Genomic DNA, 56777 nt, shown 5'->3' on the forward strand with positions numbered 1-56777 from the left:
AAGGCAGCGCCTGTGCCCAGGAAACCCATCGTGACCAAGCAACCGGACCTGTCCGAAGCCGAGCTACCCGCTGAACATCAGGGTCCATTGCACATCCAAGGGGCGCTGAGCCGCACACCTTCAAGCCTGGCGGCGACGCTGGATCGCTTCAAAATCTCTAAACCGGAAGGGTTGGGCGAATCGAACAAGGAGCCTGGCCCGCACCTGCATCTTCATGGCCTGGCCGGCAAATGGTACGCGCAGGTCGGTGAACGCTGGTTCGAGGTCACCGTCGACGACAACGACAACGTGGTGGTCGTCGATCCCCGCCAGCCTTCGCAAACCGGCCCGGCATTGATGGGCAACCTGGCCGGCAAATGGTTTGTCGACACACGCCTGCGCCTGCGCGGCGCCGGCTTCAGGAATCGCCGCAGGGCGGCCAGGGGCAAGGCACCTTCGCGCATCAAGGAATTGCGTGAAAGCCTCACTGCGTTCGATGCCGATGAAAGACGCGGGCAGGCGGAAGTCGCCGCCGTATTTGACGCCATCGTTCGCGAGCCCGGGCCGTCCAGGGATACGACGCACCAGGCATTCATCGAGAAGGTCGACGCTCGCCTGGAACAGTACGAGACACCCATCCGCCAGTTGCGCGCACTGAACATCATCGACTCGGTGCCCAATTACCAGAGCAGCATGACCGACTACCTGAACAAGCAATTGCTGCTGACCCGATCCGCCGTGGCTGAAAGCCTCCCCGAGTTTCGGGAAAAACTGCTCTGGACCCTCGAGCACATCGAGACCCTGTCCACCCTTGAACCCAAGAAGCAGGCCGAAGCTGCCCAGGTCATGGCGAATTTGAACAAGGCAATGATCAGCCGCCTGGAATACGCCGAGTCGCGCTACCGTGAACTGGAAGGACTTGGCATGGAAGGCGCGAAGGTCGCACAGACCACCATGCGCGCGTTGCCCGGCATGCGGCTGCACGATCTCAAGGCGCTGCAAGTCACCCTGACGCGTTACCTGTGTATCCGCGAAGGCGACGGCGAGGCGTTTATCGATGCCCGCACCCAGATCGGCGAAATTGTCGAGATTGCCGACCTCAACATTCAAAACTGGGTTGAAACCCTGATCGAAGCCAACGTCAGCGGCCTGGATGAGCGCATCGAGGTGCTCAACAGCGTGGCCGACCAATTCGCCATCGTCGACCAACGCCTGCTGGACCTGCACGCCGAACACCCGGAGCAGGTAAACCGGGAAACCCTGGAGGACCTTCGCAAGGAAATCGACGGTTTCAATCAGCAGGCGGTGGTGGAGCTTGCGCGGCTGCTGCGCGAGAAAAAGACCCTGGAACCCAAGCCGGGTACGTCAAAGCCGCCGCCTACGCCCAAGCGCAAAGTCATCAAGACCCGCTTCAATGGCGTGGTGGTGGGCGAACCTCGCGCGACGCAAAGCCACCTGGTGGACGTCAAGGCGCCAATGACGGGCAGGCTCATCGCCACGTTCCATGAGAAAATACCGGGGGTCTGGGTCGAACGGGAAAGCCCGTCCCCAAGCCGTGCAGAGCCACACACCGTTGACCTGAATGCGGGCATGAACGCCGGGCAAGGTTTGCTGGACGAAGAGCAGGCCGTCACCCAGCGTATCCTTGCGCACTCCAGAAAAGCCGGGTGCATCCCGGTGGAAATCGAAGAGATGCTGCACCAGTACGCCGCACGCCTGGAGCGCTCGGTGAGCAGCATCGAGGAAGGACTGACGCGGCTCAACCTCACCGAAAGCGATCGTCCTTCCGCCGCCACCCTCAACAAAAACCTCAACGACGCTGCGCAGCGGCTCTACAAACTGGGCTCCGACACCCGCATCAGCATGACCAAAGAACAACCGCCCACCGCAGCGCGGGTGGAATGGCTGCACGAACAGGGATTGGTGAAGATTGAAAAGGTCGTTACCCGCAAGCGTCTCAAGGGCCCCGGCAAGAACTATCTGGACGAATACGAAGTGCGCGATCACCAGAGCCGTGCCGCGTTGTGGTATGCGCACTTTCACTACGATTCCGTGCAAGCCGCGACCGAAAATTTCTTTGCCGGTCATCTGAAAACCCGCGAGCAGCGCAAACTTGGCGGAGCCATGGAGCGCGCAGGCCTGAGCGACCGGGACCAGATTGCGGTGTACCGCAGTGAAATCAGCCCGCAGCTGGCGCGCTCGTTGTTCTTCCACAGCTGAGTGGGTCAGCCGCTGAGCCAGGCTTTGCCCAGACGCAACAGGGCCTGGGTAATGGCTGCCTCAGGCACGGCGGCAAACCCCAGCACCAGGCCGGCGCGTTGATCCGGTGCCGGGCTTGAATCGGGCAGCCAATAGCTACTCAGGCCATTGATTTCTACGCCCACGCCGCGGGCTTGTGCCAGCAACTGCTGCTCACGGGCCAGGCTGTCTACCCGAACCGTAAGGTGCAGGCCCGCTGCAACAGCGGGCAGGTTGTCCACACCGGGCAGCCCGCTGGGCCAGCCGGCCAGCAAGGCATTGCGCCGACTCAGGGCGGCGCGACGCATGCGGCGGATATGGCGCTGGAAATGCCCGGCAGCCATGAATTCGGCCATCACCGCCTGAGTGCTGACTTCCGAGTGGCGCATGTCGACGGCGCGGCGCCGGGAGAACGCATCCACCAGACCCGGCGGCAATACCAGATAGCCCAGACGCAGGGCCGGGAACGCCACTTTGCCGAAGGTACCGACGTAGAGCACGCGCCCGCTGCGGTCCAACGCGGCCAGGGGCGCCAGCGGCGCACCGCTGTAGCGGTATTCGCCATCGTAGTCGTCTTCGATGATCCAGCCACCGGTGCGCTCGGCCCAGGCCAGCAGTTCCAGGCGCCGCGCCAGGCTCATCACCACGCCCAGCGGGTATTGATGGGAGGGTGTGACATAGGCCAGGCGGCAGTCTTTCAGGCCATTGAGGGCCTGGCAGTCGATACCTTCGCTGTCCACCGGCACACCCCGCAGGTTCGCACCAGCCAAGGCGAATGCGTGGCCGGCTGCACGATAGCCTGGGTTTTCCACCGCGACCCCGTCGCCGGGCTCCACCAGCAACTGTGCACAAAGGCTGATTGCCTGCTGTGCACCACTGGTGATCACTATTTGTTCAGCGGTGCACTGCATGCCTCGCGAGCTGCGCAGGTAAGCCGCGATCAGCCCACGCAGGCGTGCGTCGCCTGCGGGGTCGCCGTAGCACAACTGTTCCAGGTCCGGCTTGCGCCAGAAAGCCCCGTTCAGCTTGGCCCAGACCTCAAAAGGGAACAGATCGAAGGCGGGCACCCCCACGCGAAACGCCTTGGGCGGCCCGGTCGGCGGTTGGGCTAAATGGTTGTGTTGCAGACGGTCCAGGGCCGGACTGTGGATAACTTCGGCATGCAGATCCACCGGCAAATTCGTGCATTTTGTGGATAAGGCTGGGGATAAGCCTGTTGGTAAGCCTGTGGATAGTTTTGTGGATAAATTTTTAGGGGTAGGCAGTTGGGCGACATAAGTGCCATCTCCCACCCGGCCTTCGATAAACCCCTCGGCGTACAACTGATCGTAGGCGCGCACCACGCTGTTGCGGGAAATCGACAGGGCCGCAGCCAGATCACGGCTGGCGGGCAAACGCGTGCCGCTGACCAGGCGCCCGTCCAGCACGCGCAGGCGCAGGGCCTCATAGAGTTGGCGCGTGAGGCCCTGGCGCCGGTCCAGCTCGATACCGGCCGGGTTAAATGACAGAGGCGGCGAGAGTGGTGACATATTGGACCTACGAAATTGACCTTGGATGGCTCTTACAACGGACCATTAGCCTGCCTAGGATGCAGGCATTCGCCAAGGAAAATATTCATGTACACACCACGCGCCTTTGTCCTCGAAGACCTGCCCGAATTACACCAACTGATCCAGCACACACGCCTGGCGCAGTTGGTGACCTTTGGCGAGCAAGGCCTGCAGGCCAGCCATTTGCCACTGCTGCTGAATCCCGATGAAGGCCCCAATGGCACGTTGTACGGGCACCTGGCCAGGGCCAATCCGCAGTGGAAAGACCTGCAAAACGGCAGCGAAGCCCTGGTGATCTTTGCCGGCGCCGATGCTTACGTCAGCCCGGCGTTTTACCCGGCCAAGGCCGAGCACGGCAAAGTGGTGCCCACCTGGAATTACCTGGCAGTGCACGCCTACGGCAAGGCCGATGTGTTCACCGACGCCGAACGCCTGCTTGGCCTGGTCAGCGCGCTCACTGATCGCCATGAAAGCGCTCGCGACAAGCCCTGGAAAGTCAGCGACGCCCCGGCCGACTACATTGATGGCATGCTCAAGGCCATCGTCGGCTTCGCGCTGCCCATTGATCGCCTGATCGGCAAACGCAAGCTCAGCCAGAACCGCAGCCCGGCCGACATCGCCGGGGTGCGCAACGGCCTGGCCGCCAGTGTCGACGTACGCGACCAGACCCTCGCCCGCTTTATGCCCCAAGGAGTTCCAGAATGAGCCCGCTCGAGATTCGCCAGGTCAGCGCCGCCGACCACACCGCCTGGTTGCCGCTGTGGCAGGCGTATTTGACGTTCTACAACACCCAATTGCCGGACGCGGTCAGCCAGAGCACCTGGCAACGCCTGATCGATGCCGACGAGCCGACCCATTCGGCCCTGGCCTGGCAGGGTGGCAAGGCGGTGGGCATGGTCAACTTCATCTACCATCGCTCCAACTGGAGTATCGAGAACTCCTGCTACCTGCAAGACCTGCTGGTGGACTCGGCCCAACGCGGCACCGGCGTCGGTCGCAAACTGATCGAGTTCGTCTATGCCACGGCCAAGGCAGATGGCTGCGGCAAAGTGCATTGGCTGACCCACGAGACCAACGCCACGGCGATCCAGCTCTATGAGCGCATCGCTGAACGCCCAGGTTTAATTCAATTTCGCAAAGCCCTTTAAGGAGCGCAGCATGCCCACCTCCCTCGCTGACTGGAAAGGCGTTCCGGCGCCCACGGCTCAACTGCTCGAAGGACGTTTTATCCGCCTGGTCAAACTCGACCCCGCGCGCCACGCCGATCAGCTCTGGCAAGCCCTCGAAGGCCCCGGCGCCGACCCCAAGTTGTGGGACTACCTGCCTTACGGCCCGTTTGCCGAGCGCGCCGCGTTCGATGTGTGGTTGAACAACCACGCGGCCAGCACCGACCCGTATTTCTTCAGTGTGGTCGACCGCGCCAACGATGAGGTGCAGGGCATCCTGAGTTTGATGTCCATCGTCCCGGCCCAGGGCCGTATCGAAATCGGCCATGTCACCTTCGGCGCCCCGATGCAGCGCTCGCCGAAAAGCACCGAGGCGGTGTATCTGCTGGCCAAGTATGCGTTCGAGCAGGGCTACCGCCGCCTGGAATGGAAATGCAACAACGGCAACGCCCGCTCCCGATACGCAGCCGAGCGCCTGGGTTTCAGTTTCGAAGGGGTGTTCCGCCAGCACATGGTGGTCAAGGGCCAGAACCGCGATACGGCATGGTTTTCGATGCTGGATTCGGAATGGCCGGCGATTGACGCGGGGTTCGAACAGTGGCTCTCGGAGGCTAACCAGACCAGCGCCGGGCAGCTGAAAACATTGGCCGAGTGCAGAAATTGAAACGAGGGGTTCGCCCCAATGCCCCTGTAGGAGCGAGCTTGCTCGCGAAAAACGCCCAGGCAACACGCTCATACTGGATAAACGTGAAGCCCCTAGTTCTTCGCGAGCGCTCCTACACAAAGCCTTAACCGATTGGGGTCAGGTGCTTGGCCAGCACCGCAATATGCTCCGGCCCGATGCCGCAGCAGCCGCCCAGATGGCTGGCCCCGCGCGCCTGCCAATCGGCCGCCCAGTGCAGATAGCCGGGCGGGTCAAGGTCATCGCGCAGCGGGTCGAGGCCATCGTTGGCCGTGGCCTCCTTGGGTTGCGGCGGGAACGCGTTGGCGTAAGCGCCGATCTGGATCGCCACGCCAAGGCGCTCGAAGGTCTGGCGGGCAGCGTCAATCGCCGCGCCGATCACTTCCGGCTGGCTGCAGTTGAACAGCAGCACCTCCACGCCCAGCTGCGCTGCCGCTTCGGCGGCATCCGCCACCGGTTCGCCTGAGCGCAGGCGTGGCACCTCGTCCGTGTCTTCGTCCTTCAAGGTAAACGACAGCCAGAGCGGTTTACCGTCTTTCGGCAGCCCGGCCTGGATCGCCCGCGCCTCGGCGATGGAGCTCTGGGTTTCCGCCAGCCACAGGTCGACGTGGGGCGCCAGGCCGTTCACCAGAGGCGTCAGCAGCTCGCTCACCCGCCCAGGCTCGAACAAATCCGGCCGATAAGAACCGAACAGCGGCGGCAATGAACCCGCCACCCGCACCGCCTGGCCTGAAGCCTGCACCGCACGGCGGGCCAATTCACCAGCGAGGGCCGCCAGCGCCTGGCCTTCGGCGGCGAACCGCGCCTCACCAATATGAAAGGGCACAACGGCGTAGCTGTTGCTGGTGATCACGTTGGCGCCGCTCTGGATATACGCCGCGTGCACCGCCTCAACCGCCTGAGGCGCTTCACTCAACGCCAGCGCCGACCACTCAGGCTGCCTGAACGGCGCGCCACGGCGTTGCAGCTCACGGCCCATACCGCCATCGAGAATTACTGTAGGTTGTGCGCCCATATAGCTTTTACTCATATGCTTATGAAAATAACTCACTATGAGAGTCGTTCTTATAACTATTTAATACGCACCAGTCGGCTCATCACAACTCTTTTTTCTTCAGGTGTCTGCTTTGAAACTTAAACCGCTATTGGCCCTGGGCCTGACCATGCTCGCTGCCTCCACTCAGGCCTTCGGCGGTACCACCCTGGATCGGATCGAGCAAAAGAAAGAACTGGTGGGCGTGCTGATGGAGAGCTATCCGCCGTTTTCGTTTCTCAATGAGCAGAACCAACTCGACGGCTTCGACGTCGACGTGGCCAAGGCCGTGGCACAAAAACTGGGCGTGAATCTTCGCCTGGAAACCCCGTCCTGGGACGTGATCGCCGCCGGCCGCTGGAGCGGGCGCTACGACATCTGCATCTGCTCCATGACCCCGAGCAAGGCGCGCGCCGAAGTGTTCGATTTCCCGGTGGAGTACTACGCCTCGCCTGCGGTGATCGTGGTCAATGCCAAGGATGACCGCATCCACGGCGCCAAGGACCTGAGCGGCAAGAAAGTCGGCCTGACCAGCGCATCGAGCTACGAGAGCTATCTGAACAAGAATCTGGTGATCGAAGGCGCCGAAGACACGCAACTGCAGTATCCGTTCGAGGACGTGCAGATCGCGCCGTACGACACCGACAACGTGGCCTTCCAGGACCTCGGCCTGGGCGCCGGCGTGCGCCTGGACGCAATCCTCACCAACCTGGTGACCGCCCAACCACGCTTGACCGCCGACAAGCGCTTCAAGCTGGCCGGCGAGCCGCTCTACTCGGAGCCCAACTCGGTCGCCATCGAAAAAGGCGACCCGCAGTGGGACAGCAAAGTGCGTGAGGTCTTCGCGCAGCTCAAGCAGGACGGCACCTTGAGCAAGCTGTCGCAAAAATGGATCGGCGCCGACATCAGCCAATGACCGCATTCCCGACCCCGCCCCAACCCCCGGTAACCACGTCGCGGCTGCGGCGGCTGTTCGGCTTTCGCACGCGGCTGTTCCTGACCTGGGCCGCACTGCTTTGCCTGTTTGCCAGCTTCTTCCTGAGCTTTGACCTGAAGTTCTCGATCATCCTCGACAAGCTGCCCAACCTGGTTGGCGTGCACCTGGCGCCCAACGGCTTCCTGCAAGGCGCGGCGCTGACGCTGTTTCTGTGCCTGTGTTCGATCGTGGCTTCGTCGGTGCTGGGTTTCGTCACTGCGCTGGGACGCGTGTCGAAAAGCGCCCTGGCCTTCGGCATTGCCACGTTCTATGCCTCGTTTTTTCGCGGTACGCCGCTGCTGATCCAGATCCTGCTGATCTACCTCGGCCTGCCGCAACTGGGCCTGGTTCCGGGCGCGATCGTCGCCGGGATCATCGCGCTGTCGCTGAACTACGGCGCCTACCTGAGCGAAATCTTCCGCGCCGGTATCCTCGGCGTGCCCCACGGCCAACGGGAAGCGGCACTGGCCCTGGGCATGCGCGACAGCGCGATCTTCTGGCACGTCACCCTGCCCCAGGCCATGCGCACCATCGTCCCGCCGGCCACCAACCAGTTCATCTCGATGCTCAAGGACTCGTCGCTGATCTCGGTGATGGGCGTGTGGGAAGTGATGTTCCTCGCACAATCCTATGGGCGCTCAAGCTATCGCTATATCGAGATGCTCACCACGGCGGCAATCATCTATTGGGTGATGTCTCTCGGACTGGAGCTGATCCAGGCGCGTATGGAGCGGCACTATGGCAAGGGCTATGCGGGCCGTAGGTGAAGGTTAGTAGAGCGGGCGTCGAACTCGGATCACGCCCATCTGCAAACCAAAAGGCCGCAGTACCGCGTCCAGCGTCTTCAGCGTCTGGTTACCCTCACCCTGTTCGATATGCACCAGCGTGCGCACAGAAATTTTGCACATGCGCGCAAACTGACTCTGGTGCAATCCCGTCACCTCGACACGCAAACGTCGCACCGCGTTCCCCAGTTCGAGCGAACCCTCGGCCAAGCCTTCTTCGATAGCCGCAATCAGTTGCGCCCTTTGCTCCGTGGAGAGACTCATCTCAAACCCCACTTAATCAGGTGCTGATCCAAGCTGCGCAGGGCAATACGGGGATGGCTCCACGTAGTCTCAGGCAGTCCGCTGTCCAGCAGAAGATCCGGCAGCGCCCGCAGACGCTCGGCATCCTGGCGTAGACGTTCGAAGGCGCTATCGGCATCGACTAAAGTCGCCAAGGCACCGCAGGCGCCACGCCAATCTACATCGCCAGCAATTTCCAGCCGGCCGGGCCATTTAGTGGTGCGGGTTATGCCCTCATCATCCATGACCATGGGCGCCAGGTCATAAACCGGCGCCATGCGCAGACTTCCCGGACCTCGGATAATGGAGGTGTTGCGCCCATGGTTATCTGAATTACCCAGGATTTTGTTCAGCAGATCGCGACGCAAATAGTCCGCCACCAGATCAGCTACTTGCGCCTCCTGGCCCGCCGCCTTCCACAAACTCACCAGCATCTGAAGCACGCTTACATGATCCATCCGACTGCCGGGAACAGTGATGCCAGCAGCCGCGTAAAGCGATTCGACCGCGAAACGCTCGACACGTTGACCACAGACCGCGCGATCAAAGCGGTGCATCCACAGGCTGGGCCTGCTCGACTGCTCCAACGCTAAGCCCTCGCTGGCAACCGTCTCGATACCCAAGGAATGCAAGGCCTTGTAGTAGTGATATTCGCTCCTGAGAATATCCTGGTCTCTTTGCGATGCCTGATTGCGAGCGAACTTGATGAACCAATGCTGGCTCACTTGGGCATCATCCAGCGCGGCATCTGGATACAACAGCCCCTCCCGACTTTCGGTCAACAGTAGCTTCGGGGCCTCGCCACCCGCGCCTGTGGCACCACCAATAGCCGCCCCTTGTTCATAGGCGTACTCCAGAAATCGATTGTCGCGCGCCACTACATCCTGGCGTGAAAATCCGATTTTTGGACGATTCAGACAACCTCTCACTGATTCTTTGATGCGCATATGCCCAATCGGGGCTGGCGTATTAAATGCCAGCAGAAACAAGTCAGCGCTCATACCCTCGGGCTTTACCGTGTCCATATGGCTCAGTAGAAAGCGCTTGGCTGCACCTGCTGGCGCAATGTCATACACAAATCCGGGCGCTTGCTTGAAAGTATTTTGATTCCAGCTGGGCGGTACCCCGACGCTGACGGCAGGGGCAAAGACGGTAGGGATATGATCAAGATGCTCGACTAAGTAAGGCGAGGCATAGCCGAACCGGCATGGCCCCATAAAACCGCTGGATGGCTCAAGAAAATCCAGATCCATAGTCCTGCCATCGGTCGTTGGCGAAGACCTGTACCGTGAGCTTTAATGTCGATTCAATTTGCAATTTAATGCACCTGCCTACTTAGATTCCTCGTCATATATGCAATATAGTGCATAAAATTGCCAGTCAATGCGTGAAATACGCATTTAAATACATATCAGCACAGTCAATCGCAACCCTAGTGCTTAAATCGCAACGGACTAAAGACAACTCCCGCAAATCCGCAGCCCCCGGCCTGACATTTATCCCCCCGGCACCCCGCTAAATTCCCAGCCTCATACATTAAGAGGTGGGTTTACATGCCGCTCATACACAAACAACTCGCGCTGGCCATCACCCTGGCGTTCGCAGCGATCAGCACTCAACAGGCGCAGGCACGCGGCGACATCGAGCCAGACAGTGAATGGCTTGAGCCGACTCCGGTGAACGGTGGAAAACAATATTTCGAACCGGCCCTCCCGGCGCCTGAAGACTTCTACTTCGCCAACACGGCTACCAGCCGCAACGGCTTGAGCGTCGCCCATGTGCTGGACTCCGCAGTGGACACACTGCTGGCGTCGGACGAACTGCACGAATGGGAAAAAGACCAACTTGAGCAATTGGCAGGCAGCCAGAACGCCAACTTGGGCACCGCCACCCAAAACAGCATGAAACAATTGAACGACAGCCTGTTGTCGGCAATACGTCTGCCGGACAACCACGCCAGCGAGACGGGACGCGTGTGGTTCCAAGGCTTGGGCAATAGCGGCAGCCTCGATGCCCAGCACGGCAGTGCCGGTCTGAAACAACGCAGCCAAGGCCTGCTGCTGGGGGCTGACTGGTCAATCGACCACGCATGGCGGGTGGGCGTGGTGGGCGGCAAGTCCGGCAGTGAACTGAACGCCACGCGTTTCAAGGGTGATCTGGACAGCTGGCACCTGGGCGCTTACGCCGTGCGTCAAGACGGACCACTGGCGTTGCGTCTGGGCGCGCTTTACAGCAGCCATACCGGAAAAAACAAACGTACGGTCGATTTCGACCTCATTGACCTTCGCCAGAACCTCACCGGCAAGTACAACGCCCAGAGCCAAAACGTATTCGCAGAGGCGGGCTATCAACTGGATATCGGCGGCTTGCACGCCGAGCCCTTTGCCAGCGCCGGTTTTCAACGTTATCAGCGCGACCGCTTCCAGGAAAAAGGCGGCTATAGCGCTTTGGACGTGGGTGCACAAACCCAGCAAAACTTCAGTAGCACCTTCGGTCTTCGCTTGAGCCACGACGTTGCAATGGGCAACCAGATGACCCTCAAACCGCACCTGAGCACCCAATGGAAACACCTGTATGGCGACGTTAACAGTCGCGTTCGCCAGTCATTTGCCTGGAATAAACGAGAGGACTTCAACAGCGAGTTCACCATCGGCGGCACTGCTCTGGACCGCAACAGCCTGGCGCTGCGTACCGGCATGGACATGGCACTGTCGGCTGAACACACCGTGGGCCTGGCCTACACCGCCGCGTTCGGCAGCACGAGTCGCAACCAGGGATTGATGGGGCAGTGGGCGATGGCGTTCTAAGGCGCCAATGCCTGATCAGCAGGCAAAAAAAAGGGGGCACATGCCCCCCCGAGGTTTAAGCGGTAGTGTCGAAGGCTAGGTATCAGCCTTCGATTTCAATCAAGATTTCGCCAGGGTTCACGCGGTCGCCCTTGGCCACATGCACGGCAGTGACTTTACCGGCGATGGAGGCCTGCACTTCGGTTTCCATCTTCATCGCCTCGGTGATCAGCACCGCCTGGCCGGCCTTGACCACGTCGCCTTCCTTGACCAGCACGTCGACGATATTGCCTGGCATCGCGGTGCTGACATGGCCTGGCTCGGTGGCATGCTTGCGCTTGCTGCCGCCGCTGCTGACGAACTCGTTGAGCGGTTCGAACACCACTTCTTCGGGCATGCCGTCGATGGACAGGTAGAAGTGGCGCTTGCCTTCGGCTTTGACGCCGACACCGGTGATGTCCACACGGTAGCTTTCACCGTGTACATCGATGACGAACTCGGTCGGCACGCCTTCGCCACCGGCACGGGCCACGCCGCCGGCTTCAGGGATCGGCAGCAGGACTTCCGGCGCCAGGGTGCCAGCGTCGCGCTCTTCGAGGAACTTGCGACCGATGTCGGGGAACATGGCGTAGGTCAGCACGTCTTCTTCGGACTTGGCCAACGCGCCGATTTCACCGCGCAGCTTGGTCATTTCCGGCTTGAGCAAATCGGCCGGGCGTACATCGATCACCTCCTCGCTGCCGATGGCCTGGCGGCGCAGCTTCTCGTTTACAGTGCCCGGCGCCTTGCCGTAGCCGCCTTGCAGGTAGAGCTTCACTTCGTTGGTGATGGTCTTGTAACGCTCGCCGGCCAGCACGTTGAAGAACGCCTGGGTGCCGACGATCTGCGAGGTTGGGGTGACCAGCGGCGGGAAGCCAAGGTCTTCACGCACGCGGGGGATTTCGGCGAGCACTTCGCTCATGCGGTTCAGCGCGCCCTGCTCTTTCAACTGGTTGGCCAGGTTGGAAATCATCCCACCGGGCACCTGGTTGACTTGCACGCGGGTGTCGACAGCGGTGAACTCGCTTTCGAACTGGTGGTATTTCTTGCGCACGGCATAGAAGTACAGGCCGATTTCCTGCAGCAGTTCCAGGTCCAGGCCGGTGTCGAATTCGCTGCCCTTGAGGGCGGCGACCATCGACTCGGTGCCCGGGTGGCTGGTGCCCCAGGCGAAGCTGGAGATGGCGGTGTCGATGTGGTCGGCGCCGTTTTCGATGGCCTTGAGTTGGCACATCGCGGCCAAACCTGCGGTGTCGTGGGAGTGGATAAAAATCGGCAGGTTCTGCTCGGCTTTCAGCGCCTTGACCAGCTCGCCGGTGGCGTAGGGCGTCAGCAGGCCGGCCATGTCCTTGATCGCGATGGAGTCGCAGCCCATGGATTCGAGCTGCTTGGCCTGGGCCACGAACGCCTCGACGGTGTGCACCGGGCTGGTGGTGTAGGCGATGGTACCCTGGGCGTGCTTGCCGGCGGCTTTGACCGCTTCGATGGCCACGCGCAGGTTACGCACGTCGTTCATGGCATCGAAGATGCGGAACACATCGATGCCATTAACGGCGGCTTTGGCAACGAACGCGCGGACCACGTCGTCGCTGTAGTGGCGGTAGCCCAGCAGGTTCTGGCCGCGCAACAGCATTTGCAGGCGCGTGTTGGGCAATGCGGCGCGCAGTTGGCGCAGGCGCTCCCACGGGTCTTCTTTGAGGAAGCGCACGCAGGCGTCGAACGTTGCGCCGCCCCAGACTTCCAGGGACCAGTAGCCGACTTTGTCGAGCTTGTCGCAGATCGGCAGCATGTCGTCAGTGCGCATGCGGGTCGCCAGCAACGATTGGTGGGCGTCGCGCAGGATGGTGTCGGTTACGAAGATTTTCTTAGACATTGGAATGTTCCTCACAGGCCTGCGTGGGCGGCGATGGCGGCGGCGATGGCCAGGGCCAGCTCTTCGGGTTTGCGCTTGATCGAGTAGTTGGTCAGCTCAGGGTGGCTTTCCACAAAGCTTGTATTAAATTGGCCGCTGCGGAATTCCGGGTTGCGCAGGATTTCCTGGTAGTAGGCGGCGGTGGTCTTCACGCCTTGCAGGCGCATGTCATCCAGGGCACGCAGGCCGCGGTCCATGGCTTCTTCCCAGGTCAACGCCCACACCACCAGTTTCAGGCACATGGAGTCGTAGAACGGCGGGATGGTGTAGCCGGTGTAGATCGCCGTGTCGGTACGCACGCCGGGGCCACCGGGGGCGTAGTAACGGGTGATCTTGCCGAAGCTTGGCAGGAAGTTGTTTTTCGGGTCTTCGGCGTTGATACGGAACTGCAACGCGAAGCCACGGTGCTGGATGTCTTCCTGCTTGACCGACAGCGGCAGGCCCGAGGCGATGCGGATCTGCTCGCGGACGATGTCGATCCCGGTGATTTCTTCGGTGATGGTGTGTTCCACCTGCACCCGAGTGTTCATCTCCATGAAGTACACCTCGCCCTCGGCGAGCAAGAACTCCACGGTGCCGGCGTTCTCGTAGCCCACGGCCTTGGCCGCACGCACCGACAGATCGCCGATATAGGCGCGCTGTTCAGGGGTGAGCTGCGGGCTGGGAGCGATTTCGATGAGTTTCTGGTTGCGACGCTGGATCGAGCAGTCGCGCTCGAACAGGTGCACGACGTTGCCAAAGCTGTCACCGAGGATCTGCGCTTCGATGTGCTTGGGATTGACGATGCATTTTTCCAGGAACACTTCCGCCGAACCGAAGGCCTTGGTGGCCTCGGAAATCACTCGGGGGAAGGCTTGTTCAAGTTCTTCGCGGCTGTTGCAACGACGGATACCGCGCCCGCCACCACCGGAGGTGGCCTTGAGCATCACCGGGTAACCGATACGGTCGCCTTCGGTGAGGGCTTCATGGATATCGGCGACGTTGCCTTCGGTGCCCGGCGTGACCGGCACGCCGGCCTTGATCATGCTGCGGCGCGCTTCGGTCTTGTCGCCCATGCGGCGAATCACTTCCGCCGAGGGGCCGATGAACTTGATGCCGCGTTCGGCGCAGATGTCCGCCAATTCGGCGTTTTCCGACAGAAAGCCGTAGCCGGGGTGCAGCGCATCGCAACCGGTTTCCACGGCCAGGTTCACCAGCTTGCGCGGGTTCAGGTAGCCGGCCAAGGGCTCGGCACCGATGCTGTGGGCTTCGTCGGCACGCTTGACGTGTAACGCGTGGCGGTCGGCGTCCGAATAAACCGCAACCGAGCGAATGCCCATCTCGGCGCAGGCACGCACGATTCGTACGGCAATTTCACCACGGTTGGCGATCAGGATCTTTTTTATCACTTGGAAATTCCCTTGAGCCGATTGCTGCGTTCTTCGACCCGTTGTAGGCGGGTCGACGCGTGACCAAATGTTTCATGACAGTCGCGAGACACACACTATGCGCACTTGAGGATTAACAAAAATCAATAATTGTTGGGCTGTGTATAAGTAAAGACTTATAGTTGGCCGGACGACCGGGGCTTGAGGAGTTACTTAATGCGTAAGTCATTGATGCGTATGACATTGCGTCAATTGCAGATTTTCAATGAAGTGTGTGATCTGCGTTCCTACAGCCGTGCAGCCGAGGAAATGTCCCTCACCCAACCCGCCGTCAGCCTGCAAATTCGCCAGCTCGAAGAGCTGCTTGGCCAGCCGCTGTTCGATTATGTCGGCAAAAAGCTCTACATGACCGAGGCCGCTGAAGCCTTGCAGCGGGCCAGCCGGGATATTTTCGGGCGCCTGGAAAATCTCGATATGCAGCTGTCGGACATGCAGGGTTCCCTGCAGGGCCAGTTGAAGCTGGCGGTGGAGTCCAGCGCCAAGTACTTCGTGCCGCACTTGTTCGCCGCCTTCAAGCGCCAACACCCGGAGGTGCAATTGCACCTGACCGTGGTCAATCGCGCCCAGGTGATTCGCCGGCTTTCGGACAACCGTGACGACCTGGTGATCATGTCCATGGTGCCTCAGGACATGGGCCTGGAATTCCTGCCATTTCTGAATAATCCGATTGTCGCCGTGGCGCTGCCGGATCACCCCTTGAGCCTGCAAGGGCCGCTACGCCTGCAGGATCTGGAACCCTACACCCTGCTCATCCGCGAACCGGGTTCCGGCACGCGGCTGGCCTGCGAAGAGTACTTCAAGGAAAAACGCGTGCACTTCACGCAGACAGTGGAAGTGGCCTCGGCCGAGGCGCAACGCGAGTGCGTAGCTGCAGGGTTGGGCGTGGCCCTGCTGACGCGCCACGCCCTGAACCTGGAGCTGGCCACCGGCGGGCTCAAGGAGCTGCCGGTGGAAGAACTGCCGCTGTACCGCAGTTGGTGCCTGGTGCAAGCCAAAGCCAAGCGGCTGTCACCGGTGGCCCACGCGTTCCTGGGCTTTATCCGCAGCGAACGGGTGCAGATCAGCGCGCTGGCTGAGCGTTTCGCTGGGCAGCCAAGGGTGCCTGCCAATGGAGTTCCGGGTAGTCACTGATGCTCTGCAGCAGTTGGCGCTGGTCGCAGCGGTCTTCGATTGCGCGACGGAACGCCATGCGGCGCTGGTCTTCCTGCTGACGACGGGTCTTGACGGTGCTGTTGCTGTCTTCGTAGGGCCGGGCCATTTGGAGTCTCCCAATGCGAGTACGGGGAGTACAGGATGGTCGCGGAGGATGACGGGGCTATGACAGCCTGATGAAGATTCTGAGCACACAGAAGATGCAAATGTGGGAGGGGGCTTGCCCTAGAGCCCTCTGTAGGAGCGAGCTTGCTCGCGAAAAACTCACAGGCACCGCGTTCATTCAGAAAGCACTCGTTATCGTTGACGTTTTTCGCGAGCAAGCTCGCTCCTACAGACTGGCATTAGGGCTTGCCCCCCTCCCACATTTTGTTCTGTGTACAGTTGATCAGTCGTCGAGGGCTTTGACGGATTTTGGCGACAACCGCAGGCTGCGCAAACTGCGCTTCACGCTCTTGAGGTGGTTGACCAGGCTCGGCCCGCGGGCCATGGCCACGCCCATTGCCAACACATCGATCACCACCAGGTGAGCAATGCGCGAGGTCAGCGGTGTGTAGATCTCGGTGTCTTCGTGTACGTCGATCGCCAGGTTCACTGTGGACAATTCCGCCAATGGCGTCTGGCTCGGGCACAGGGTGATCAGCGAAGCGCCGCTTTCACGCACCAGGTTGGCGGTGATGAGCAGGTCTTTGGAGCGACCGGACTGGGAAATACAGATGGCCACGTCGGTGGGCTTCAAGGTCACCGCCGACATCGCCTGCATGTGCGGGTCGCTGTAGGCCGCCGCCGTGAGCAGCAGACGGAAAAATTTGTGCTGGGCGTCGGCCGCTACCGCGCCGGAAGCACCAAAGCCATAGAACTCCACGCGCTGGGCCTGGGACATCGCGGTCACGGCCTTTTGCAGCTCCACCGGGTCGAGCTTCTCGCGCACTTCCATCAAGGTGTGCAAGGTGGTGTCGAAGATTTTCAGGCTGTAGTCAGCGACCGAGTCGTCTTCATGGATCGCAAACTGGCCGAAGCTCGCACCGGCGGCCAGGCTTTGCGCCAGCTTGAGTTTCAAGTCCTGGAACCCGGAGCAACCGATGGCGCGGCAGAAGCGCACGATGGTCGGCTCACTGATGCCCACGCTGTGGGCCAGGTCGGCCATGGAACTGTGCATCACAGCCGCTGGGTCAAGCAGCACGTGATCGGCAACCTTGAGTTCCGATTTGCGTAACAGGTGGCGCGACTGGGCGATATGTTGCAACAGGTTCAAAGGGCAGGACTCTTGTTATTGGCAGACGCCAGGGATGTAGCAAGCTTGTAGTTATACTACAAGAATTGCCGTTTTGCCCGCCTGATGCAGCACTAAATCGCCCCGCTCCCCTCTGAAACTAAGGGCAGAGGCTTTGTAGCCACAGGGACGCCACTTGAGTCGTTAAGAAAAATCTGGATTTTTTCGTAACAAATCTGCCAGCCCCTCAGCGTCCATCGGCCGGCTGATCAGATAACCCTGCACCTCGTCGCACTGCTCGCTTCGCAGGAAGTCCAGTTGCTGCTGGTCCTCCACGCCTTCGGCCACCACTTTGAGCGACAACCCATGGGCCATGGCAATGATCGCCCGGGTAATGGCCGCATCCTCGCGGCCCTGGCCAAGACCCCGGATAAAGGTCTGGTCGATCTTCACGTAGTCCACCGGAATCCGCTTGAGGTAGCTGAGGGATGAATAGCCGGTGCCGAAATCGTCGATGGCCAGCTTCACGCCCAGGTCGCGTAGCTGCCGGAAGGTGGTGATGATGTGCTCGACACTGTCGAGCAACTGGCTTTCGGTCAATTCCAATTCGAGGTATTGCGGGTCCAACCCGGTCTCCTCCAGCACCTGGCGCACCAGACTGACCAGCTTGCCCTGGCGCAACTGATGCACCGACAGGTTCACCGACACCCGAATCGGCGCCAGCCCCTGGCGTTGCCACTCACAGGCCTGCCAGCACGCCTGGCGCAACACCAGCTCACCCAACGGCACGATCAGGCCGGTTTCTTCGGCCAGGCCGATAAAGTCTCCCGGCGGCACCAGGCCCCACTGCGGATGTTCCCAGCGCACCAGGGCCTCGGCCGCATTGAGCGTGCCGGTGGCCAGGCACAGTTTGGGTTGGTAGAACACCGTGAGCTGGCCCTCGTCGATGGCCTTGCGCAGATGGTTTTCCAGTTGCAAGCGCTCCAGGGTGCTGGCTTGCAGGCTGTCGGTGTAGAACTGGAAATTGTTCCCGCCCAGGTGCTTGGCATGCTGCATCGCCATATTCGATTGGCTGACCAGCGCAGAAATTTCCCGCGCGTTATCCGGCAGCAGGCTGACGCCCATGGAGGCGCTGACCACCAGCTCATGCCCCTCCACCGTCACCGGCACGCGCAGCTTGGCCAGCAGCCGAGTCGCCACCCGCGCCAGGCTCGACAGGTTGCCATAGGCGTCGAACAGCACAGCGAATTCATCACCGGACAGGCGTGCAATGGTGTCTGCTTCCGGCAGTGCGTTGATCAAGCGCCGCGCCATTTTCTGCAACAGTTGGTCGGCCACTTCATGGCCAAGGCTGTCATTGAGCAGCTTGAAACGGTCGAGGTTGATGTGCAGCAGCGCCAGGCTGCGCCCACCCTGACGTACGCGTTGATGCGCTTCGCGCAGCCGTTCGCGAAACAGCGAACGGTTGGCCAGGCCGGTCAACTCGTCGTAATGGGTGAGGTAGCGCATGCGCTCCTCGGACTCGCGCCGCGCGGACAGATCGGCGAAAAAGCCCACTATATGACTGGCATTTCCGCGAACATCGCGCACCACGCTCAGTTGCAGCCACTGCGGGTACAGCTCGCCGTTCTTGCGTGTTTCCACCAACTCGCCCTGCCAGGTGCCGTGGCTGAGCAGCGCCTGGCGGATCACCGGGAAGTGGCGCCGGGCATCGCGACTGCTGGGCAGCTCCACGACATTGCGACCGAGCATGTCGTCGATGTCAAAACCGGTGACACGGCTGAACGCCTGGTTGACGGCGAGCAGCACATAGTTCGGGTCGAGAATCACGATGCCTTCGCTGGCGGCCTCGAACACCGTCGAGGCGAGCCGTTGCTGTTCTTCCACGGCCTTGCTGGCACTGATGTCGCGGCGTGTGCCGAGCATGCGGATCACCCGGCCACTGGGCGAACGCTCTACCGCGCGCCCCCGGTCCTCGATCCACACCCAGTGCCCATCGCCATGGCGGATGCGGTATTCCACCTGATAGTCCTCGCTGCGGCCCTTGAGATGCTCCACCAGCGCATGCTTGAGCAGCGGCAGGTCGTCGGGGTGCAGGCGCGGCTTGAGATGGCTGAGCATCGCGGTGACAAACTCAGGTTCCAGCCCGAACAGTTCCTTGAGCTGGGTGTGGTGCACCTCATCGGTTTGCAGGTTCCAGTCCCACAGGCCCAGTTCACTGGCCTGCAGCGCCATGGCCAGGCGCGCCTCGCTTTGATTCAGGGCGAGGCTGGCGGCGTCCAATTCCTGGCTGCGCAGCGCCACACGGTCTTGCAGGCCGACCTGGGCTTCACGCAGCTCCTGTTCGACCTCGCGGCGCTGCTCGACTTCGCGCAGCAGTTCCTGATTCAACTGCTCGCTGCGCTGCTGCGCCTGCTGCAAATGCTCGATCAGGGCCTGGTTCTGGAAGCGTCGCAGCAGCCCGCGCTGGATCAGGCGGTTGACCTGCCACGCCACCACACTCAACGACGCCAACAGGATCAGACCGAGCACGCCCCAACCCTGTTGCCGCGAGGTGCCATTCCAGAACAGATAGGCGATGACCGGCAACAGGCAGGGCAAGGCGAAGGACAGAAAGGCCCAAAGGCTGACGGCATAGGCCACGCTGGCCGACAACGTCGCCGCGCCGATCAGGCCGAACACCCAGGCCTGTTGCATGAAGCTGTCGGTCGGCACCAGGGCGATGGCGGCGACCGACAGGGTCAGGCCGCTGACCGCTGAACCGAGCATGAACATGCGCCGCCAGACGGGCTGGGCCTGCCGGCTGGGCATCGCCGAATCAAACGCCGCCACCTGGATGACGCGCATCGCCACCAGGGCCAGCAACCAGACCAGCCAGACGCTGTCGAGCAGGTATTGCTTGGGGTCCCACAAAAGCCAGGCGCAGACCAAACCGTTGACCAGCATCAACAGGGTCGGCAGCAGCGAGCCCTGATACAGCAGGCGTGTACGCTCGACCGCGATCTCGGTGGCATAGTGTTTGCGGATAACCTGCGCAGGCGCCGCCGAGGGGCCGAACAGGTCAGTGTCAAAGGTCATAGGCAGTGTTCTTATAATGGTGAGCCCGAAACGTCGTCGGAGCATACACAAGCAAGCGCTCGGACCAAACCGCTCCAGGTCATAAAAACCCATCGCCGGTTGAGCGCAAAACGTTGTCCCAGACAGCTTGAACGAGACGGCACGCGGGCTGTGGCGCATGACTAACCGGTCATCCGCACCCGCAGAATGTTTGCGCGCAGGTAGTTTTGTGTCGACCACCCGGCATTGGGATTTGCCCGTCTCCCCCCGGCACCCTAGAATGCGCCGATGCGCGATGATCTCTCCCTTTTGCTGAACTCCCTCAACGATGCCCAACGCCAGGCCGTAGCGGCCCCCGTTGGCCGTCAGTTGGTCCTGGCCGGTGCTGGCTCCGGTAAAACCCGAGTCCTGGTGCACCGTATCGCCTGGTTGATCCAGGTCGAGAACGCTTCTCCCCATTCCATCCTGTCGGTGACGTTCACCAACAAGGCGGCTGCCGAGATGCGCCATCGCATCGAGCAGTTGATGGGCATCAGCCCGGCCGGCATGTGGGTGGGCACCTTCCACGGGCTGGCGCACCGCCTGTTGCGGGCGCATTGGCAGGAAGCGGGGCTGAGCCAGACGTTCCAGATACTCGACAGCGACGACCAGCAACGCCTGGTCAAGCGGGTAATCCGCGAGCTGGGCCTTGATGAACAGCGTTGGCCGGCACGCCAGGCCCAGTGGTTTATCAACGGCCAGAAAGACGAAGGCCTGCGCCCGCAACATATCCAGGCCAGCGGTGACTTGTTCCTGGCGACCATGCGCAGCATCTATGAAGCCTACGAGGCGGCGTGCTTACGCGCCGGTGTGATCGACTTCTCCGAACTGCTGTTGCGTGCCCTTGACCTATGGCGCGACAACCCCGGCTTGCTGGCCCATTACCAGAAGCGCTTCCGGCACGTGCTGGTGGACGAGTTCCAAGACACCAACGCCGTGCAATACGCCTGGTTGCGCCTGCTTGCCAAGGGCGGCGACAGCCTGATGGTAGTAGGCGACGACGACCAGTCGATCTACGGCTGGCGCGGCGCGAAAATCGAGAACATCTACCAGTATTCCGAAGACTTCCCGGACGCGGTGACTATCCGCCTCGAGCAGAACTACCGCTCCACCGCCGGGATCCTGAAGGCCGCCAACGCCTTGATCGCCAACAACACCGGGCGCCTGGGCAAAGAGCTGTGGACCGACGGCGGCGAAGGCGAAGCGATCAACCTGTACGCCGCGTTCAATGAGCACGATGAAGCGCGCTACGTGGTGGAAACCATCGAAAGCGCGCTGAAAACCGGCCTGGCGCGCAGCGACATCGCCATTCTCTACCGCTCCAACGCCCAATCGCGGGTGTTGGAAGAAGCCTTGTTGCGCGAGCGCATCCCGTATCGCATCTATGGCGGCCAGCGCTTCTTCGAGCGGGCGGAAATCAAGAACGCCATGGCCTACCTGCGCTTGCTGGAAGGTCGCGGCAACGATGCGGCGCTGGAGCGGGTGATCAATATTCCGGCCCGTGGCATCGGTGAAAAAACCGTCGAGGCCATTCGCGAACACGCCCGCCATGCCGATGTGTCGATGTGGGAGGCCATGCGCCTGCTCATCGCCAATAAAGGCCTGACAGGTCGCGCCGCCGGCGCATTGGGCGTGTTTGTCGAGCTGATCGAGAACCTCGCGGCCAAATGCGCGGAAATGCCCCTGCACTTGATGACCCAGACCGTGATCGAACAGTCCGGGCTGATCGCCTACCACGAGGCGGAGAAAGGCGAGAAAGGCCAGGCCCGCGTAGAAAACCTCGAGGAACTGGTCAGCGCCGCCCGCGCCTTCGAAAACATCGAGGACGATGAAGAGCAGACCCCGCTCGCCGCTTTCCTTGGTCACGCATCGCTGGAGGCTGGCGATACCCAGGCCGACGAGCATGAAGACAGCATTCAACTGATGACCTTGCACAGTGCCAAGGGCCTGGAATTCCCGTATGTGTTCCTGGTGGGCATGGAAGAAGGCCTGTTCCCCCACAAGATGAGCCTGGAAGAGCCCGGCCGCCTTGAGGAAGAACGCCGCCTGGCTTACGTGGGCATTACCCGGGCCATGCAGAACCTGGTGATGACCTATGCCGAGACCCGACGCCTGTACGGTAGCGAGACCTACAACAAGGTGTCGCGCTTCGTACGTGAAGTGCCGAAGGGGCTGATCCAGGAAGTGCGTCTGTCCAACAGCGTCAGTCGCCCGTTCGGCGGCGGCCAGCAGCAGAACTCCAGCACTATGTTTGCCGGCTCCGAGATCCCGGAAACCCCGTTCAGCCTGGGCCAGCAGGTCCGACATGCGATCTTCGGCGAGGGCGTGATCCTCAATTTCGAAGGCGCCGGCGCCCAGGCGCGGGTGCAGGTCAACTTCGCCGAGGGCAGCAAGTGGCTGATGATGGGCTACGCGAAACTCGAAGCCGTCTGAAGCCGATCGTTTGTGGCGAGGGAGCTTGCTCCCGCTGGCGTGCGCAGCGCGCCCGTTTTTGGGGCTGCTGCGCAGCCCAGCGGGAGCAAGCTCCCTCGCCACAATAAGCCCGCCTATGAAACACTGCGTAACATGAAGACTCATGGCTCGCCCTTGTTTTAGACGAGTATGGAGCCAATATCTGTAATAAGTCCTACAGACCATTCTGAATCGGTCCTACGTAAAAGCCCGAAACATTATGTCGCTAGCCACTGTCACGACACCTGTGCAACATGGCGCGCGTGCAATCCACAAATGGGAATTCCCTTTATGAAACGTTTTCTTAGCATCGCCATGGCGTTGTGCATCGGCTTGACGATGAGCCTCGACGCCAACGCCAAACGCTTCGGTGGCGGCAAAAGCATGGGCTCGGCACCGACCCACCAGACCAGCCAGATGGCTCCATCCGCCGGTGCCGGCGGTGCTGCGGCTACCGCAGGCGCGGCCGGTGCTGCGGGCGCTGCTGCCAAGGCCGGCGGTGCTTCGCGCTGGTTGGGCCCATTGGCCGGCATCGCCGCCGGTGGCCTGCTCGCCTCCATGTTCATGGGCGGCGGCTTCCAGGGCATGCAGATCTTCGACATCCTGATCCTGGCCGTTATTGCCTTTGTGATCTTCCGCTTTATCGCCGCCCGTCGCCGCAAGCAGCAGGAGCACCTGGCTCCGGCCGGCGCGCCGATGCAGCGTGAAGTGTTCGAGCAAAAACCGGCCATGGGTTCGATCTTCGGTGGTTCGGCAGCGCCTGCCGCCGCCCGTCCGGTGATCAACGCACCGGCCTGGTTCAACGAGGAGCGTTTCGTCGAAGCGGCCCGCAGCCACTTCCAGTCCCTGCAGCAGCACTGGGACGCCAACGAAATGGACAAGATCTCCGAGTTCGTGACCCCGCAACTGCTCGAGTTCCTCAAGCGCGAACGCGCCGACTTGGGTGACGCCTTCCAGTCGACCTATATCGACGACCTGCGCGTACAACTGGAAGGCGTGGATGATCGCGCCGACAAGACCATCGCCACCCTGACCTTCAGCGGTGTGTCGAAGACCTCGCGTTTCGACCAGGGCGAAGTGTTCAGCGAAAGCTGGAACATGGAACGCGCCCAAGGCGACAACCAGCCATGGCTGGTCGCCGGTATCCGCCAGAACGGCTGATACCTGCTCGTTTGAGCACGCGGTAACAAAACCCCGGACATGTCCGGGGTTTTCTATTTCACGGTTGCACTTATAGCGAGCTACTGTATAAAACGCCCCTATAAACCGCGCCTACTAGCAAGAGGATCCCGGCCGTGGAAGAAATCATCGAACAACTGCGTGAAGCCAACGAACCGGTCCCGGTTCCTTTGGAGCTGCCTGACGAAGACCAACTGGTGGAAATCGAGGAACAACTGTTCATCGACATCCCGTTTGTGTTCCGCGAATTCCTGCTGACCGTCAGCGACGTGGTCTACGGCAGCCTTGAGCCGGTGACCGTCACCGACCCGCAATCCCACACTTATCTGCCGGATGTTGCCGCCAACGCCTGGGATGCCGGGGTTGATCGCAGCATGATCCCGATCTGCCAGGATGGCGACGATTACTACTGCGTCGAGGAAGACGGCACCGTGGTGCTGTGGTCCGCCGAGGAAGAACTGGTCCAGGAAGAGACCTGGGAGTCGGTGTGGCACTGGGCACGGGACGTCTGGCTGGAAAGCTGATTCCCAAACCCCGCTAGTGCTCCGGCGTATCCTTGTGGTTATCCAGCGTCTCCAGCAAGGCCACCTGCATCCGCGTATGCACGCGGATGAACCAGCGCCAGAGCACCGCCGCCACCGCCGCCGTGACTACCGCGATCAGCACCAGCAACTTGTTGGTCGGCAGAATACTGGCCGACAAGGCTGCCAACAGCAGGAAGATCACCAGCAGTGACAGGATGGGGATCAACTCTGCAATCACCCGCCGCACCCGCTGGGTATGCCGGCCCGCCATTTCCGGCTTCACGCTCATCTCGGCCAGCAACATCGACAACGCCTTGAGCTTGCGATACGCCGCAATCAGGAACGGCAGCGACAAGAACAACGCCCCGCCCCAGATCAATGCCTTCTGCCAGCTTTGATCGCTGATCCAGCCTTCCAGATACCCACCGATGCGCGCCGCAAAAAAGCTTCCGGCGAAGAAGATCGCGATCACCAGCGCCAGGTTCACCCCTACTTGCAGCACGATCTTACGAATCATCGACGCCAGCATGGCGCCTTCGCCTTGAGGCTGAATACTGCGCAGCCATTCGCCATACATCCCGAATACCCGGCTCATGCGCTGGGGCATCACGGCGGCAATTTTCAACGACAGCGGGTCGGCACCGCGGATCAGGTAAGGCGTGAGCAAGGTGGTGATCGCCGAAACCGCCACCGCCACCGGGTAGAGAAAGTCGCTGGTCACTTGCAGGGTCATCCCCAGCGCCGCGATGATGAAAGAGAACTCGCCGATCTGTGACAGCCCCATGCCCACCCGCAGCGAGGTGCGACCATCGTTGCCAGCGATAAACGCGCCCAGCCCGCACGACAGCATCTTGCCCAACACCACCGCCACAGTGATCACCGCAATCGGCCAGGCGTACTGCAGCAAGATCTGCGGGTCGATCATCAACCCAATGGCCACGAAGAAAATCGCACTGAACATGTCGCGCACCGGCTCGATCAGGCGCTCGATTTTAATCAGTTGGCGTGACTCGGCCATAATCGCACCGATCAGGAAGGCCCCCAGCACCATGCTGTATTCGAGCTTGACCACCAGCAGGCAGAAGCCGAAACACAGGCCCAACACGGTGATCAGCAGCATCTCGTTGCTTTCGAATTTGGCGACGTAAGCCAGCAGGCGGGGCACCAGCAGAATGCCAATCACCAGCGCAACAATCATGAACAACGACAGCTTGCCCACGGTGGAAAACACCTCGCCGGAGCTGACCGTGCCACTGACGGCGATGCTCGACAGCAAAGCAATGATGCCGATGCCCAGGATGTCCTCGACGATCAGCACGCCGAATATCAGCTGGGCGAACCGCTGATTCTTCATCTTCAGGTCATTGAGCGCCTTGACGATGATGGTGGTCGAGGAAATCGCCAGGATCGCGCCGAGAAACAACGAGTCCATGGTGTTCCAGTCGAACCATTGGCCGATTTCGTAGCCGATCCAGATCATCAGGATGATTTCCAGGAACGCCGCGATAAACGCCGTGGCGCCTACCTTGAACAGCTTGCGCAGGCTGAACTCCAGGCCCAGGCAGAACATCAGGAAGATCACCCCCAGTTCTGCCAGGGTCTTGATCGTATCTTCATCGTGAATCAGGCCGAACGGCGGCGTGTAGGGGCCAATGATGAAGCCGGCAACGATGTAACCCAGCACCACCGGCTGCTTGAGGCGATGAAACAGAATGGTGACAACCCCTGCCACCAACATGATCACGGCCAAATCCTGGATAAAACTGATGGCGTGCATGGCGAAGGGCTCCTTGAAATGGCTGGCGCTTTCTCACTTTCCGCGTGTGCTACCGCTGAAAGAAAAGTCTGCCGTGATCGTAAGAAATGCCCGGAGATGGGCTTTTGAAGGTTAACACCGCGACTTCCGCCGGAAAGCCGGTGCAATATATGGAAACAGATCGACCCGCGCGTGACGGCAAGCCGTCCACTGGCGTCCCGTTAGGGATGGCGCTGCAAAGACCCCAGCACCCGCAGAGGTGCCCTACCCAACCAATGCCTACAACCCGTGAGTGTGCTATGGAACCCGGAAACGCCCAGCTGTCGATGACGGTATTGATGACCCCAGACATGGCCAATTTCTCAGGCAATGTCCACGGTGGCACCCTGCTCAAGTACCTCGACGAAGTGGCGTACGCGTGCGCCAGCCGTTATGCCGGCCGTTACGTGGTCACGCTGTCGGTGGATCAGGTGATTTTCCGCGAGCCGATCCATGTCGGCGAGCTGGTGACCTTTCTCGCGTCGGTCAACTACACCGGCAACACCTCGATGGAAGTGGGCATCAAGGTGGTGACCGAAAACATTCGTGAACGCTCGGTGCGTCATACCAACAGTTGCTTTTTCACCATGGTAGCGGTGGACGACCAGCGCAAACCGGCCGCCGTGCCGCCCTTGCAGCCGCACAACAGCGAAGACAAGCGCCGCTTCGTGCAGGCCCAGCAGCGTCGGCAGATTCGCCAGGAATTGGAAAAGCGCTATCAGGAAATCAAGGCCGACGCGCCTTAAATTCCAAGCTGCGAACCGAATCAAATGTGGGAGGGGGCTTGCTCCCGATAGCGGTGTGTCAGCCAGTCTATTGGTAGCTGACACACTGCCATCGGGAGCAAGCCCCCTTGTGTCTTGAGTCAGGATTAGACTGAGGGTGAGAGCGGTGAGTAGCAAGCTGAATGCCCCGAGTGCTTAAAGCACGTGTGGGAGCCCACGCTGCTACTCACCTCTCCGCTCTGGACATGAGCCCGAACAGTTGAACGAGCCCACCTCGAACAGTTACAAGCGTGGGCCAAGCCAGAGCGCTCTCACTCTAAGTGTAAGAGGATTTGGCCATGTTTTCCTGTTCCGCAGGCATTGATGTTTCCAAAGACAGTCTTGAGGTTCGGATTCATTCACTTGAAGCTGGGGTAAGCTGTTCCAACACTGAAAGAGAGTTACCGGCGTTGATCGGTTGGCTAATGCTTTACCAGGTTAATCGCGTGTTGGTGGAAGCCACGGGCGGCTACGAGCGCAAAGTCGTCAAAGCGGCCCAGGCTGCCGGCCTTGAGGTTATGTGCGTTAACCCCCGTCGCGCCAAAGAGTTTTCCAGAGCGATGGGTCAAAAAGCCAAAACCGACCCGATAGACGCAAAGTCTCTGGCGCACTATGCAGCCATTCTAGACTCGCCAAGTGCCCGAATCACAAGCCCGGAACACGACAAGCTGCGCGCGTTGGTCCAGCAGCGGGAACATTTTGTTCAGCAAAGAGATGACGACAGACGACGCCTGAAAACTGCTTCCTGCGATGCGGTAAAGCCTGCATTGCAGAGCCATATCGACTATTTGAACACGGCAGTGGAGGCGATAGATCAACTAATTCGTCAAAGTGCGAACGAGCTAGATAGCGAAAAGGTGGCTCGACTGTGTTCAGTCAAAGGCATCGGGTTGGTTACTGCCACCAGTCTTATGGCTTACCTGCCCGAGCTGGGAGAAATTGGCGGACGCCCTATCGCAGCATTAGCGGGACTCGCTCCGTACAACAACGACAGCGGAAGGCATAAAGGTGCACGTCATATCAGTGGCGGAAGGTTTTCAGCTCGTCGCTCACTTTACATGGCCTGTTGGGTGGTCATCCGGGACCAGCCAGAATTCGGGACTCGATATAAGGCGCTACGTGATAAAGGGAAATGCGCCAAAGTCGCGTTGATCGCCTGTATGCGCGTTTTGTTGGTACGCCTGAACGCGATGCTGCGCGACCGTACTGAATGGATAGAGCGCACCGCTTAGCGCGGTAGCAGCTACTTCGTTCAACATCGCACGGCCTAAGGCTGTGGGAGCTTTGCTGCCTATGAGAAATGACTTCTGAATTGAATCCATTAAGACAGTTGCTCCCACATTGGTTCTGTGTGCTTACAGGCTGATCGGCGTGGCCTCAAACCGTACGCGCGGATGGGCAATGCGATCCTGCGCCCGCACCAGTTCCAGTTCATAACTGGCGCAGGCCTGGGTCTCCAGCAGCACCTCGTGCACCGCCGCGGCGGTGAATTCGAAGGCCGCCAACAGGCTATCGCCCAGCAGCACCCGCGCCAGGAACAACCCTGACGTCAGGTCGCCCACACCCACCGGCTGGCGCGGGAATGCCAGCAGTGGCCGACGCAAGTGCCAACTGCCATCAGCCGTCACCAGCAGCATCTCGAAGCCGTCCGGCAGCTTGCCGGGGTAATCCAGATGCTTGACCAGCACCGCCTTCGGCCCGCGCGCCAGCAGGGCTTTGGCCATCGCCAGGCAATCGAACAGCGATTGCGGTTTGCGCCCGGCAAAGCTGTCCAGCTCCAGTTGGTTGGGGCATAGGAAATCCGCCATGGCCGCCGCCTCGTTCAGCAGGAAATCACTGACTTCCTGCGGCACGATGCAGCCTTTTTCAGGGTGGCCCATCACCGGGTCGCACAGGTACATTGCCTTGGGGTTGAGCGCCTTGATGCGCGCCACGCCGGTAAGAATCGCACGCCCCTGATCCGCACTGCCGAGGTAGCCGGACAGCACTGCATCGCAGTTACCCAGCTCGCCGATCGCTGCGATACCTTCCACCAGTGCCGGAATCTGCTGCGGCGCCAGCACTTCGCCCGTCCAGTGGCCATACTGTGTGTGGTTGGAGAACTGCACCGTGTTGAGCGGCCATACGTTCACCCCGACCCGCTGCATGGGGAACACGGCGGCGCTGTTTCCGGCGTGGCCGAAAACCACATGAGACTGGATCGCAAGCAGATGGGGTGTGCGTTTCATGCAGGAGATGTCCATAAAGCCGTTGAAATTCTGGCCGCGCAGTATGCGACTAAACGCAGCCTGTACGACAGACCGGCGACACAGTTAAGCTGCGCTCACTTTGCTGGAGTTCATGGAATGCTGACCCTGGGAAACATGTTCGTGTTGATGCTGCTGGCGACCGGCGCCGCTTGGGTCTGGCACAACCATGGCCTGCGCGAGCGCGCGTTGGAGCGGGTCAAGCAGCACTGCGCCAAGCTCGATATCGAACTGCTCGACGGCGCGGTGGCACTCAAACGCATCGGTTTCGTGAAGGATGCCAAGGGTCGGCGCCGGTTGGCACGGGTCTACAATTTCGAGTTCACCGTGACAGGCGAGGCTCGCCACAGCGGCACCATTACCCAATTTGGCGCCCACAGCGCGCAGATTGAATTGGCGCCCTACCCGTTCGAAGCCAAGGAGCCGCTGCCCAGCGCCAACGTCATCGAGCTGAGCCAGTGGCGCCAGGACCACGCAACCAAGAACCGTCAGTAACGGCAGGCAGCCAGAGCGGCCTGCAATGCCGCCACGTTCTGTGGTGCGTTGAAGATCAATTCGATACGTGAATCGCGGCGCCATTCGCTGGGTTGCCAGGCGAGTGAACTGTTATCCACAGCGTTGGCGGACATCCACGCGTCACGGCTGTGTATAACCAGTTTGGCGCGACGCCATTGCAGACCCGTCAGCCATTGGCTCACTCGTTCCAGGTCAAATCCCTGGCTCGGATGCCAGCGCCAGCCAATGCTCCAGCCACCTTCCTCGGCTTGGCTCAAGCAGATTGGCAACGTGGGGTCACTCCAGATCGCCGGCATTTGCGCCAAGCCTTGGGGCACCGCGAAGTTATCCACAACCTCGCCAGCCTTGGCTTTCAAGCCAGGCAATTGTTCCAGAGGCAACTGAGCCTGGCGCGTCCAATAGAGCGCGTTGCCAGGTAACCGCTGCTCAATAGCCTGGCGTTGCTCAGCGTCCAGCGCCTCATCCTTGTTCAACACCAGCAAGCCGGCACCGGCCAGCGCCTCCTGCTGCGCTTGCGGCAAGGGTTTGCCCGCTGCCAGGGCCTGGGCGTCCAGCACCAGCACCCAGGGCTGAACCGCCAGCACGCCTTGCCATGGCGCTTCGCCTAACTGTTTGAGCAACTGCGCCGGATGGCCCAGGCCCGACGGCTCGATAAACAACCGATCCGGCTTGGCCTTACGCAATAACCGCCCCAGGCCTACCTGGAACGGCGCGCCATTCACACAACACAGGCAGCCACCCGCCACTTCGCCCAAGGCAATGCCATCGTCAGCTTGAGTGAGCAAGGCCGCGTCCAGGCCGATCTGCCCGAACTCGTTGATCAGCACCGCCCAGCGCTCGTTGGCCGGGCGTTGGGCAAGCAGGTGTTTGATCAGGCTCGTCTTGCCGGCACCCAAGGGCCCGGCAATCACATGGGTGGGAATGTTCTGCAGCATGGGTTGGCATCATTCAGACCGTGTAGAGCGTTTGATCCTACGCGTTTATGCAAGCCAATCCAGCGTGAGGATCAAGCGACGCTCATTGGCTTTCAGTGCAGGTGAGCGGTGAATGAGGCCATGGTCTTCGTTGCCATGCCATTTGGTGCCCTTGAGCAGAGCCACCTCGCCACAGAGGATTTGCTCGATGCGCTCGGTGGGCTCTGCGTCGGGCTGGCTTAATCGCCGGCGGTCCATGACGCCTTCGCGCAGCCATTGGCTGCCGACGCCAGCGTAGGTGGTGATCAGCCGCACAGGCACATGGTCGACGTGAAAACGCGGGCACATGGCCCTGTCCAGCAGGCGCAGACGCACGCCGATGCGCCTGGCGCCCAGCAGGCAGGCGAATGCACTGACCAGCCAGGACACATCGGCGATAAAACCATCATAGCCTTCAAGATCGCGGCAATGGGGCGCCAGCCCCTGCAGGTTCGGCGCGCTGTCTTCGCGGTCCAACTCGATAACCAATGCCTCGGCCAGCGGCTCATCGAGCGCCACGACCAAGGCGGCGAATTCGGCGATGTGCAAGGGTAATTGGCGCTGCCACAGCGCCAGGTTCACGCCGTCTTCCAGGATGTCAGACAGCGCCAGCGGGGTTTGCCCGCGGGTTTGGCGAACCACCGGGCGCAGGGGAGTAAGCGGGGCCAACATCAGGCGGCGGCCTCTTCATACCAAGGGCCAAAGGGATCGGCCAACTGGCGCCAAGCTTCGACGCCCAGGGCCATTTCTTCATCCGTGAGCAAGCATTGGTCCAGCTCGGCGCGCATCTGCGCAAAGTCGATGTGCTGGCCGATAAACACCAGCTCCTGACGGCAATCACCAGTGCCCGGTTGCCAGTTGTCCATGATCGCCGCGACACTTTCTGCGTCTTGCGGCCACTGGCTTTTCGGCACAAAACGCCACCAGCGCCCGGCAAAGCCATGGCGCATCAAACCACCGGCCTGGGACCAACTGCCGGCGTCCTGGTGTTTGCTGGCCAGCCAGAAGAAGCCTTTGGAACGCAACAGTTTGCCGTTCTCCCAAGGCCGGTCGATAAAGTCGAAAAACCGCTGTGGATGAAACGGGCGGCGCGCACGGTAAGCGGTGGACGCAATGCCGTACTCGTCGGTTTCCGGCACGTGTTCACCGCGCAATTCCTGTAACCAGCCCGGTGCCAGGGCAGCCCGTTCGAAATCAAAGCGGCCGGTGTTGAGGATCTTGTTCAACGGCACTTGCCCCATGACCATCGCAATGATCTGCGCCTGGGCATTGAGGCGCTCAAGAATGGCCATCAGTTCTTCGCGCTCGCGGCTGCTGATCAGGTCGATCTTGCTGACCAGTATCACGTCGGCGAATTCGATCTGTTCGATCAGCAGGTCGGTGATCGAGCGCTCGTCCTCCTCGCCCAAGGTTTCCCCACGTGAGGCCAGACTTTCTGCGGCCTGGTAGTCGAGCAGGAAATTCACCCCGTCGACCACCGTGACCATGGTGTCCAGGCGTGCGACATCCGCCAGGCTCTGCTGGTTTTCATCGCGAAACGTGAAGGTTTCGGCCACAGGCATGGGTTCGGAGATGCCGGTGGATTCGATCAGCAAGTAATCGAACCGACCTTCCCTGGCGAGCTTGCCGACTTCTTCGAGCAAGTCCTCGCGCAGGGTGCAGCAGATGCAGCCGTTGCTCATCTCCACCAGTTTTTCTTCGGCGCGATTGAGCGTAACGTCGCGCTGCACCTCACTGCCGTCGATGTTGATTTCGCTCATGTCGTTGACGATCACCGCCACCCGCAGGTTTTCGCGGTTGCGCAGTACATAGTTGAGCAGGGTGCTTTTGCCGGCGCCGAGAAAGCCGGACAACACGGTGACGGGTAGACGGTTGGGCATCGGATCGCTCTCATCAGGCTGCCCGGTCGAGCCAGGCTTTGTTTTTATGTTATAGTATAACAATGCAAATAAGCCAACCCTCCTTACTCTTCGCGATTTGCGCCCTGTTATCAGCAGTGGCAGGACCTGCCTGTGCCCAACCCCCAAACCCGGTGGCTCACTGCACGCGCAGCGCCAACCTGCTGGCCTGTGTCGACCCGCTGGGCAATGCCTACAGTGTGGCGACCGTTGGCAGCACCACGTATCTGCGCGGGTTCGAAGTGATCGGCAAACGCTACTGGGCACAAACCAATAGCCGCTATGGGCAGCTGACGTTCTTTACCGGATTGGCATCGGACGGTGAGGCGTGGGTTGGCTACACGCGGCGCGTGGGCTGGACCACCCTTAACCGGTTCTCCAGTTCGGGCGGCGCCAGCGCCAGGTTCACCTGCAGCCGAATGACCGGCTGTTAGACCTGGCCCTTCTTCTGTTCCTGCACCCATGCCATATAGCTGTTCATCGGCGGGTTCTTTTCGAAGTATTTCTTCAGCCCGTCGAACAGACCGTCTGCCACCGCCTGCTGATGGCGCGCAGTCACCAGCCGCTGGGCGTCCTGGGTGTTGGAGATAAACCCGGTCTCGACCAGGATCGACGGCACGTCCGGTGATTTGAGCACCGCGAACCCGGCCTGCTCCACGCGTTTCTGATGCAGGCTGGTGATGTTTTGCAGGCTGCCCAACACCGCGCTGCCCAGCTGCAGGCTGGAGGCGATGGTGGCGTTCATCGACATGTCGAGAATCACGCCCGCGAGCATTGGGTCCTTGTCCTTCAGGTTGAGTAACGTCGTGGCGCCCAGCAGGTCCGCGCCGTTTTCGCGCTGCGCCATGAAACGTGCAGTTGCCGAGGTAGCACCGCCCTCGGACAACGCATACACCGAGGCCCCCGATGCGGTGAGCCTGGGTGCCGCGTCGGCATGCACCGAGATGAACATATCGGCTTTGTGCTGGCGGGCTATGTCCACACGCTTGCGTAAAGACACGAAGAAGTCGTCGTTGCGCACCAGCTTCACATCGAAACCCTTTTCGCGTTTCAAGCGTTTAGCCAGCAACTGGGCAATCGACAACACCACGTCTTTTTCCCGCTGGCCTTTGGAGCCGATGGCGCCGGGGTCTTTGCCGCCATGGCCAGGGTCGACCACCACAATGATGTCGCGCCGGGGATGAGCTTTATCCACCGGCGCGATCAATGGCGCAGGCGCGGCCGCGATTTGACGAGGCGCCGAGGTAGCGCGCGTCAGGTCGAGCACCAGGCGATGGCCCTGACCCTCCTGAGGCGGCAACAGGAAACTGTTGAGCTGCATCGGTGCGGCCAGGTCCAGCACGATGCGGGTGTCGTCCTTGCCGAAATGCCCGGAGCGAATCGAAGTAATTCCGCTGTTCTTCAGCATCAACTGGGAAAAGTCACCACTGAGCCCGGCGCCGCTCAGGTCAATGATCACGCGATCCGGCGCGGCCAGGAAAAACGTCTTGTATTGCACCGGGCCGCTGAGGTCGAACACCAGCCGCAGCTTATCCTCCGAACGCCACAGACGCGCATTGCGGATTTGCGTGGCGCAGGCCCCCAGCGGCAAGGCGAATAAGGGGCTGACCAGCAGCAGGTTGAGGAGCTGACGTCTGTGCATGACCAATACCGCAAATAAAGGAGCGTCCCTGCTCGACGTGACTGAAGAAAGGCTGGGGCAGAAATTTCATCGTCGAAGCGATTGTTATACTATAACATGTCGAATTATTTCCAACGATGGACCTGCTTATGAATGCGCTGACTCTGCCGGATATCGCTGCGCAGGCTTCACGCCAAGCCTTGCCACTCGACTGGGTCGGCATGAGCGGCATCGCCTTGCCGGTTCTGCTCGAGGGCCAACGTCTACCTGCCACCGCCGATGCAGGGGTGAGCCTGGACGATGGCTTGGCGCGTGGCATTCATATGTCACGCCTGTACCTGGCGCTGCAGGCGTTCGACCAGCAACCGCTTACGCCTGCACTTCTGCGTAATGTACTGCAGCGCTTTCTCGACACACATGAAGATTTATCTAACAACGCCTACCTGCGGATCCACACCCATTTACTGTTGAAACGCCCCGCCCTGGTCAGCCCACTGGACGGTTGGAAGCGCTACCCGGTAAGCATCGAGGCACGTCTGGAAAACCAGATGTTCCACGTGGAACTAAAAATTGACGTTGCTTATTCCTCAACCTGCCCGTGCTCCGCTGCCCTTGCCAGGCAATTGATTCAGCAGCAATTTCTCGAAGATTTCGCCAACACGCCATTGCGGCATGCAGACGTGTTGACCTGGCTCGGCAGCACCAATGGCATCGTCGCCACGCCCCACAGCCAGCGCAGCAGCGCACAGCTGCATGTGCACCTGCAAGGCGACCAATTGGCCATAGTCGATTTGATCAACGCTGCCGAAGCCGCGCTCGGCACCGCTGTGCAAACCGCAGTGAAGCGTGCCGACGAACAAGCCTTCGCGCTGGCCAACGGGCAGAACCTGATGTTCTGCGAAGACGCCGCCCGCCGCCTGAACCTCGCCTTGAAACGCTCGGATGCGGTCAAAGCCTTCCACCTCAAAGTGATCCACGCCGAAAGCCTGCACGCGCACGATGCCGTGGCTGAAAGCCGCTGGACGAGACCCTCCCCATGATCACCTGCAACGCTTTGCGCTGGGGCGCCCCGGGCCAACCGCTGACCCCCGCCGTGGATTTCACCCTGGCAAAGGGCAGTCTCACTGGCGTCATCGGCCCCAATGGCTGTGGCAAAAGCAGCCTGCTCAAAGTCATCGCCGGCCTGCAAAAGCCGCTGGCGGGGACCGTCAGCGTGGCTGTTCCACGCCGTGGCGGCTTGGCGTTCCTGCCTCAGCAGCAACACCTGGACCGCCAGTTCCCCATCAGCCTGCAAGAACTGGTTGCCGCCGGATTCTGGGGCACCCGGCTCACACCACCGCAACGCAGCGAGCGCCTGCAAACCGTGCTGGAAGACTGGTGCCTCAGCGGCCTGGAGCAACGCCCCTTGATGGCCCTATCGGGCGGCCAGCTACAACGCGCCCTGCTCGCCCGCATGAGCCTGGCCGACGCACCGGTCCTGCTGCTCGACGAACCTCACGCGGCCCTCGACGAAGAAGGCCAGGCGCTGTGCTGGAAACACATTCACGCCTGGCACGAAGCGGGCCGCACGTTGATGGTCGTCTGCCATGACCTGGCCTCGGTGCGCCACCACACCCCGCACGTGCTGCACATCAAAAGCACCGGCTGCGCGCTGGGCCCAAGCAAAGAGCTGATCCGCCCACAACCGCAATTGCAGGTGGCCTGATGCACTTTGCTGCTCACTTGTGGATGCCCTTTGTCGACTTCGTCTTCATGCGCCGCGCGCTGATCGGCGGCCTGGTACTCGCCTGCAGCACTGCGCCGCTGGGCGTGTTTCTGATCCTGCGGCGCATGAGCCTGATCGGTGACGCCGTGGCCCACGGCATCCTGCCCGGTGCCGCCCTGGGCTTCTGGTTCGCCGGGTTGAGCCTGCCGGCACTGACTATCGGTGGCCTCGGTGCGGGCCTGAGCATGGCCGGGCTGTCCGCCTGGATCACCCGCCGCACCGGCCTGCGTGAAGACGCCAGCCTTGCCGCCATCTACCCCATCTCCCTCGCTGCCGGCGTGCTGATCCTGGGCATCGCCGGCAAGCGCCTGGACCTTTTGCACCTGCTGTTCGGCTCGGCCCTGGCCGTGGATGAAACCACCCTCACCGGCATGCTCTGGGTCTGCGGCTTGAGCCTGATCGCCATGGCGCTGATCTACAAACCGCTGCTGCTCGATACGCTCGACCCGCTGTTTCTGCAAACCGTCAGCCGCCTCGGCCCGCTGGCCCATGGGCTGTTCCTGACCCTGGTGGTGCTGAACCTGGTCATCGGTTTCCAGGCCATCGGCGCCTTGATGGTGGTGGGTTTGATGATGTTGCCGGCCATCGCTTCGCGCTTCTGGAGCCGGCGTCTGCCGGTGCTGATCGCAGTATCGGCGGTGCTGGGATGCCTGTCGGTGTGGCTGGGATTGTTGCTGTCGTTCTACTACTCACTGCCCAGCGGCCCGGCCATCGTGCTGGTGGCGGGCGCCGGGTATGCGTTGTCCGTGGTTTTCGGTCCGGTGCACGGCTTGCTGCGCCGCCCGCCCTTGCTTACATCCCAATGAGGTGTTTTCCGATGCGCGCTCTACTCGTGCTGTTCAGTCTGCTGCTGCCCCTCTCGATGGCCCAGGCCGCCGATAAACTCCAAGTGGTCACCAGCTTCAGTATTCTCGATGACATCACCCAACAGATCGGTGGCGATCATATCCAGATCAGCAACATGGTCGGCCCGGACGCCGACGCCCATACCTACGAACCCACGCCGGACGACGCCAAGGCGTTGCTCAAGGCGAAACTCATCATCAAGAACGGCCTCGGCTTCGAGCCCTGGTTGGACCGACTGGTGCGCAGCACCGAGACCAAGGCCACGGTGGTCACCGCCAGCAAAGGTGTGATCTCCCACACCATGGACGAGGACGGCGAGACCATCCCGGACCCACACGCCTGGCACAACCTGGCCAACGCCGAGATTTACGTCAACAACATCACCAAGGCGCTGGTGACCGCTGACCCGGCCAACCAGGCGGACTACCTGCGCAACAGCCAGGCCTACCTGAAAGAAATCCACCGCGTGTTGGCCGAAGCCAAGGCCAAGTTCGGCGCACTGCCGTCGGGTAACCGCCGTATCGTGACCTCCCATGACGCCTTCGGTTACCTGGGCCAGGCCTATGGCATCCAGTTCCTCGCGCCACAAGGTTTGTCCACCGAGCGCGAACCGTCAGCCGCCGAAGTGGCCGCGCTGATCACCCAGATTCGCCAGGACAAGGTCAAGGCCGTGTTCATGGAGAACATCAAGGACTCACGCCTGCTCAAGCAAATTGCCGACGAAAGCGGCGCGCAGATCGGCGGCACGCTGTACTCCGACGCCCTCGCCACCGAAGGCCCGGCCAGCACGTTTATCGGGCTGTTCGAATACAACCTCAATACCTTGTGCGCGGCTCTGGGCACACCATGATTCGCAATGCCTGATGGTTCTGCGTCAAGCGCGAGGTTTGACGGTACCGCAATCGTTGCCCAGCCATTGCGCGTGAGTGTCCAGGCTGCCCTTTTGCTGGATGCCGGTGGCATTGAAGGTGCCGTTGACGGTGGTGGTGAATTCTTTCTGGCTCTGGAAAGTCGCCACGCCTACGCCTTGGGCTTTCGGGCAACTGAAGCGGAATTTCCATTGGTTGCCGGTCTTGTCGGTCACTTGCTGTTTGCAACCTGATTGCGGGTCCGTCAGGGGGATGGAATCGGACGCGACCTGAGCCGGCGTCAGGCACACCTGCACGCCTTTACCGGCCATGGTGATGCCCTGTTTTTCCAGCATGGCGCGCTGTTCAGGGGTCATCTGTTGCTTGAGCTGACCGAGGATCAGCGACAGGTCCGGCAGGTCCTGGTTATCGACTTTCATATTGCTGGTGGTCAATTCCCACAAGCCCGGCGCCAACATCTGTGCCTGTGCTGCCACCGGCAGCGACAAACCAACAACCATGGATAAACAGAGCAGACGAGCATTCATCGGGTAACTCCTGGGCAATTGTGGGCGTTAGACGCTGCAAAGGTGCCAGTGTTGCACGGCAAATAAAATAGCGACATTCACTGTGGAACATGGTCTGTTACGCATTGGACTGCCCGGAGTAATGTCGTTCATGGATTTTTTTGGCCCGCACCTGCTCGCCTACTTCATTGCCACGCTGCATTTTTTCGGGAGCCTCGCCGCGATCCATGCGGTACTGACCGTCAGGACCGCCCAAGGCTCGATTGCCTGGGCGTTGTCGCTGATGTTCATGCCTTACCTCACACTGATTCCCTACCTGATTTTCGGCCGCAGCACCTTCGACGCCTACATCCAGGCGCGTCGCCAGGCCAACCAGGAAATGCACACGGCCATCGCCGAATTGAACTGGCGCCCCTGGGTCGAGGAAGCGCTGGCCGCGCGCAATTCCAGCGCCTACGCCTCTTTGCGCGCCATGCCCAAATTGGGCCGCATGCCCTGCCTGGCCAATAACCAAGTGCAGTTGCTGATTAACGGCGACGCCACCTTCAGTGCAATTTTCGAGGCCATCCGCAGCGCGAAAACCGCTGTGCTGTTCCAGTTCTTCATCATTCATGACGATGAACTCGGTCGCCAACTGCACAGCTTGCTCACGGCAAAAGCGGCCGAAGGCGTGAATATTTACGTGCTCTACGACCGCATCGGCAGCCACGCCCTGCCCCATCGCTATGTGCAGTCGCTGCGCGACGTCGGGGTTAACGTCAAAGCCTTCGCCACCCGCAGCGGCTGGCTGAACCGCTTCCAGGTCAATTTTCGCAACCACCGCAAGATCGTGGTGGTGGACGGCATCACCGGGTTCGTCGGTGGGCACAATGTGGGCGATGAATACCTCGGCAAAAAGCCGCCCCTGTCGCCATGGCGCGATACCCATGTGCAGGTCACCGGCCCAGTGGTGGCGTGCTTGCAAGAGTCGTTTGCCGAAGACTGGTTCTGGGCCGCACGCCAACTGCCACCCCTGATTCTGCCGGACGCTTACCCCGAAAATGGCGTGCTCTGTCAATTGCTCGCCAGCGGCCCGGCCGACGCGTATGAAACCTGCTCGCTGTTTTTCGTCGAGGCCATCCACGCCGCGACCGAACGCGTGTGGATCACCAGCCCGTATTTCATCCCCGACGAAGCCGTATTCGCCGCCCTGCGCCTGGCGGTCTTGCGCGGTGTCGACGTGCGCCTGTTACTGCCATCGCGCCCTGATCACCGCATCGTCTACGCCGCCTCCAGCCTTTACGCGATCGAAGCGGTACGCGCTGGCGTGCGGGTGTTCCGCTATACGCCGGGCTTTCTGCATCAGAAGGTGGTGCTGGTGGACAGCGAAATCAGCGCCATCGGCAGTGCGAACATGGACAACCGTTCGTTCCGGCTGAATTTCGAAGTGATGTTGCTGACGGTCGACGAAGCCTTCGCCAAAGAGGTGGAGCGGATGCTGCTGGACGACTTCGCCCTGGCCCATGAAGTCAGCCAGGAGGAAAGCCGCGAAACCCGGCGCCTGCAACAGCTGGGCATGCGCGTGGCGCGCTTGATCTCGCCGATTCTGTAACAAATGTGGGAGGGGGCTTGCTCCCGATGGCGGCGTGTCAGCCAGCTAATGGGTAGCTGATAAACCGTCATCGGGGGCAAGCCCCCTCCCACATTTGGCTCTTCAGTGTTCTGAAAAAACGCGTCAGCGGTAGATATCCTCCCGCGTCCACGGCAGTTCATGGCTGCCATCGGCATGGGGTTTCACCGCCAGGATCTGATGCAGGTTGATCCAACCCCGCGCAAAGGCATAGGCGCAACCCGCCAGGTACAGGCGCCAGATACGCAAGGCGTGCTCCGGCACCATCTTCGCCGCTGCTTCGAGGTTGTCCTCCAGGCGCTCGCTCCAATGGTCCAGGGTGCGCGCGTAGTGCAGGCGCAGGCTTTCGACGTCGACCACTTCCAGCCCGACTTCGCTGATTTCGGCCGTCATCATCGCCAGGTGCGGCAGCTCGCCGTTGGGAAACACATAGCGCTCGATAAAGTCCCCGGCGCCACGGCCCACGGGGCGACCGTCGGTGTGTTTGGCGGTAATGCCATGGTTCATCACCAGGCCGCCCTCACGCACGGCGCCGTGCAGAATCTGACAGTATTGCGCCAGGTTGGCGTGGCCGACATGTTCGAACATGCCCACGCTCACCACTTTGTCGAAACGGCCATCCTGCGGCAGGTCGCGGTAGTCGAGCAGCTGCAGGTCGACCTGGTCCTCCAGGCCCTCGGCCTTCACCCGCTCCTGGGCCAGGGCCAGTTGTTCCTTGCTCAAAGTAATCCCAAACACCTTGACCCCAAATTCCCGCGCCGCAAACCGCGCCAGCCCGCCCCATCCACATCCCACATCGAGCAGATACTCACCCGGCTGCAGCCGCAATTTGCGGCACAGATGGCGGAATTTGTCTTGTTGGGCCTGGTCGATGGACTCGCTGCCGGTTTCAAAATAACCGCAGGAATACACCATGTCCTGGTCCAGCCATAGCTGGTAGAACTCGTTGGACAGGTCGTAATGGTAGGAAATGGCCGCCGCGTCGGTCGCCTTGTCGTGGATCGAGCGCACCGGCCGAGGGCCGTCGTCGTCTTCGATCAAGGCGTGACTCAACTCGTCACATACCCTGATTACCTCGGCAATGGAGCCTTCCAGCTCCAGTTTGCCCTCGACGAAGGCTTCGCCCAGGGCGTCGAGCGTGGGGTGGGTCAGTTGTGAGACGACCGTAGGGTCCTTGACCACGATGGTCACACTGGGCTCGGGGCCCAGGTTGAATTCATGGCCGTCCCAGAGTCGAAGACGCAGCGGTAGCTGAAGATTCTGTAAGGCCGGTGGAAGTTGCGCGAGCATGAGTAGTCCCCCCTTATTTCAGACGTCTGCTGTGAGGGTAGACCATCCAAAATAAAGTAGGAAGCTATCGATTAAATAACTGCCTTCTATATAGCCCGACGCTCGAGCAACCCGTCCTGGATCCACTGTTTCAACCATGTGGCCGCTTGCAGTGGCGCACCCTCTCCATAAGTGACTGCCAACTCAACGCACAGTTCTGAAAAGTTCCAGCCGGTGGCGGTCATGCCCATCAGGGCGCGGGCTTCGCCGGGCTCGAGACTGCGGTAACGACACAGGTTCTGATGGCGCCACACCAGGCAGGCCTGCGCCGGGTCCAGCGCCTGGCTGCCGGGAAAGTCCGATTCATCCTTATTGGCCCGCCAGATGCTCAGCGTGTTGAAACGGCACGTTAGCTGCTGCACTGAAGGCACCAGCGATACGCGCAATGCCGGCCAGTCTTCAGGCGCCAGTTGCGCCATATGGTCGAGGGTCAGCGCCTCGCCCGCAGGCGCGTCGAATGCCAGGGTGAATGCCCACTCCAGCCGCGCCAGTTCGGCCAGCGGGGCACTTTGTTCGGCCGTCAGGTGTTCAAGGATAAACCCTGCAAAACGTTCACCCAGCCAGCGCAGGCTGTAATGGGCCGAGGGATAACGACGAATATACGCTTGGCTCAGCGCGGCAAATTCATCATCGCCCAGCCAATACCGGATGGCGGCAAAGTCGTGACGTAATACGTCCTGCAATCGGGACAGGTAGGCGTTGTGATAAATCGCCAGGCCCGTGTCCACATCCAGCGTCGGCCCGCCAAGCAAGGTGGCGGCAAAGCCACTGTCGGCGGTGCAGGTTTCAGACAACAGATGTGCCTCGAACGCTCGTTGCCAATCGATCAAGCGCATAGCGACCGCCTGGCCAACGCAGTGGCACCCAGTTCCCGGGCCTTGTTCAATTCAGCCAGCAGCACTTCGAACGGCGGGAAATGATCGTCGCGCTCCAACAACGTCGAGACCGGCCCCAGATGCTCCAGCGTGCGCTGATAGAGCGCCCACACCGGATCGCATACCGGCTGATCGTGGGTATCGACCACGTAGTCGCCGTAGTCCCTATGCCCCGCCAGATGCAGCTGGCGAATGCTTTCAGGCGGCAGGTTGCGAATGAACGTCCAGGCATCGAACCCGTGATTACGCGAACTGACGTACACATTGTTCACGTCCAGCAGCAATTGGCATCCCGTCAGGTGCGCCAGGGCATTGAGAAATTGCCACTCGGTGAATTCATCGGCCTTGGAGCGCACATAGCTGGAGACGTTTTCCAGCACCAGCGGGCGTTGCAACACGTCTTGCACCTGACGCACGCGACTGGCCACGTGGTACAGGCTTTCTTCGGTGTACGGCAGGGGCAGCAGGTCATGCAACTGGTGCGCGCTGCCACGGCTCCAGCACAGGTGATCGGAAATCCAGGCTGGCTGGATGCGCTCGGCCAGGGCCTTTACCTGCTTGAGATAATCGGTGTCGATGGCATGGGGCCCGCCGATCGATAACGACACGCCGTGCATCACCAAGGGATAGCGTTCGGCTATGGCGTCCAGGTAATACAAGGCCTTGCCGCCCTGCACCAGATAATTCTCGGAGATCACTTCGAACCAATCCACTGCCGGGGATTGGGCAAGGATCTGTTCATAGTATTCGTGACGCAAACCCAGGCCGTAACCCAGGGAGGGGAGAGAACGGGTCATCATGCGCTCCTGGAAAGTGTCCGCAGCGGCGCAAGGTCCGCTGCGGTTGCACTCGCGTGTCGGTTACTCGCCGACTTTGCCACCGGCCTTGTCGCACTCGGCCTTGCTCATGGCCTTGAAGCCGTGGCCCTTGCACACCGCCTGGCCTTTGCAGGCGTTTTCAGCGGTTTTGCAATCGTTCATGCCTTTGCAGGAGGTGACGCCGTAGCAATGAACCGGAGCGTCGGCGGCCTGTACCTGGGTGGCGACGCCGGCAAACATGGAGGCCGCAGCGATAGCCAGGGCAGCACCGGAAACGGCGTGTTTGATATTCATTGTGTAGTCCTCATCGGTCAGTGGTGGTGTCGGTCTGAACGGATTGCCCAGTCTCGACACACCACTAGAGTGAGGCGCCCTTTTAGCGTTACAGCCCGGTACGAAGTTTTCTGAAATTATTCATCAAGCTTCAACAGCGGCTCCTGAAAGCGCAGCAACCGCCCGGCGTTGCCCAGTACCAGCAAGGTGCTGAGGTTATGCAACACCGCTGCGATCATGGCCCCGGCGGCGCCCAGCCAGCCGAAGGCGGCGAATACCACGATGGCCAGCGTCCAGCCCAGGCCGATGATCACGTTGACTTGCAAGGTGTGCCGACACTGGCGGCTCAAGCGCACGCAGGTGCCCAGGCGGCGCAGGTCGCTGCCGATCAACACCACGTCCGCCGAGGCCAGCGCGATATCGGCACCGCCCGCGCCCATCGCCACGCCGACCACACCGGCTTTGAGGGCAAGGGAGTCGTTGATGCCATCCCCCACCACCATCGGCCGGAAACCGCTGCCGATCTCCCCCAGCACACGGTTGAGTTTGTCTTCCGGCAGCGCTTGGGCCTGGACCTCACCAATGCCCACATTCACGGCCAGGCTGTCGGCCACGCTCTGGCGGTCGCCGGTGAGCAGCAACTGGCGACCCAGGCCCAGCTCGCGCAGTTCCTGCAGGGCCTGGCGCGCCTCGGGTTTGACGCTATCGGCCAGCAGCAGCCAGGCCAGGAACTGTCCGTTCAGCGCCAGCCCGGCAATCGGGCCGTCGTGGTTGGGCACCGAGGTCGTGGCAATAGCCAACTGCTCGAACAGTTCGGGACGGCCCAGCGCCGCTTCGCCCTGTTCAGTGTGCGCCACGACACCGAGTCCCTGGCGCTCGCGAATATCGGTCAGCACCACGCGCTGTTGCTGTGTCGCCAACCCCGCCAATGCACGGCTGACCGGATGGCTGCTGGCCGCACCGAGGCTGGCCGCCAGGTTGAGCAAGGCCTGGCGATCGGCAGACGCGGTTTCGATGGACTGCAGGCGCAAGGTGCCGAAGGTCAAGGTACCGGTCTTGTCGATAACCAGTGAAGTGAGGTCCGCCAGCTCTTCCAGAAACGCCGAGCTGCGAATCAGAATGCCGTGCCGTGCAGCGACCGCGATCCCGGCAATTGCGGTAGCCGGCGCCGATAACACCAACGCACACGGGCACGCCGCCACCAGCACGGCCAGCATCGCCTGGGCGTCGTTGGTGACGAACCAGGTGACCGCCGCCAACAACAGCACCAACACCATGTAGCTACCGGCATAACGCTCCAGCAACCGGGTGATCGGCGGCTTGGAACGTTCAGCGTTCTGCATCAACGCAATCACCTTGCCCAGGGTCGACTCATTGCCCGTGCGCGTCACTTCAAGGCGCAGCAGGCCGTCCAGGTTGATCGCCCCGCCAAACACCTGCACGCCCACGCTGGCTTCCAACGGTACCGATTCACCGGTGATCGGCGCCGTGTCCAGGCTGGCCTGGCCCGACAGCACCACGCCATCGGCCGGCACGCGGTCGCCGGCGCGCACTTCGACCACATCGCCGGTGTTCAGCGTGCCGTTATCCACTTCCACAATGCTGCCGTCAGCCTGCACCCGGCGCGCATGGCTGCGCGTGAGTTTACCCAGCGCGTGGATCGCTTCCTGGGAACCGATCACGCTGCGCTCTTCGAGCACATGCCCAAAAATCATGATGATCGGCAGCAGCGCTGCGGTCAGCAGATCGCCGGTGGCCCAGGCGCCGATCATCGCCAGCGCAATCAATTGGTCAGTGATGCCATGCAGGCTGGGATAGCGCAGGCTGTACCAGGCCGAACGCATCACCGGCACGGCCACCAGCAGCGAGGCCACACCGAGCAGCAGTTGGCTGACCCCGCCCTGGTCCGCCGCCAGCCAGCGCCATACCAGGCCCAATACGAGTAAACCCAGGGCCAACATGGCCAGGGTCAATTGCCGGGCGGCGCGGCGCTGCTCGGCGGAGGTCAGCATGGGTGCGCTCATTGTTCGGCTCCCTGAATGATCAAACGGGAGTCGTCTTTAGGATCGACCGTGGTGACGGAGCCGGCCTGGCCCAGAATCTTCGGCAGGCGCTCGCGGTACAGGCGCAGCAACAGGCCCGGATCTTGGACTTGCGCCAGGCTGGTGACGGCAGCGGTCTGCGCCTGGGCATTGGCCAGGCGTTCACTGGCTTGGGCATGGGCGACCTGCACCTGGCGGTCAGCCTCCTGGTTGGCGGTCTGGGTGAGTTTTTCCGCATCGGTACGCGCGTTGGCCACCGCTTTGTCGGCTTGCTGGCTGGCGGTGAGTACCGCATTGAACGCGTTCACCGCCGGGCCCGGCAGGCTCGATTGCACATCGACCCGTGTCACTTCGATGCCCAGACCCAACCCGCTGGCAGTCAACTGCGCCAAGCGCTTATTGATGCCTTGCACCAGGTCGCCGCGCAGTTTTTCGCGGCGCTCGGCGGCGCCGTTGTCGGCGCCGATCAGCTCGGGGCGCGCCACCAGGATGGTGTCCAGGTCCCGCGCCGCCGTCAGGGCCACTGCGCTGCGGGTCACCAGGCGGTCCAACGCCGGCAGCACATGCTCGCCCTGCAACACAAAGGCGTAGGGCTCGGTGACCTTGTAGAACACCCGCACATCCAGCTGCACGATCCCGGCATCGCCGGTCAGCAAATAGCCGGAACCGGCCAGCGTATCGCTCAGGGGTGTGGCGAAACTGGCCACGCGGTCAGCCTGCACGGCCGCCTCAGAACGCAACAGGTTCTCCACCCGACGCTCGATCACCCGGTCTGCCGCCGGCAACAGCACCACCTGTTCGAACGGTTGCGGCCAGGCCAGCAGCAGCCCGGCGTTCTGAATGCGGTCGAGGGCGCCGAAGTGCAGCACCATGGCGCGGTTCTGCGGGTCGATCTGGCGCACATTGGAAAACGCCCAGGCCAGCGCCGCCAACACGGTGACCGCGTACAGCGCCAGGAACGTCAGGCGCCCGGCCTGGATCCAGGGGCTGTCCGGGCTGTCACGCTCACTCATGGCTGCACATCCTTGGGCCCATCCACCAGCGCGCGGAACGGCGCGGCATCGGTGCGCAGGATGATTTTGGTGCCCGGCGTCACCACGGTGCCCAAGGTATCCAACGAGCGCAGCAGGTTGTACAGCTGCGGATTACCCGCGTAGGCGCGTCCATAAATCTGCGCCGCTTCGACCCGCGATTGCGCTTCGATATCGGCGGCTTTCACCGTGGCGTCGGCTTGCATGATGCGCGCATCACGTTCGGCCGCCGAGCGGATCTGCGCCGCCTCACGCTTGCCCACGGCAGTGCGCTCGGTGGCGATGGTTTCACGTTCGGCGCGCATGCGGTCGACCGTGGCGGTGAGGGTCACCGACGGCAATGTCAGCCGTTCGATACCGACCTGGGCCACGCGTACGCCATAGGTGGCCAGCAATTGCTGATCGATCTGCTGGCGCAGTTGGGCTTCGAAATCGGCGATGCGCACCTGGTTGGCGTCGGTATTGATCAGGCTGGACAGGTCAAAACTGGCCGCCGTGGTTTCCAGCGCCGAACCGACGAAGGTACGAATCTGCCGCGCCGCTTCATCCGGCTGGTTCTGCACCGCGCGCATGAAGCGCTGCACATTGTCGGTATCGCCCTGCACCTGCCACGCCACGTAGGCCTGCACGATGATCCGCAGGCCATCGCGGGTGCCCACATCCTGCAACCCGCTGGAGGTGGTGCGCAGGCGCAGGTCAACCGGAATCGCCGCTTCAAACGGCGCCGGCCAGCGCCAGCCCAGGCCCGGTTCCAGCAGCACCCGCACCGGGTTGCCGAAACGGGTAATCACCGTGGCCTCGCCGGAGCGCACCTGCACCAGGCTCGCTGCCGCGATGGCAAACAGCACAAGCATTACCGCCCAGGCCATACGCCGCCAGGGGAAAGGGCTGTCTGCCTGTTCATCGCCATGATGGTGATGGTGGCCGTGATGATGGTGATGACCGTGATCGTGAGAATGAGCGCTCAACAGACAGACTCCTTATTGAACGGCTTTACGCGGCACCGAGGGATCGGCCGGCAAGGTAAAAGATCGCAGATCGATCGTCGGCGCACTGTCGGCGCCCAGGCGATGATCCAGAATAAGCAGTTTGGCGTGGGCCAGGCCCTGGCTGAGCTGGCCCAGGTACTGTTCCAGCACGAAAGCCCGGCCCGCTGCGGCGTAGGCTTTTTGTTCGGCAACGAAGCGCAGGTTGGCCGCCTGGGCACCGGCATTCACTTCGCGCGCGGTGGCCTGGGCCTGGTCGCGGGCGGTGCTGGCCTGCAGCAACGCCTGATTGGTCTGCTCGCTGGCCGCGCCACGCTCGCGAGCGATCAATGCCTGGGCGCCGATCTGCGCGGCTTGCACGCCGTGGTAGGCGTTGGCGGCGCCGGCCGGTGGGTGGATCGCTTCGACGACCGTGGCGAGGATTTCCACACCGCTGTCGAGCTTTTGCAGGTCTGCTTGTACGCTGCGGCCGATCTCGTCAGCGAGGCGGGTGCGTTGTTCGCCGAGCAATTCATCGAGGGTGCGTGAGGCAAAGTCGTGCACCAGGATGCGGCTGGCGGTGCTGCGGATCAGGGTCGGGACATCGGCGCTGTTGTAGGTGGCAGCCAGCGCGGCCTGGTCCGTCAGGCCGATGCGATAGACGAACCGCACGTCCATGTTGACGATCTGGAAGCTCTGTTTGTCGCCGCTGCTGCTGGCGATGACCTGGGACTTGTCATTCACATGGCTGGCGTCCCACAAGCGATTGGCGATCAGCGGCGCCGGGCCTTCGGCGGCGGCCAACTCGGGCGCGGCGCTTTCGCTGACGCTGGTCGCCAGCTCGTGCACCACGCCGTTCTCCACGTTCAACACGCGGCCCAGGGGCCAGGGCAACCCGACGTGCAGGCCCGGGCCGAACACGTCGACCGGTTTGCCGAAACGCTCATAAATCCCACGGCCCTGAAGAGGGACTTCATGCACGCCGGTCAGCGCCCAGCCTACCGCCAGCACCACCAGCAGCACCGGCAGGAACGCACGACGCATGTAGGTAAACGCCCAGATCTGGCGCAGGTCGATGCCGAAACGATTGTGCAATTCATGCTGCAAAGCTTGCAGCGGCTGCGGCGGCCAGCGCAGCAGGCCGGCGACCACACTCTGCGCCATCAGGCGCGGTTCCAGACGCGGCTGGCGTGGGCTGAACAGTGACAGCACGCCGCGCAGCACAAACTCCAGCGCCACCAGCGCGGGCAACAGGCCGATCAGCGTCGCCAGCCGCAGCGGCCACACCGATTGCGCGCTGGCAAACAACAGGCACAGCGCACTGACTACCAGGCAGGTGATCGCCACCCGGCTCAATTGCGCCAATTGCGCGGCTTCCGGCCATTGCGCGGCGGTTTCCTGGGCCATGCGCCGCTCGAACACCAGCAAACCGAACGCCAGCGCCAAGCCCAGCGCCGCGCCGATGCTGGCGGATTGACCGGCGGCGGCAGCGGGCAGCGCCAGGTTCCAGAATTCGAGAACGCTGACCAGCGCCAGCAACGACCAACCGCACAGCCACAACACCGGCGCGCCGATCTGCTTGCCAATGCGCTCCACCAGACGACCGTAGCGGCCCGTATCGGCCACCGCCGCTTCAACCGCAGGTTCTTCCAACGCCTGGGCACGCCAGTCGGCGACCCACCATGCCGACTGCAAGCCGGCTACCAGGACGAGCAAGGCCGACGAGCAATTGATCAACACCACCGGCCAGATCGAGACCGGTGCAAACAGCGCCACAAATAACGCCAGCACCCAACCTGTGACGGCCAAGGCGGTCAGGCTGATACCGGCTTGGCGCAATCGACGGGCATGGAACAGCCCCTGCTGAAAACGCGGCAGGCCTTCAACCGAAGCGCCGTCAGCTTCTAGATCCACTTGCATCCACTCAACGCCCGCTCGTACATAATTCGTTACGATATAACACGCGGCGTGAAATTTTTGTTCGCTTTTGGCTACAACGCAGATCCCCTGTGGGAGGGGGCTTGCTCCCGATAGCGGTGGGTCAGCCAGCACCTTTATCAACTGACCCACCGCCATCGGGGGCAAGCCCCCTCCCACATTTGATCTTTGTTGTTCCAAAGATCGTGACTAAACCCCCATAAACACGCGGCATCACTGGTGGGCACCCAAATTAATCGGCACACTCCAGAACAGTTTTTTCGCGGCTCCACGGACAGGGAAGCGCCCTCCTTCATGATCTCCATTTATCAGCTCAAACCGCGGTTCCAAAACCTGCTGCGGCCCCTCGTGCAGCGCCTTTATGACAACGGCACCACCGCCAACCAGATCACCGTGCTGGCCAGCGTGATTTCCGTGTTGGTGGGCCTGCTGATTGCCAGCTTCGCCCAGCACTTGTGGCTGTTCGCGCTGATCCCGCTGTGGATGATTGTGCGCATGGCCCTGAATGCCGTCGACGGCATGCTCGCGCGCGAGTTCGGCCAGCAATCGCGCCTGGGTGCCTACCTCAACGAACTGTGCGATGTGATCGCCGACAGCGCGCTGATCCTGCCGTTTGCGCTGATTCCCGGCGTGAGCCTGGCGCCCGTGCTGTTGGTGACGCTGCTCGCGGTGTTCAGCGAATACGCTGGCGTGCTGGGGCCGATGGTGGGTGCGTCACGCCGCTATGACGGGCCGATGGGCAAAAGTGACCGGGCGTTCGTGCTCGGGGTGCTGGCCACTGGCGTGGCGTTGGGCTGGTTCGGCGCCGGCTGGGTCGACACGGTGATGTGGCTGGTCGCCGCGCTGCTGGCCTACACCCTGGTCAACCGGGTGCGTCAGGGCCTCAAGGAACAACCAGAAACTTCACCGATTGCATAAGGATGCTTGCGATGCGCGAACAGCAACCCCACAGCTTCAGCACCCATGACGGCGTCGAGCTGTTTTACCGGCACTGGCCGGCCACGGCAGGCGCCGGGCCGCGCAAGGCCATTGTGTTGTTCCATCGCGGTCATGAGCACTCCGGGCGTATCGCGCACCTGGTGGACGAACTGGGCCTGCCTGACTTTGACTTCTTCGCCTGGGATGCCCGTGGCCACGGCCAATCCCCCGGCGAGCGCGGTGACAGCCCCAGCTTTGCCACCAGCGCCCGCGACGTGCAGACTTTCTGCGACCACATCGGCGCCACCTACGGCATCGAAGAGGAAAACTTCGCAGTGATCGCCCAAAGCGTCGGCGCGGTGATCGCGGCCACCTGGGTGCATGACTACGCACCGAAGATCCGCGCCCTGGTGCTCGCCTCCCCTGCCTTCAAGGTCAAGCTGTACGTGCCCTTCGCCCGCCCGGGCCTGGCACTGATGCGCAGGTTTCGCGGCAACTTTTTCGTCAACAGCTACGTCAAGGCCAAGTTCCTCAGCCATGACCCGGAGCGCGTGGCGTCCTACGACAGCGATCCGCTGATCACCAAGGCCATCTCGGTAAATGTGCTGCTGGGCTTGTACGAAGCGGCCGACCGGGTGGTCGCCGATGCCCAGGCCATCCAGGTGCCGACCCAGTTGCTGGTCTCCGGCTCCGACTTCGTGGTGCACCGTAAACCCCAGCAGCAGTTTTTCGACCGCCTCGGCAGCCTGAAAAAAGAGCTGCATATCCTCCCCGGTTTCTTTCACGACACCCTTGGCGAACGTGACCGCGCCCTGGCCATCAACAGCGCCAGGCGCTTTATCCTGCAAAACTTTGCGCAGCCGCTGGACCGCGCCTCGCTACTGGACGCCGACAAACTGGGCGCCACCTGCGCCGAATCCGAAGCCCTCGCCGCACCACTGCCGCGCAATTCCCTACGCGATCTGTACTGGCGCATGACCCGCGCCAGCATGGGCCTGGGCAAGAGCCTGTCGGAAGGGGTGAAACTGGGCTTCGACACCGGTTTCGATTCCGGCAGCACCCTGGATTACGTATACCGCAACACGCCCACCGGCAAAGGCGCGCTGGGGCGGATGATCGATACCAACTACCTCAACTCCATCGGCTGGCGCGGCATTCGCCAGCGCAAGCTGAACGTCGAAGAACTGCTGCGCCTGGCCATGGCCAAGTTGCGTGCCGATGAGCGCGAAGTGCGCATCGTCGATATCGCTGCTGGCCACGGTCGTTACATTCTGGAGGCTTTGCAGGGTGTGTCGCCGCTGCCGGAATCGATCCTGCTGCGCGACTACAGCGACATCAACGTGCGCGACGGTGGCGCCTTGATCCGTGAAAAGGGCCTGGACGATATCGCCCAGTTCATCAAAGCCGATGCATTCGATCGGGCGAACCTGGCCGCGCTGGAGCCGAAACCGACGCTGGCGGTGGTGTCCGGCCTGTATGAATTGTTTGCCGATAACGCCATGGTCGGCGGTTCGCTGGCAGGCCTGGCCGAAGCGGTGGAGCCGGGCGGTTATCTGGTCTACACCGGCCAGCCGTGGCACCCGCAGCTGGAACTGATCGCCCGCGCCTTGACCAGCCACCGCCAGGGCCAGGCCTGGGTGATGCGTCGGCGCAGCCAGGCGGAAATGGACCAGTTGGTGGAGGCCGCGGGCTTTCGCAAGATCACCCAGCGTGTGGATGAGTGGGGCATTTTCACCGTGTCCCTGGCACAGAAGATCTGAGCATGCGCGAACCCGGCCTGTTCAAACCGGCGCTGCTGTGGCTGCTGCTGTTGGCGCCGCTGTTTTTCAGCACCTACGGCTTCGCTACTTGGGTCACCAACCAGCGCAGCGATGTGGGCACGCTGGTGTTCGGCTGGGAAACCCATATGCCGTTCTGGGCCTGGACCATCGTGCCCTATTGGTCCATCGACCTGCTCTACGGGTTCTCGCTGTTGCTGCCGAGCACCCGCCACGAACTCAAGCAACACGCCCTGCGCCTGCTGACGGCCCAGGTGATTGCCGTCAGTTGCTTCCTGATCTGGCCGCTGCGCTTCACCTTCGAACGGCCGGAGCTGGATGGCGTGTTCGGCTGGTTGTTTGCCGTGCTGGCCGGCTTTGATAAGCCCTTCAACCAGGCGCCTTCCCTGCATATCGCATTGCTGGTGATCCTGTGGGTGATGTACCAGCGGCATACCCAGGGTTTCTGGCGCTGGGTGGTGCACGGTTGGTTCGCACTGATCGGTATTTCCGTACTGACCACTTATCAACATCACTTTATCGACTTACCCACAGGCGCCCTCGCGGGGTGGTTTTGCGTGTGGTTATGGCCGCTGGAACATGCCAGCCCGCTGCTCAATGCCCGACTTACGCGCGACTCTAAACGCCGTTGGCTGGGTGCGCGCTACGCCCTTGGCGCGCTGGCGCTGATGCTGCTCGCGCTGGCTTTGGGCGGCTGGGGGTTATGGCTGCTATGGCCGGCAGTATCGCTGGGTCTGGTCGCAGCCAATTACTGGCTGCTGGGTGCCGAGGGCTTTCAGAAACGCAACAATGGCCAGCTGACGCCTGCTGCGCGTTGGCTGTATGCGCCTTATCTGGCAGCCGCCTGGATCAATTCGCGGCTGTGGACACGTCGGCATCCACAACCCGAGTTGATTGTGGATAGCGTCTGGCTGGGGCGGATTCCTACGTCGAGCGAGCAACAGTCTTTCAAGGCCATCGTCGATCTTTGCGCCGAATTGCCGATTTATCCACAGGGCCGTACCTACCACTGCGTTCCTGTTCTGGACTTGATTGCGCCCACCTCCGCCGAATGCCTGCAAGCCGCCAAGGCCATCGAACGCTTGCGCTTGGACGGCCCGTTGCTGGTGTGCTGCGCCCTGGGCTATTCGCGCAGCGCCACGGCCATTGCCGCCTGGCTGTTGCACAGCGGCCGCGCGACGACGGTGGATCAAGCGCTGGCTATTATTCGTACAGCGCGGACCCGTGTGGTCCTGCATCCCGCACATCGTCTCGCCTTGGAGGGTTTGCCCAATGCCTGCTGATATGGAACTGCAAGTCGTCGCCAGCCTGCTGCGCCGTGGCCGTTCGCTGGACCAGTTATCCACAGGCCTCACAGTGGTCGGCGTGCTGTTCGGTGTGGCCCAACTGCTGATGGCGAGTGTTTCAACGGTCTGCCTGCTGCTGGCCTTGTGGATGATCATCCTGGGCCTTGCGCAAAAATACTGGGCCCTGCGCGTTGCGTTCGACGCCGATCTGTTTGCCCTGCTCGCCCGCGACGTCGAGCGCACCGCAGACCTTGACCAAGCCCTGCAGACCCTGGGCTTGCAATCGGCCAAACGCGCCGGCCGGCCTTGGGCCGAACGCCGTCGTGGCGCCCTCAAATTGCTGCGCAAACAGGCCTGGTTGCTCGGCGCGCAAGCGCTGCTGACCCTGTGCGTGCTGCTTGCCAGCCCTTGGCTACCTTTCGCCGAATAAGGAATTCCCATGTTCGAACCCGTGGTCGCCACGCTGATTACTTCCATGGCCCGCACTGTCACCGGCGCCCGCAGCCTGTGGCTGGGTTGCGCGCCCGTGCCGGTGCAACGCATCTATTTCGCCAATCACAGCAGCCACGGCGACTTCGTGTTGGTGTGGGCGTCGCTGCCGCAGAACCTGCGCAAATTCACCCGCCCTGTGGCCGGCAGCGATTACTGGAATAAAAGCGCGCTGCGCCGCTACATCATCAACCGCGTGTTCAACGGCGTGCTGATTGATCGCGAGCGCAAAGAGCCTGTGGATAACCCGCTGCAGCCAATGCTCGCTGCGTTGGAAGGCGGCGACTCGCTGATCATCTTTCCTGAAGGCACGCGCAATCTGGAGGACGGCTTGCTGCCGTTCAAGAGCGGTCTCTACCACTTGGCAAACAGTTACCCACAGGCTGAGCTAATTCCGGTGTGGATAGCCAACCTTAACCGCGTCATGCCCAAGGGCCGTGTCTTGCCATTGCCATTGTTATGCACAACCAGCTTCGGCGCTCCGCTGCAATTGGAAGAAGGCGAAGACAAAGCCGCGTTCCTTGCCCGCACCCGTGACGCCCTGCTCGCCCTTGCCCCGGAGCATTCCTGAGATGGATAGCCAGACCTTGATGTTATTCGGCGGGATCGGCGCGATTCTGGTCACCGCCTCGCTGATCGGCCTGATCCTGAAGCTGCGCACCCGTGGCACCCCCAATGCGGTGATCGACAACCTCAATGCCCGCATCAACGCCTGGTGGGTGATGGTGGTGGTGATCGGTGTCGCCTTCTGGCTCGGCACCGGCGCAGTGATCCTGCTGTTCTATGCGGTGTCCTTCTATGCCTTGCGCGAATTTCTCACCCTCACGCCGACCCGGCGCAGCGACTACCCGGCCCTGGTCGCGGCGTTCTACCTCGCCCTCCCGCTGCAGTACGTGCTGATCTATGCCGACTGGTACGGACTGTTCTCGATCTTCATCCCGGTCTACGTGTTCCTGCTGCTGCCGATACTCGCCTCCCTGGGTGGCGACAGCACCCACTTCCTGGAGCGCGCATCCAAGGTGCAATGGGGCCTGATGATCGCGGTGTTCTGCGTGTCGTTCGTGCCGGCGTTGCTGACCTTGGACATCCCGGGTTATGAAGGCCGTAACCTGCTGCTGATCGCCTACCTGGTGATCGTGGTGCAACTGTCGGACGTGTTGCAGTACGTGTGCGGCAAGCTGTTCGGCAAACACAAGATCGCGCCCAACCTCTCGCCGTCCAAAACCGTGGAAGGTTTTGTCGGCGGGATCCTGCTGTCCTCCCTGATCGGTGCCGCGCTGTGGTGGACCACGCCGTTCAATCCCTGGCAGTCGTTTTTGATCGCGCTGTTGATCAACCTGCTGGGCTTTGCCGGCGGGATCGTGATGTCGGCGATCAAGCGCGATCGCGGCGTGAAGGATTGGGGGCACATGATCGAAGGGCACGGCGGCATGCTGGATCGGCTGGATTCGGTGTGCTTTGCGGCGCCGATCTTCTTCCACCTGGTGCGTTACTGGTGGACCTGACCTACCCCTTTCTCAAAACCAATGAAGATCAAACTGTGGGAGGGGGCTTGCCCCCGATGGCGGTGTGACAGTCACCGAATAGGTTGGCTGATACACCGCAATCGAGGGCAAGCCCCCTCCCACCTTGGTTTTGTGGTGCTTTCCGGGTTTAGGCAAAGTCGGATCCTGGTCACTTGAAACACAGTTCATAAACCGCGCTTCCACGCTTGGCCTATTACGGCTGGGTTCGGTTGATCCCAGGATTCAGCCAGCACCCTCATGGAGTCGAATCATGTTTGCTGGTTTCCAGAAACAACAGCGCCAGGTCAATGGCCTGAACATCAGCTATCGCATCGGTGGATCCGGCCCCGCGCTGTTGCTGTTGCACCCTTCCCCTAACGCCTCCGTCACGATCCCAGGCGACGGTTCACCATCTCGGTCAAGCGCTCGCCGACGCGCTCAATCCCTCTGTTTTGCGCCACCACCTGGGCACCTTCCATGAGTAAGGTCAGTTCCTCGGCCACCTGCTCCGGCTCGCTCAATGCCATGGCGGTGCAGAGCGCAAGCAGCCGCGCGAATTGCCGTTGCTTGTGCGCCTGGATCAGCAACCGGGCGGGGTGCTCAGCCTCTGGCAACTCGGCCAAGGTATTGGTGAACGGGCAGCCCCGATAATCCGAGCATTGCAGGTCAGTCACGATGAACTCAAGAAAGCCCAGCAGTTGCTTGCGCGGTGAATCCGGGTGCTCCGATGCCAGTCGGTCGAAGACATCGCCATAGCTTTCGGTCAACTGCTCAAGCCATTCCAGCACCAGCGCATCCTTGTTCTCGAAATGCCGGTAGACGGTCATTTTCGTCGAGGCAGCCAGCTCGGCGATGGCGTCCATGCTGACGCGTGTGATGCCCTGCTCCCGGAACAGCACCTTGGCAGCATCGATGATGCGTTCCCTGGGCGGCAGTTGGGGTGTCCGTTGTGGGCGCATGAATAAACTCCGCTTGACAGCGATACCGGCAAGTATCGCATGATACTGGTAGGTATCGTCAGATACCATCCAGTATCGATCATACTCAATGGGAGACTGCCATGCACCTGTCCGACTACGCTGTTCACGATGCTACGGGTCTGAGTCAACTGATCCAGGCCAAACAGGTCAGCCCAAGCGAGGTGCGTGCGGCGGCCTTCCAAGCCATCGAGGCCTTCAATCCGCAAATTAATGCACTGGTTGAAACCTGGAACGATGAGCCAGCCCCCCACGCGGGAGTGTTTTCAGGCGTGCCCGTGCTGATCAAGGACCTGGGCATTACCGCCAAGGGGCGTCGCAACGAACTGGGCAGTGCGTTGGCACTCGGCTGCACGGCCGAAGGCGATTCACAGCTCATGAGTCGTTTGCGTTTCGCCGGACTTCTGCCGCTTGGCAGGACCACCACACCGGAGTTCGCCGCAAGCACCACCACCGAAAGCCGACTTCATGGGCCCACCCGTAATCCCTGGGATGTGACACGAAGCGCCGGGGGCTCAAGTGGCGGTGCGGCAGCCGCCGTCGCGGCCGGCATGGTACCCATCGCTCACGCAACCGATGGCGGCGGCTCCATCCGGGTACCCGCGTCGCTGTGTGGCCTGTTCGGCTTGAAACCCAGCCGCGGGCGAGTGCCCATGGGGCCGGATGTGGATGAAGTCTGGAGCGGCCTTGCGGTA

The 56777-nt window shown here is 61.6% G+C and carries 52 protein-coding genes and 1 pseudogene (2 of these 53 cut by a window edge); 28 read left to right on the forward strand and 25 right to left on the reverse strand.

Annotation, left to right across the window (positions count from 1 at the left end; translation table 11 throughout):
- On the forward strand, nt 1–2199 hold the 3' end of the coding sequence (locus C4J84_RS25815) for a dermonecrotic toxin domain-containing protein (protein ID WP_124436274.1). The gene continues 2430 nt to the left of window position 1, outside the view; the window shows 2199 of its 4629 coding nt (coding positions 2431–4629); its start codon lies beyond the left edge, outside the window; the stop codon is at nt 2197–2199.
- Nucleotides 2200–2204: 5 nt separating this feature from the next.
- On the opposite strand, the gene C4J84_RS25820 is transcribed toward C4J84_RS25815, so the two are convergent.
- Entirely contained in the window at nt 2205–3746 is a 1542-nt protein-coding gene (locus C4J84_RS25820) for a PLP-dependent aminotransferase family protein (protein WP_124436275.1), read from the reverse strand.
- Nucleotides 3747–3833: 87 nt separating this feature from the next.
- Here C4J84_RS25820 and C4J84_RS25825 point away from each other — a divergent pair, with 87 nt between their 5' ends.
- The 3 genes from C4J84_RS25825 to C4J84_RS25835 are packed head-to-tail and all read left to right on the forward strand — an operon-like array spanning nt 3834 to nt 5597.
- Nucleotides 3834–4472 (forward strand): FMN-binding negative transcriptional regulator, encoded by a 639-nt coding sequence (locus C4J84_RS25825; RefSeq protein ID WP_124430797.1) that lies wholly within the window; start codon nt 3834–3836, stop codon nt 4470–4472.
- Nucleotides 4469–4915, forward strand: a complete 447-nt coding sequence (locus tag C4J84_RS25830) for an N-acetyltransferase (protein ID WP_124372323.1) — start codon at nt 4469–4471, stop codon at nt 4913–4915. The genes C4J84_RS25825 and C4J84_RS25830 overlap by 4 nt, the downstream gene beginning before the upstream one ends.
- Before the next feature lie 10 nt (nt 4916–4925).
- The gene (locus C4J84_RS25835) at nt 4926–5597 is read left to right on the forward strand and encodes a GNAT family N-acetyltransferase (protein WP_124368868.1); all 672 of its coding nucleotides are present in this window, start codon (nt 4926–4928) and stop codon (nt 5595–5597) included.
- Nucleotides 5598–5721: 124 nt separating this feature from the next.
- Here the strand turns inward: C4J84_RS25835 and C4J84_RS25840 are convergent, their stop codons facing one another.
- Nucleotides 5722–6630 carry a homocysteine S-methyltransferase family protein gene (locus tag C4J84_RS25840; protein WP_124372325.1) on the reverse strand — a complete coding sequence of 303 codons (909 nt, stop codon included), beginning with the start codon at nt 6628–6630 and terminating at the stop codon, nt 5722–5724.
- A 112-nt stretch (nt 6631–6742) separates the two neighbouring features.
- Between C4J84_RS25840 and C4J84_RS25845 the strand changes: the two genes are divergently transcribed.
- Complete coding sequence (locus C4J84_RS25845; protein ID WP_124436276.1) at nt 6743–7564, forward strand: ABC transporter substrate-binding protein; 822 nt, start codon at nt 6743–6745, stop codon at nt 7562–7564.
- A complete protein-coding gene (locus C4J84_RS25850; RefSeq protein WP_124372326.1) occupies nt 7561–8391 on the forward strand; it encodes an amino acid ABC transporter permease in 831 nt (276 codons plus the stop codon). Before C4J84_RS25845 ends, C4J84_RS25850 begins: the two co-directional genes overlap by 4 nt.
- Nucleotides 8392–8394: 3 nt before the next feature.
- Here C4J84_RS25850 and C4J84_RS25855 read toward each other — a convergent pair whose 3' ends face one another.
- A complete protein-coding gene (locus C4J84_RS25855; protein ID WP_124411119.1) occupies nt 8395–8673 on the reverse strand; it encodes a helix-turn-helix domain-containing protein in 279 nt (92 codons plus the stop codon).
- Nucleotides 8670–9944: a HipA domain-containing protein gene (locus C4J84_RS25860; protein ID WP_124436277.1), complete on the reverse strand. Its 1275-nt coding sequence runs from the start codon at nt 9942–9944 to the stop codon at nt 8670–8672. The genes C4J84_RS25855 and C4J84_RS25860 overlap by 4 nt, the downstream gene beginning before the upstream one ends.
- A 300-nt stretch (nt 9945–10244) precedes the next feature.
- On the opposite strand from C4J84_RS25860, the gene C4J84_RS25865 reads away from it, so the two are divergent.
- The gene (locus C4J84_RS25865) at nt 10245–11498 is read left to right on the forward strand and encodes an autotransporter domain-containing protein (protein ID WP_124436278.1); all 1254 of its coding nucleotides are present in this window, start codon (nt 10245–10247) and stop codon (nt 11496–11498) included.
- Nucleotides 11499–11580: 82 nt separating this feature from the next.
- On the opposite strand, the gene oadA is transcribed toward C4J84_RS25865, so the two are convergent.
- Both oadA and C4J84_RS25875 read right to left on the reverse strand, forming a co-directional pair.
- Nucleotides 11581–13389, reverse strand: coding sequence for a sodium-extruding oxaloacetate decarboxylase subunit alpha (gene oadA / locus C4J84_RS25870; RefSeq protein ID WP_124365034.1), 1809 nt, complete (start codon nt 13387–13389; stop codon nt 11581–11583).
- Between the two features lie 11 nt (nt 13390–13400).
- The gene (locus tag C4J84_RS25875; protein ID WP_003195732.1) at nt 13401–14816 is read right to left on the reverse strand and encodes an acetyl-CoA carboxylase biotin carboxylase subunit; all 1416 of its coding nucleotides are present in this window, start codon (nt 14814–14816) and stop codon (nt 13401–13403) included.
- Between the two features lie 195 nt (nt 14817–15011).
- Here C4J84_RS25875 and C4J84_RS25880 point away from each other — a divergent pair, with 195 nt between their 5' ends.
- The gene (locus C4J84_RS25880; RefSeq protein ID WP_124368875.1) at nt 15012–15986 is read left to right on the forward strand and encodes a LysR family transcriptional regulator; all 975 of its coding nucleotides are present in this window, start codon (nt 15012–15014) and stop codon (nt 15984–15986) included.
- Here C4J84_RS25880 and C4J84_RS25885 read toward each other — a convergent pair.
- The 3 genes from C4J84_RS25885 to C4J84_RS25895 all read right to left on the reverse strand — a co-directional run bounded on the left by C4J84_RS25885 (nt 15916) and on the right by C4J84_RS25895 (nt 20298).
- Nucleotides 15916–16113: a PA3496 family putative envelope integrity protein gene (locus C4J84_RS25885; RefSeq protein WP_124365036.1), complete on the reverse strand. Its 198-nt coding sequence runs from the start codon at nt 16111–16113 to the stop codon at nt 15916–15918. The genes C4J84_RS25880 and C4J84_RS25885 overlap by 71 nt on opposite strands.
- 282 nt (nt 16114–16395) lie before the next feature.
- Entirely contained in the window at nt 16396–17262 is an 867-nt protein-coding gene (gene hexR / locus C4J84_RS25890) for a transcriptional regulator HexR (RefSeq protein ID WP_003177007.1), read from the reverse strand.
- A gap of 162 nt (nt 17263–17424) precedes the next feature.
- On the reverse strand, nt 17425–20298 hold the full coding sequence (locus C4J84_RS25895; protein WP_124436279.1) for an EAL domain-containing protein: 2874 nt from the start codon (nt 20296–20298) through the stop codon (nt 17425–17427).
- A 267-nt stretch (nt 20299–20565) separates the two neighbouring features.
- Here C4J84_RS25895 and uvrD point away from each other — a divergent pair, with 267 nt between their 5' ends.
- The 3 genes from uvrD (at nt 20566) to C4J84_RS25910 (ending at nt 24470) form a co-directional block, all read left to right on the forward strand.
- The gene (gene uvrD / locus C4J84_RS25900; protein ID WP_124436280.1) at nt 20566–22749 is read left to right on the forward strand and encodes a DNA helicase II; all 2184 of its coding nucleotides are present in this window, start codon (nt 20566–20568) and stop codon (nt 22747–22749) included.
- Between the two features lie 309 nt (nt 22750–23058).
- Complete coding sequence (locus tag C4J84_RS25905) at nt 23059–23928, forward strand: Tim44 domain-containing protein (RefSeq protein WP_124365039.1); 870 nt, start codon at nt 23059–23061, stop codon at nt 23926–23928.
- A 134-nt stretch (nt 23929–24062) separates the two neighbouring features.
- The gene (locus tag C4J84_RS25910; protein WP_078735291.1) at nt 24063–24470 is read left to right on the forward strand and encodes an SMI1/KNR4 family protein; all 408 of its coding nucleotides are present in this window, start codon (nt 24063–24065) and stop codon (nt 24468–24470) included.
- 13 nt (nt 24471–24483) lie between these two features.
- On the opposite strand, the gene C4J84_RS25915 is transcribed toward C4J84_RS25910, so the two are convergent.
- Complete coding sequence (locus C4J84_RS25915) at nt 24484–26247, reverse strand: cation:proton antiporter (RefSeq protein ID WP_124372331.1); 1764 nt, start codon at nt 26245–26247, stop codon at nt 24484–24486.
- Nucleotides 26248–26525: 278 nt separating this feature from the next.
- Between C4J84_RS25915 and C4J84_RS25920 the strand changes: the two genes are divergently transcribed.
- Together C4J84_RS25920 and C4J84_RS25925 are read left to right on the forward strand one after the other, a co-directional pair.
- On the forward strand, nt 26526–27011 hold the full coding sequence (locus tag C4J84_RS25920; RefSeq protein WP_034110411.1) for an acyl-CoA thioesterase: 486 nt from the start codon (nt 26526–26528) through the stop codon (nt 27009–27011).
- Nucleotides 27012–27328: 317 nt separating this feature from the next.
- The gene (locus C4J84_RS25925) at nt 27329–28261 is read left to right on the forward strand and encodes a transposase (protein WP_124369104.1); all 933 of its coding nucleotides are present in this window, start codon (nt 27329–27331) and stop codon (nt 28259–28261) included.
- 123 nt (nt 28262–28384) lie between these two features.
- On the opposite strand, the gene pdxY is transcribed toward C4J84_RS25925, so the two are convergent.
- Entirely contained in the window at nt 28385–29257 is an 873-nt protein-coding gene (gene pdxY, locus C4J84_RS25930) for a pyridoxal kinase PdxY (RefSeq protein WP_124372332.1), read from the reverse strand.
- A 117-nt stretch (nt 29258–29374) separates the two neighbouring features.
- Between pdxY and C4J84_RS25935 the strand changes: the two genes are divergently transcribed.
- Entirely contained in the window at nt 29375–29770 is a 396-nt protein-coding gene (locus tag C4J84_RS25935) for a DUF3301 domain-containing protein (protein WP_124365041.1), read from the forward strand.
- Here the strand turns inward: C4J84_RS25935 and C4J84_RS25940 are convergent.
- From C4J84_RS25940 to zigA, 3 genes are read right to left on the reverse strand one after another with little or no spacing between them, the layout of a single operon-like run.
- Nucleotides 29764–30726, reverse strand: a complete 963-nt coding sequence (locus C4J84_RS25940) for a GTP-binding protein (protein WP_124372333.1) — start codon at nt 30724–30726, stop codon at nt 29764–29766. The genes C4J84_RS25935 and C4J84_RS25940 overlap by 7 nt on opposite strands.
- Nucleotides 30727–30771: 45 nt before the next feature.
- Complete coding sequence (locus C4J84_RS25945; RefSeq protein WP_124372334.1) at nt 30772–31416, reverse strand: DUF1826 domain-containing protein; 645 nt, start codon at nt 31414–31416, stop codon at nt 30772–30774.
- Complete coding sequence (gene zigA / locus C4J84_RS25950) at nt 31416–32624, reverse strand: zinc metallochaperone GTPase ZigA (protein WP_124372335.1); 1209 nt, start codon at nt 32622–32624, stop codon at nt 31416–31418. The genes C4J84_RS25945 and zigA overlap by 1 nt, the downstream gene beginning before the upstream one ends.
- 62 nt (nt 32625–32686) lie before the next feature.
- On the opposite strand from zigA, the gene C4J84_RS25955 reads away from it, so the two are divergent.
- Nucleotides 32687–33076 (forward strand): glutamine synthetase, encoded by a 390-nt coding sequence (locus C4J84_RS25955; RefSeq protein ID WP_124372336.1) that lies wholly within the window; start codon nt 32687–32689, stop codon nt 33074–33076.
- Here C4J84_RS25955 and C4J84_RS25960 read toward each other — a convergent pair.
- On the reverse strand, nt 33073–34284 hold the full coding sequence (locus tag C4J84_RS25960; RefSeq protein WP_124436281.1) for an N-acetylmuramoyl-L-alanine amidase: 1212 nt from the start codon (nt 34282–34284) through the stop codon (nt 33073–33075). The two genes, C4J84_RS25955 and C4J84_RS25960, sit on opposite strands and share 4 nt — an antisense overlap.
- A 128-nt stretch (nt 34285–34412) precedes the next feature.
- On the opposite strand from C4J84_RS25960, the gene folE2 reads away from it, so the two are divergent.
- Genes folE2 through C4J84_RS25980 form a run of 4 tightly spaced genes read left to right on the forward strand, consistent with a single transcriptional unit; the run spans nt 34413 to nt 37724 of the window.
- Complete coding sequence (folE2, locus tag C4J84_RS25965) at nt 34413–35303, forward strand: GTP cyclohydrolase FolE2 (protein ID WP_124436282.1); 891 nt, start codon at nt 34413–34415, stop codon at nt 35301–35303.
- Nucleotides 35300–35968: a metal ABC transporter ATP-binding protein gene (locus C4J84_RS25970; RefSeq protein WP_124372339.1), complete on the forward strand. Its 669-nt coding sequence runs from the start codon at nt 35300–35302 to the stop codon at nt 35966–35968. The genes folE2 and C4J84_RS25970 overlap by 4 nt, the downstream gene beginning before the upstream one ends.
- Nucleotides 35968–36834 (forward strand): metal ABC transporter permease, encoded by an 867-nt coding sequence (locus tag C4J84_RS25975; RefSeq protein WP_124365049.1) that lies wholly within the window; start codon nt 35968–35970, stop codon nt 36832–36834. Before C4J84_RS25970 ends, C4J84_RS25975 begins: the two co-directional genes overlap by 1 nt.
- 11 nt (nt 36835–36845) lie before the next feature.
- Nucleotides 36846–37724, forward strand: a complete 879-nt coding sequence (locus tag C4J84_RS25980; protein WP_124436283.1) for a metal ABC transporter substrate-binding protein — start codon at nt 36846–36848, stop codon at nt 37722–37724.
- Between the two features lie 24 nt (nt 37725–37748).
- Here C4J84_RS25980 and C4J84_RS25985 read toward each other — a convergent pair whose 3' ends face one another.
- Nucleotides 37749–38270: a DUF3617 domain-containing protein gene (locus tag C4J84_RS25985; RefSeq protein WP_065933659.1), complete on the reverse strand. Its 522-nt coding sequence runs from the start codon at nt 38268–38270 to the stop codon at nt 37749–37751.
- A gap of 130 nt (nt 38271–38400) precedes the next feature.
- On the opposite strand from C4J84_RS25985, the gene cls reads away from it, so the two are divergent.
- Nucleotides 38401–39840, forward strand: coding sequence for a cardiolipin synthase (gene cls, locus C4J84_RS25990; protein ID WP_124436284.1), 1440 nt, complete (start codon nt 38401–38403; stop codon nt 39838–39840).
- Nucleotides 39841–39963: 123 nt separating this feature from the next.
- Here the strand turns inward: cls and cfaB are convergent, their stop codons facing one another.
- From cfaB to hflK (C4J84_RS26030), 8 genes are all read right to left on the reverse strand, one after another.
- Nucleotides 39964–41148, reverse strand: coding sequence for a C17 cyclopropane fatty acid synthase CfaB (gene cfaB, locus C4J84_RS25995; RefSeq protein ID WP_124365052.1), 1185 nt, complete (start codon nt 41146–41148; stop codon nt 39964–39966).
- Between the two features lie 86 nt (nt 41149–41234).
- Nucleotides 41235–42023, reverse strand: a complete 789-nt coding sequence (locus C4J84_RS26000; RefSeq protein ID WP_124436285.1) for a DUF2063 domain-containing protein — start codon at nt 42021–42023, stop codon at nt 41235–41237.
- On the reverse strand, nt 42014–42859 hold the full coding sequence (locus C4J84_RS26005) for a DUF692 domain-containing protein (protein ID WP_124436286.1): 846 nt from the start codon (nt 42857–42859) through the stop codon (nt 42014–42016). The genes C4J84_RS26000 and C4J84_RS26005 overlap by 10 nt, the downstream gene beginning before the upstream one ends.
- Before the next feature lie 63 nt (nt 42860–42922).
- Nucleotides 42923–43174 (reverse strand): hypothetical protein, encoded by a 252-nt coding sequence (locus C4J84_RS26010; RefSeq protein WP_124436287.1) that lies wholly within the window; start codon nt 43172–43174, stop codon nt 42923–42925.
- Between the two features lie 116 nt (nt 43175–43290).
- Entirely contained in the window at nt 43291–45177 is a 1887-nt protein-coding gene (locus C4J84_RS26015; protein ID WP_124436288.1) for a cation-translocating P-type ATPase, read from the reverse strand.
- Complete coding sequence (hflK, locus tag C4J84_RS26020) at nt 45174–46208, reverse strand: protease modulator HflK (protein WP_124405727.1); 1035 nt, start codon at nt 46206–46208, stop codon at nt 45174–45176. Before hflK (C4J84_RS26020) ends, C4J84_RS26015 begins: the two co-directional genes overlap by 4 nt.
- Complete coding sequence (gene hflC, locus C4J84_RS26025) at nt 46205–47197, reverse strand: protease modulator HflC (protein WP_164487808.1); 993 nt, start codon at nt 47195–47197, stop codon at nt 46205–46207. The genes hflK (C4J84_RS26020) and hflC overlap by 4 nt, the downstream gene beginning before the upstream one ends.
- A 9-nt stretch (nt 47198–47206) precedes the next feature.
- Nucleotides 47207–49111, reverse strand: a complete 1905-nt coding sequence (gene hflK, locus C4J84_RS26030; RefSeq protein WP_124436289.1) for a protease modulator HflK — start codon at nt 49109–49111, stop codon at nt 47207–47209.
- A 312-nt stretch (nt 49112–49423) separates the two neighbouring features.
- Between hflK (C4J84_RS26030) and C4J84_RS26035 the strand changes: the two genes are divergently transcribed.
- From C4J84_RS26035 to C4J84_RS26580, 7 genes and pseudogenes are all read left to right on the forward strand, one after another.
- On the forward strand, nt 49424–50047 hold the full coding sequence (locus C4J84_RS26035) for a CDP-alcohol phosphatidyltransferase family protein (RefSeq protein ID WP_124436290.1): 624 nt from the start codon (nt 49424–49426) through the stop codon (nt 50045–50047).
- An 11-nt stretch (nt 50048–50058) separates the two neighbouring features.
- Entirely contained in the window at nt 50059–51807 is a 1749-nt protein-coding gene (locus C4J84_RS26040) for a bifunctional alpha/beta hydrolase/class I SAM-dependent methyltransferase (RefSeq protein ID WP_124430816.1), read from the forward strand.
- A 2-nt stretch (nt 51808–51809) separates the two neighbouring features.
- Nucleotides 51810–53108, forward strand: coding sequence for a phosphatase PAP2/dual specificity phosphatase family protein (locus C4J84_RS26045; RefSeq protein ID WP_124436291.1), 1299 nt, complete (start codon nt 51810–51812; stop codon nt 53106–53108).
- Nucleotides 53098–53541: a hypothetical protein gene (locus C4J84_RS26050; protein WP_124436292.1), complete on the forward strand. Its 444-nt coding sequence runs from the start codon at nt 53098–53100 to the stop codon at nt 53539–53541. Before C4J84_RS26045 ends, C4J84_RS26050 begins: the two co-directional genes overlap by 11 nt.
- 9 nt (nt 53542–53550) lie before the next feature.
- Nucleotides 53551–54171, forward strand: a complete 621-nt coding sequence (locus C4J84_RS26055; protein WP_124365064.1) for a 1-acyl-sn-glycerol-3-phosphate acyltransferase — start codon at nt 53551–53553, stop codon at nt 54169–54171.
- A 1-nt stretch (nt 54172) separates the two neighbouring features.
- A complete protein-coding gene (locus C4J84_RS26060) occupies nt 54173–55105 on the forward strand; it encodes a phosphatidate cytidylyltransferase (RefSeq protein WP_124368904.1) in 933 nt (310 codons plus the stop codon).
- A gap of 271 nt (nt 55106–55376) precedes the next feature.
- Nucleotides 55377–55493: pseudogene (locus tag C4J84_RS26580) on the forward strand (alpha/beta hydrolase); the annotation flags it as partial.
- Here C4J84_RS26580 and C4J84_RS26070 read toward each other — a convergent pair.
- Entirely contained in the window at nt 55492–56064 is a 573-nt protein-coding gene (locus C4J84_RS26070) for a TetR/AcrR family transcriptional regulator (protein ID WP_124372351.1), read from the reverse strand. The pseudogene C4J84_RS26580 and the gene C4J84_RS26070 overlap by 2 nt on opposite strands.
- Nucleotides 56065–56165: 101 nt before the next feature.
- Between C4J84_RS26070 and C4J84_RS26075 the strand changes: the two genes are divergently transcribed.
- Nucleotides 56166–56777: the start of an amidase gene (locus C4J84_RS26075; RefSeq protein WP_124372352.1), read on the forward strand. 825 nt of this gene lie beyond the right edge of the window; the window shows 612 of its 1437 coding nt (coding positions 1–612); it begins with the start codon at nt 56166–56168; its stop codon lies beyond the right edge, outside the window.

Origin of the sequence: Pseudomonas sp. R11-23-07, assembly GCF_003852295.1 — a bacterium.
Taxonomy (GTDB): Bacteria; Pseudomonadota; Gammaproteobacteria; order Pseudomonadales; family Pseudomonadaceae; genus Aquipseudomonas.

Coding starts and splice junctions, on each gene's coding strand:
- cfaB (WP_124365052.1), bottom strand. CDS start 41,148: ATGCTCGCGCAACTTCCACCGGCCTTACAGAATCTTCAGCTACCGCTG.
- C4J84_RS25960 (WP_124436281.1), bottom strand. CDS start 34,284: ATGCACAGACGTCAGCTCCTCAACCTGCTGCTGGTCAGCCCCTTATTC.
- C4J84_RS26050 (WP_124436292.1), top strand. CDS start 53,098: ATGCCTGCTGATATGGAACTGCAAGTCGTCGCCAGCCTGCTGCGCCGT.
- C4J84_RS25850 (WP_124372326.1), top strand. CDS start 7,561: ATGACCGCATTCCCGACCCCGCCCCAACCCCCGGTAACCACGTCGCGG.
- C4J84_RS25985 (WP_065933659.1), bottom strand. CDS start 38,270: ATGAATGCTCGTCTGCTCTGTTTATCCATGGTTGTTGGTTTGTCGCTG.
- C4J84_RS25905 (WP_124365039.1), top strand. CDS start 23,059: ATGAAACGTTTTCTTAGCATCGCCATGGCGTTGTGCATCGGCTTGACG.
- zigA (WP_124372335.1), bottom strand. CDS start 32,624: ATGCCCAACCGTCTACCCGTCACCGTGTTGTCCGGCTTTCTCGGCGCC.
- C4J84_RS25840 (WP_124372325.1), bottom strand. CDS start 6,630: ATGGGCGCACAACCTACAGTAATTCTCGATGGCGGTATGGGCCGTGAG.
- C4J84_RS25970 (WP_124372339.1), top strand. CDS start 35,300: ATGATCACCTGCAACGCTTTGCGCTGGGGCGCCCCGGGCCAACCGCTG.
- C4J84_RS26005 (WP_124436286.1), bottom strand. CDS start 42,859: ATGACCCGTTCTCTCCCCTCCCTGGGTTACGGCCTGGGTTTGCGTCAC.
- hflK (WP_124405727.1), bottom strand. CDS start 46,208: ATGAGTGAGCGTGACAGCCCGGACAGCCCCTGGATCCAGGCCGGGCGC.
- pdxY (WP_124372332.1), bottom strand. CDS start 29,257: ATGAAACGCACACCCCATCTGCTTGCGATCCAGTCTCATGTGGTTTTC.
- cls (WP_124436284.1), top strand. CDS start 38,401: ATGGATTTTTTTGGCCCGCACCTGCTCGCCTACTTCATTGCCACGCTG.
- C4J84_RS25975 (WP_124365049.1), top strand. CDS start 35,968: ATGCACTTTGCTGCTCACTTGTGGATGCCCTTTGTCGACTTCGTCTTC.
- C4J84_RS25825 (WP_124430797.1), top strand. CDS start 3,834: ATGTACACACCACGCGCCTTTGTCCTCGAAGACCTGCCCGAATTACAC.
- C4J84_RS25920 (WP_034110411.1), top strand. CDS start 26,526: ATGGAACCCGGAAACGCCCAGCTGTCGATGACGGTATTGATGACCCCA.
- C4J84_RS26055 (WP_124365064.1), top strand. CDS start 53,551: ATGTTCGAACCCGTGGTCGCCACGCTGATTACTTCCATGGCCCGCACT.
- C4J84_RS26040 (WP_124430816.1), top strand. CDS start 50,059: ATGCGCGAACAGCAACCCCACAGCTTCAGCACCCATGACGGCGTCGAG.
- C4J84_RS25865 (WP_124436278.1), top strand. CDS start 10,245: ATGCCGCTCATACACAAACAACTCGCGCTGGCCATCACCCTGGCGTTC.
- C4J84_RS25880 (WP_124368875.1), top strand. CDS start 15,012: ATGCGTAAGTCATTGATGCGTATGACATTGCGTCAATTGCAGATTTTC.
- C4J84_RS25835 (WP_124368868.1), top strand. CDS start 4,926: ATGCCCACCTCCCTCGCTGACTGGAAAGGCGTTCCGGCGCCCACGGCT.
- C4J84_RS26015 (WP_124436288.1), bottom strand. CDS start 45,177: ATGAGCGCACCCATGCTGACCTCCGCCGAGCAGCGCCGCGCCGCCCGG.
- hflK (WP_124436289.1), bottom strand. CDS start 49,111: ATGCAAGTGGATCTAGAAGCTGACGGCGCTTCGGTTGAAGGCCTGCCG.
- C4J84_RS25925 (WP_124369104.1), top strand. CDS start 27,329: ATGTTTTCCTGTTCCGCAGGCATTGATGTTTCCAAAGACAGTCTTGAG.
- C4J84_RS25945 (WP_124372334.1), bottom strand. CDS start 31,416: ATGTTGGCCCCGCTTACTCCCCTGCGCCCGGTGGTTCGCCAAACCCGC.
- C4J84_RS26070 (WP_124372351.1), bottom strand. CDS start 56,064: ATGCGCCCACAACGGACACCCCAACTGCCGCCCAGGGAACGCATCATC.
- C4J84_RS25830 (WP_124372323.1), top strand. CDS start 4,469: ATGAGCCCGCTCGAGATTCGCCAGGTCAGCGCCGCCGACCACACCGCC.
- C4J84_RS26000 (WP_124436285.1), bottom strand. CDS start 42,023: ATGCGCTTGATCGATTGGCAACGAGCGTTCGAGGCACATCTGTTGTCT.
- C4J84_RS25915 (WP_124372331.1), bottom strand. CDS start 26,247: ATGCACGCCATCAGTTTTATCCAGGATTTGGCCGTGATCATGTTGGTG.
- C4J84_RS26060 (WP_124368904.1), top strand. CDS start 54,173: ATGGATAGCCAGACCTTGATGTTATTCGGCGGGATCGGCGCGATTCTG.
- C4J84_RS25980 (WP_124436283.1), top strand. CDS start 36,846: ATGCGCGCTCTACTCGTGCTGTTCAGTCTGCTGCTGCCCCTCTCGATG.
- C4J84_RS25885 (WP_124365036.1), bottom strand. CDS start 16,113: ATGGCCCGGCCCTACGAAGACAGCAACAGCACCGTCAAGACCCGTCGT.
- C4J84_RS25855 (WP_124411119.1), bottom strand. CDS start 8,673: ATGAGTCTCTCCACGGAGCAAAGGGCGCAACTGATTGCGGCTATCGAA.
- C4J84_RS26035 (WP_124436290.1), top strand. CDS start 49,424: ATGATCTCCATTTATCAGCTCAAACCGCGGTTCCAAAACCTGCTGCGG.
- oadA (WP_124365034.1), bottom strand. CDS start 13,389: ATGTCTAAGAAAATCTTCGTAACCGACACCATCCTGCGCGACGCCCAC.
- C4J84_RS26010 (WP_124436287.1), bottom strand. CDS start 43,174: ATGAATATCAAACACGCCGTTTCCGGTGCTGCCCTGGCTATCGCTGCG.
- C4J84_RS25940 (WP_124372333.1), bottom strand. CDS start 30,726: ATGCTGCAGAACATTCCCACCCATGTGATTGCCGGGCCCTTGGGTGCC.
- C4J84_RS25895 (WP_124436279.1), bottom strand. CDS start 20,298: ATGACCTTTGACACTGACCTGTTCGGCCCCTCGGCGGCGCCTGCGCAG.
- C4J84_RS26045 (WP_124436291.1), top strand. CDS start 51,810: ATGCGCGAACCCGGCCTGTTCAAACCGGCGCTGCTGTGGCTGCTGCTG.
- uvrD (WP_124436280.1), top strand. CDS start 20,566: ATGCGCGATGATCTCTCCCTTTTGCTGAACTCCCTCAACGATGCCCAA.
- C4J84_RS25860 (WP_124436277.1), bottom strand. CDS start 9,944: ATGGATCTGGATTTTCTTGAGCCATCCAGCGGTTTTATGGGGCCATGC.
- C4J84_RS25820 (WP_124436275.1), bottom strand. CDS start 3,746: ATGTCACCACTCTCGCCGCCTCTGTCATTTAACCCGGCCGGTATCGAG.
- C4J84_RS25955 (WP_124372336.1), top strand. CDS start 32,687: ATGCAAATAAGCCAACCCTCCTTACTCTTCGCGATTTGCGCCCTGTTA.
- C4J84_RS25935 (WP_124365041.1), top strand. CDS start 29,375: ATGCTGACCCTGGGAAACATGTTCGTGTTGATGCTGCTGGCGACCGGC.
- folE2 (WP_124436282.1), top strand. CDS start 34,413: ATGAATGCGCTGACTCTGCCGGATATCGCTGCGCAGGCTTCACGCCAA.